The 51,035-nt window shown below is 66.8% G+C and carries 47 protein-coding genes and 2 pseudogenes (1 of these 49 only partly in view); 35 read left to right on the plus strand and 14 right to left on the minus strand.

From position 1 onward, the window contains the following. The 4 genes and pseudogenes from AC5Y4F_RS21670 to AC5Y4F_RS21685 all read left to right on the plus strand — a co-directional run. A protein-coding gene (locus AC5Y4F_RS21670; RefSeq protein WP_067932821.1) for an SDR family NAD(P)-dependent oxidoreductase crosses the window boundary here: on the plus strand, nt 1-68 show its final stretch. Its footprint begins 661 nt before the window's first position; the window shows 68 of its 729 coding nt (coding positions 662-729); its start codon lies off the left edge, out of view; its stop codon occupies nt 66-68. Further along, nucleotides 50-381: pseudogene (locus AC5Y4F_RS21675) on the plus strand (NAD(P)-binding protein); the annotation flags it as partial. The gene AC5Y4F_RS21670 and the pseudogene AC5Y4F_RS21675, both read left to right, overlap by 19 nt. A gap of 13 nt (nt 382-394) precedes the next feature. Further along, the gene (locus tag AC5Y4F_RS21680) at nt 395-688 is read left to right on the plus strand and encodes a hypothetical protein (RefSeq protein WP_067932819.1); all 294 of its coding nucleotides are present in this window, start codon (nt 395-397) and stop codon (nt 686-688) included. Beyond that, on the plus strand, nt 685-1,623 hold the full coding sequence (locus tag AC5Y4F_RS21685) for an alpha/beta hydrolase (RefSeq protein ID WP_067932817.1): 939 nt from the start codon (nt 685-687) through the stop codon (nt 1,621-1,623). The genes AC5Y4F_RS21680 and AC5Y4F_RS21685 overlap by 4 nt, the downstream gene beginning before the upstream one ends. Here AC5Y4F_RS21685 and AC5Y4F_RS21690 read toward each other — a convergent pair. Next, the gene (locus AC5Y4F_RS21690) at nt 1,620-2,732 is read right to left on the minus strand and encodes an alcohol dehydrogenase catalytic domain-containing protein (RefSeq protein ID WP_067933014.1); all 1,113 of its coding nucleotides are present in this window, start codon (nt 2,730-2,732) and stop codon (nt 1,620-1,622) included. The two genes, AC5Y4F_RS21685 and AC5Y4F_RS21690, sit on opposite strands and share 4 nt — an antisense overlap. A gap of 14 nt (nt 2,733-2,746) precedes the next feature. On the opposite strand from AC5Y4F_RS21690, the gene AC5Y4F_RS21695 reads away from it, so the two are divergent. Further along, entirely contained in the window at nt 2,747-3,232 is a 486-nt protein-coding gene (locus AC5Y4F_RS21695) for an acyl-CoA thioesterase (RefSeq protein ID WP_067932815.1), read from the plus strand. 84 nt (nt 3,233-3,316) lie between these two features. Beyond that, on the plus strand, nt 3,317-3,757 hold the full coding sequence (locus AC5Y4F_RS21700; protein WP_067932813.1) for an SRPBCC family protein: 441 nt from the start codon (nt 3,317-3,319) through the stop codon (nt 3,755-3,757). Between the two features lie 75 nt (nt 3,758-3,832). Here the strand turns inward: AC5Y4F_RS21700 and AC5Y4F_RS21705 are convergent, their stop codons facing one another. Next, the gene (locus AC5Y4F_RS21705) at nt 3,833-4,525 is read right to left on the minus strand and encodes a GntR family transcriptional regulator (RefSeq protein WP_499998521.1); all 693 of its coding nucleotides are present in this window, start codon (nt 4,523-4,525) and stop codon (nt 3,833-3,835) included. Between the two features lie 170 nt (nt 4,526-4,695). Between AC5Y4F_RS21705 and fadD5 the strand changes: the two genes are divergently transcribed. From fadD5 to AC5Y4F_RS21775, 14 genes are all read left to right on the plus strand, one after another. Further along, nucleotides 4,696-6,282, plus strand: a complete 1,587-nt coding sequence (fadD5, locus tag AC5Y4F_RS21710) for a fatty-acid--CoA ligase FadD5 (protein WP_067932810.1) — start codon at nt 4,696-4,698, stop codon at nt 6,280-6,282. 302 nt (nt 6,283-6,584) lie between these two features. Further along, on the plus strand, nt 6,585-7,400 hold the full coding sequence (locus tag AC5Y4F_RS21715) for an MlaE family ABC transporter permease (RefSeq protein ID WP_067932808.1): 816 nt from the start codon (nt 6,585-6,587) through the stop codon (nt 7,398-7,400). Between the two features lies 1 nt (nt 7,401). Then, nucleotides 7,402-8,271, plus strand: coding sequence for an MlaE family ABC transporter permease (locus AC5Y4F_RS21720; protein WP_067932806.1), 870 nt, complete (start codon nt 7,402-7,404; stop codon nt 8,269-8,271). 5 nt (nt 8,272-8,276) lie between these two features. Further along, the gene (locus AC5Y4F_RS21725; protein ID WP_067932804.1) at nt 8,277-9,584 is read left to right on the plus strand and encodes an MCE family protein; all 1,308 of its coding nucleotides are present in this window, start codon (nt 8,277-8,279) and stop codon (nt 9,582-9,584) included. Continuing rightward, on the plus strand, nt 9,581-10,621 hold the full coding sequence (locus AC5Y4F_RS21730) for a virulence factor Mce family protein (protein ID WP_499998531.1): 1,041 nt from the start codon (nt 9,581-9,583) through the stop codon (nt 10,619-10,621). The genes AC5Y4F_RS21725 and AC5Y4F_RS21730 overlap by 4 nt, the downstream gene beginning before the upstream one ends. Beyond that, nucleotides 10,618-12,210, plus strand: a complete 1,593-nt coding sequence (locus AC5Y4F_RS21735; RefSeq protein ID WP_499998533.1) for a virulence factor Mce family protein — start codon at nt 10,618-10,620, stop codon at nt 12,208-12,210. The genes AC5Y4F_RS21730 and AC5Y4F_RS21735 overlap by 4 nt, the downstream gene beginning before the upstream one ends. Beyond that, nucleotides 12,207-13,823 (plus strand): virulence factor Mce family protein, encoded by a 1,617-nt coding sequence (locus AC5Y4F_RS21740; protein WP_067936441.1) that lies wholly within the window; start codon nt 12,207-12,209, stop codon nt 13,821-13,823. Before AC5Y4F_RS21735 ends, AC5Y4F_RS21740 begins: the two co-directional genes overlap by 4 nt. Before the next feature lie 50 nt (nt 13,824-13,873). Then, complete coding sequence (locus AC5Y4F_RS21745) at nt 13,874-15,037, plus strand: virulence factor Mce family protein (RefSeq protein WP_499998538.1); 1,164 nt, start codon at nt 13,874-13,876, stop codon at nt 15,035-15,037. Next, nucleotides 15,031-16,581, plus strand: coding sequence for a virulence factor Mce family protein (locus AC5Y4F_RS21750; protein WP_067936447.1), 1,551 nt, complete (start codon nt 15,031-15,033; stop codon nt 16,579-16,581). Before AC5Y4F_RS21745 ends, AC5Y4F_RS21750 begins: the two co-directional genes overlap by 7 nt. Continuing rightward, nucleotides 16,551-17,300, plus strand: coding sequence for an Rv1363c family protein (locus AC5Y4F_RS21755; protein WP_067936450.1), 750 nt, complete (start codon nt 16,551-16,553; stop codon nt 17,298-17,300). The genes AC5Y4F_RS21750 and AC5Y4F_RS21755 overlap by 31 nt, the downstream gene beginning before the upstream one ends. Then, the gene (locus AC5Y4F_RS21760; protein ID WP_499998541.1) at nt 17,297-18,271 is read left to right on the plus strand and encodes an RDD family protein; all 975 of its coding nucleotides are present in this window, start codon (nt 17,297-17,299) and stop codon (nt 18,269-18,271) included. Before AC5Y4F_RS21755 ends, AC5Y4F_RS21760 begins: the two co-directional genes overlap by 4 nt. Further along, nucleotides 18,268-18,828 carry an Rv1363c family protein gene (locus AC5Y4F_RS21765; protein WP_499998543.1) on the plus strand — a complete coding sequence of 187 codons (561 nt, stop codon included), beginning with the start codon at nt 18,268-18,270 and terminating at the stop codon, nt 18,826-18,828. Before AC5Y4F_RS21760 ends, AC5Y4F_RS21765 begins: the two co-directional genes overlap by 4 nt. Further along, complete coding sequence (locus tag AC5Y4F_RS21770; protein ID WP_499998545.1) at nt 18,795-19,562, plus strand: mammalian cell entry protein; 768 nt, start codon at nt 18,795-18,797, stop codon at nt 19,560-19,562. The genes AC5Y4F_RS21765 and AC5Y4F_RS21770 overlap by 34 nt, the downstream gene beginning before the upstream one ends. 37 nt (nt 19,563-19,599) lie before the next feature. After that, a complete protein-coding gene (locus AC5Y4F_RS21775) occupies nt 19,600-20,301 on the plus strand; it encodes a YoaK family protein (protein ID WP_067936462.1) in 702 nt (233 codons plus the stop codon). Here the strand turns inward: AC5Y4F_RS21775 and AC5Y4F_RS21780 are convergent. The 4 genes from AC5Y4F_RS21780 to AC5Y4F_RS21795 form a co-directional block, all read right to left on the minus strand. Then, entirely contained in the window at nt 20,294-21,376 is a 1,083-nt protein-coding gene (locus tag AC5Y4F_RS21780) for a phosphodiester glycosidase family protein (RefSeq protein WP_499998548.1), read from the minus strand. The two genes, AC5Y4F_RS21775 and AC5Y4F_RS21780, sit on opposite strands and share 8 nt — an antisense overlap. A 106-nt stretch (nt 21,377-21,482) precedes the next feature. Beyond that, entirely contained in the window at nt 21,483-22,952 is a 1,470-nt protein-coding gene (locus tag AC5Y4F_RS21785) for a YhgE/Pip domain-containing protein (protein WP_499998550.1), read from the minus strand. Between the two features lie 57 nt (nt 22,953-23,009). Then, on the minus strand, nt 23,010-23,735 hold the full coding sequence (locus tag AC5Y4F_RS21790) for a pirin family protein (RefSeq protein ID WP_067936470.1): 726 nt from the start codon (nt 23,733-23,735) through the stop codon (nt 23,010-23,012). A 25-nt stretch (nt 23,736-23,760) separates the two neighbouring features. Continuing rightward, on the minus strand, nt 23,761-24,585 hold the full coding sequence (locus AC5Y4F_RS21795; protein WP_067936473.1) for a MarR family transcriptional regulator: 825 nt from the start codon (nt 24,583-24,585) through the stop codon (nt 23,761-23,763). 128 nt (nt 24,586-24,713) lie between these two features. Between AC5Y4F_RS21795 and AC5Y4F_RS21800 the strand changes: the two genes are divergently transcribed. Then, a complete protein-coding gene (locus tag AC5Y4F_RS21800; RefSeq protein ID WP_499998555.1) occupies nt 24,714-25,856 on the plus strand; it encodes an NAD(P)H-dependent amine dehydrogenase family protein in 1,143 nt (380 codons plus the stop codon). Here the strand turns inward: AC5Y4F_RS21800 and AC5Y4F_RS21805 are convergent. After that, a complete protein-coding gene (locus AC5Y4F_RS21805) occupies nt 25,853-27,262 on the minus strand; it encodes an alpha/beta hydrolase domain-containing protein (protein WP_499998557.1) in 1,410 nt (469 codons plus the stop codon). The genes AC5Y4F_RS21800 and AC5Y4F_RS21805 overlap by 4 nt on opposite strands. A gap of 13 nt (nt 27,263-27,275) precedes the next feature. Next, nucleotides 27,276-28,410: pseudogene (locus AC5Y4F_RS21810) on the minus strand (sigma-70 family RNA polymerase sigma factor). Between AC5Y4F_RS21810 and AC5Y4F_RS21815 the strand changes: the two are divergent. The 4 genes from AC5Y4F_RS21815 (at nt 28,403) to AC5Y4F_RS21830 (ending at nt 32,664) form a co-directional block, all read left to right on the plus strand. After that, nucleotides 28,403-29,197, plus strand: a complete 795-nt coding sequence (locus tag AC5Y4F_RS21815; RefSeq protein WP_231986397.1) for an alpha/beta hydrolase — start codon at nt 28,403-28,405, stop codon at nt 29,195-29,197. The pseudogene AC5Y4F_RS21810 and the gene AC5Y4F_RS21815 sit on opposite strands and share 8 nt — an antisense overlap. A gap of 88 nt (nt 29,198-29,285) precedes the next feature. Continuing rightward, nucleotides 29,286-30,035 (plus strand): DUF2786 domain-containing protein, encoded by a 750-nt coding sequence (locus tag AC5Y4F_RS21820; protein ID WP_067936487.1) that lies wholly within the window; start codon nt 29,286-29,288, stop codon nt 30,033-30,035. Further along, nucleotides 30,032-30,544, plus strand: coding sequence for a TIGR04338 family metallohydrolase (locus AC5Y4F_RS21825; protein ID WP_067936489.1), 513 nt, complete (start codon nt 30,032-30,034; stop codon nt 30,542-30,544). The genes AC5Y4F_RS21820 and AC5Y4F_RS21825 overlap by 4 nt, the downstream gene beginning before the upstream one ends. A gap of 44 nt (nt 30,545-30,588) precedes the next feature. Continuing rightward, complete coding sequence (locus AC5Y4F_RS21830) at nt 30,589-32,664, plus strand: beta-glucosidase (protein WP_499998608.1); 2,076 nt, start codon at nt 30,589-30,591, stop codon at nt 32,662-32,664. Nucleotides 32,665-32,706: 42 nt separating this feature from the next. On the opposite strand, the gene mymT is transcribed toward AC5Y4F_RS21830, so the two are convergent. Then, nucleotides 32,707-32,853, minus strand: a complete 147-nt coding sequence (mymT, locus tag AC5Y4F_RS21835; RefSeq protein ID WP_082947674.1) for a copper-binding metallothionein MymT — start codon at nt 32,851-32,853, stop codon at nt 32,707-32,709. A 157-nt stretch (nt 32,854-33,010) separates the two neighbouring features. Here mymT and AC5Y4F_RS21840 point away from each other — a divergent pair, with 157 nt between their 5' ends. After that, the gene (locus tag AC5Y4F_RS21840) at nt 33,011-33,664 is read left to right on the plus strand and encodes an O-methyltransferase (RefSeq protein ID WP_067936501.1); all 654 of its coding nucleotides are present in this window, start codon (nt 33,011-33,013) and stop codon (nt 33,662-33,664) included. 3 nt (nt 33,665-33,667) lie between these two features. Here AC5Y4F_RS21840 and AC5Y4F_RS21845 read toward each other — a convergent pair whose 3' ends face one another. Continuing rightward, entirely contained in the window at nt 33,668-34,651 is a 984-nt protein-coding gene (locus tag AC5Y4F_RS21845; RefSeq protein ID WP_499998565.1) for a nitronate monooxygenase, read from the minus strand. A gap of 161 nt (nt 34,652-34,812) precedes the next feature. Here AC5Y4F_RS21845 and AC5Y4F_RS21850 point away from each other — a divergent pair, with 161 nt between their 5' ends. After that, nucleotides 34,813-35,253 carry an SPW repeat protein gene (locus AC5Y4F_RS21850; protein ID WP_067936315.1) on the plus strand — a complete coding sequence of 147 codons (441 nt, stop codon included), beginning with the start codon at nt 34,813-34,815 and terminating at the stop codon, nt 35,251-35,253. Nucleotides 35,254-35,320: 67 nt separating this feature from the next. Here AC5Y4F_RS21850 and ilvD read toward each other — a convergent pair whose 3' ends face one another. Next, nucleotides 35,321-37,033: a dihydroxy-acid dehydratase gene (ilvD, locus tag AC5Y4F_RS21855; protein ID WP_067936317.1), complete on the minus strand. Its 1,713-nt coding sequence runs from the start codon at nt 37,031-37,033 to the stop codon at nt 35,321-35,323. A gap of 118 nt (nt 37,034-37,151) precedes the next feature. On the opposite strand from ilvD, the gene ricR reads away from it, so the two are divergent. From ricR to AC5Y4F_RS21880, 5 genes are all read left to right on the plus strand, one after another. Beyond that, on the plus strand, nt 37,152-37,454 hold the full coding sequence (gene ricR / locus AC5Y4F_RS21860; RefSeq protein ID WP_067936320.1) for a copper-sensing transcriptional repressor RicR: 303 nt from the start codon (nt 37,152-37,154) through the stop codon (nt 37,452-37,454). Nucleotides 37,455-37,607: 153 nt separating this feature from the next. After that, nucleotides 37,608-38,840, plus strand: coding sequence for an MFS transporter (locus tag AC5Y4F_RS21865; RefSeq protein ID WP_499998568.1), 1,233 nt, complete (start codon nt 37,608-37,610; stop codon nt 38,838-38,840). Between the two features lie 117 nt (nt 38,841-38,957). Continuing rightward, complete coding sequence (locus AC5Y4F_RS21870) at nt 38,958-40,001, plus strand: L,D-transpeptidase (RefSeq protein ID WP_499998572.1); 1,044 nt, start codon at nt 38,958-38,960, stop codon at nt 39,999-40,001. A gap of 156 nt (nt 40,002-40,157) precedes the next feature. After that, nucleotides 40,158-40,760, plus strand: a complete 603-nt coding sequence (locus AC5Y4F_RS21875) for a TetR/AcrR family transcriptional regulator (RefSeq protein ID WP_067931471.1) — start codon at nt 40,158-40,160, stop codon at nt 40,758-40,760. Continuing rightward, entirely contained in the window at nt 40,750-42,996 is a 2,247-nt protein-coding gene (locus AC5Y4F_RS21880; RefSeq protein WP_499998575.1) for a molybdopterin-dependent oxidoreductase, read from the plus strand. The genes AC5Y4F_RS21875 and AC5Y4F_RS21880 overlap by 11 nt, the downstream gene beginning before the upstream one ends. On the opposite strand, the gene AC5Y4F_RS21885 is transcribed toward AC5Y4F_RS21880, so the two are convergent. Next, complete coding sequence (locus AC5Y4F_RS21885; protein ID WP_499998577.1) at nt 42,980-44,968, minus strand: M13 family metallopeptidase; 1,989 nt, start codon at nt 44,966-44,968, stop codon at nt 42,980-42,982. The two genes, AC5Y4F_RS21880 and AC5Y4F_RS21885, sit on opposite strands and share 17 nt — an antisense overlap. A 41-nt stretch (nt 44,969-45,009) precedes the next feature. Between AC5Y4F_RS21885 and AC5Y4F_RS21890 the strand changes: the two genes are divergently transcribed. Beyond that, complete coding sequence (locus tag AC5Y4F_RS21890; RefSeq protein WP_499998580.1) at nt 45,010-45,663, plus strand: Rv1363c family protein; 654 nt, start codon at nt 45,010-45,012, stop codon at nt 45,661-45,663. A 7-nt stretch (nt 45,664-45,670) separates the two neighbouring features. Continuing rightward, the gene (locus AC5Y4F_RS21895) at nt 45,671-46,354 is read left to right on the plus strand and encodes a hypothetical protein (RefSeq protein WP_499998583.1); all 684 of its coding nucleotides are present in this window, start codon (nt 45,671-45,673) and stop codon (nt 46,352-46,354) included. A gap of 4 nt (nt 46,355-46,358) precedes the next feature. Here the strand turns inward: AC5Y4F_RS21895 and AC5Y4F_RS21900 are convergent, their stop codons facing one another. Beyond that, nucleotides 46,359-46,883: a hypothetical protein gene (locus tag AC5Y4F_RS21900; protein WP_067938199.1), complete on the minus strand. Its 525-nt coding sequence runs from the start codon at nt 46,881-46,883 to the stop codon at nt 46,359-46,361. Then, entirely contained in the window at nt 46,880-49,915 is a 3,036-nt protein-coding gene (locus AC5Y4F_RS21905) for an MMPL family transporter (RefSeq protein WP_499998586.1), read from the minus strand. The genes AC5Y4F_RS21900 and AC5Y4F_RS21905 overlap by 4 nt, the downstream gene beginning before the upstream one ends. Nucleotides 49,916-50,255: 340 nt before the next feature. On the opposite strand from AC5Y4F_RS21905, the gene AC5Y4F_RS21910 reads away from it, so the two are divergent. Next, the gene (locus tag AC5Y4F_RS21910; RefSeq protein ID WP_067938202.1) at nt 50,256-50,810 is read left to right on the plus strand and encodes a hemophore; all 555 of its coding nucleotides are present in this window, start codon (nt 50,256-50,258) and stop codon (nt 50,808-50,810) included. Nucleotides 50,811-51,035 lie beyond the last annotated feature (225 nt).

Below are 51,035 nucleotides of genomic sequence, written 5' to 3' on the forward strand. Positions count from 1 at the left end.
ACGAGGCATCGTTCATCACCGGCTCCGAACTCGTCATCGATGGTGGGCAATGCCTGCAGACCCGATGAGCGTCGGCATCATCGGCGCCGGGCCCGGCGGGCTGGCACCGGGAATCATGTTGTCACGGGGCGGGTTTGACAACTTCACCATCTTCGACCGGGAAGACGGCGCGGGGGAACCTGGCGGATCAACACTTATTCCGGACTGGCATGCGGCGTCAAATCGCACCTTTATTCCCACTCGTTCGATCTCAACGCCGAGTGGTCGCGACTGTGGTCCCTGCAGCCCGAGATCCTGCTGGACTACTTCCAGCGCTGCGCCGACAAATACGGCCTGCACCCGCACCTGCGGCTGCGGCTGCGCAACGAAATTCGAGGCGCAGGAGCGCTACATCGTGCGGGCGTTGACATACGTGCGGCGTAGGGGCAAGCGCTACCTCGCGGTGCGACCCGTCGCGCTGGCCGACTTCGTCGCCGAGGTCGATCGATGGATGAGCGGCACCGTCTGGACCACGCAGTGCAGCAACTACTTCCGTGCTCCCAACGGACGCGTGGTCACCCAGTGGCGGCGCAGCGCGCGCCCCTTCTGGGGCATGACGCGCAGGCTCAGGCCGGCCGGCTTCCGCTTCGCCGCACCAACCGCGTCGGCAGCCGATGCGGTCACCGGTTCGGAGCGGGGTGTGCAATGACGGGGCTGGACGGCGCCGACCGACTTGATGTGATGCTGCGCGACATCGCTGTGACACGGACCGAGTTTTCGCTTGCCGCAATACAACTCATCCGTGCGCCGTTCAACGAACGGCGCCGGCTGACCGCCACCCAGACAGATGTGCACGGGGTGCGGATCGTCGAGGACACCGTGCCAACGGAAGCCGGCGGCGTCAACGTGCGCATCTATTGTGGTGGGCCCCAGGACCCGGCACCGGGCGTGGTGTACTGCCACGCCGGCGGCTTCGCGCTGGGCAACCTGGACACCGATCACCGGCAATGCGTTGAGCTTTCGCGCCGCGGCCGCTGCACGGTGGTCTCGGTGGACTATCGGCTCGCCCCCGAACACCCCTTCCCGGCGGGTCTCGAGGACGCGAGCGCCGTGCTGGGGTGGGTTGCCGCGAACGCGGGGTATCTCGGGGTTGATCCGGCGCGTCTGGCCGTCGCGGGCAGCAGCGCCGGCGGCGCGTTGGCCGCATGCCTGGCGCAGCGGGCCGCCGACGGGGCACTGCCGCCGGTGACGTTCCAGTTGCTCCACCAACCCGTGCTTGACGACCGGGTCACCCCATCGAAGGTGGAGTTTCGCACCAGTCCGGCGTTCGACGGCGAGGCCGCCGACTTGATGTGGCGCCATTACCTGGGACCTGCCGAGGCGTCCGATGCCGCGGTGCCCGCGCGTCGAGACGAAATCGCCGGACTGCCACCGGCGTTGATCACCTGCGCCGAGATCGACCCGTTCCGCGACGAGGCGATCGGCTACGCGTGGCAGCTACTGCGCGCCGGGGTCTCGGCCGAGTTGCACGTTTTCACGCGCGCCTGTCACGGCTTCGATTCACTGCTGCCCGATTGGGCGGGCTCGCAACGATTGTTTGCGCTGCAAGGCCACGCCCTGTCCAGCGCGTTGCACGGCGACTAGCCGTCGAACCTGATCAGCTGTCGTACGGCGATGCCGTCGGCCAGGTTGTCCATCGCCTCGTTGATGCCCTCCAACGGAATCGTCGACGACACCAGTGATTCCACCGGCAGCCGGCCTGACCGCCACAGCTCGACGAACCGGGGGATGTCCCGGCTGGGCACCGCCGAACCCAGGTAACTGCCGATCAACGACCGGCCCTCGGCGACTAAACCCAATGGCGACAGGCTGATTCGCGCGCTCGGTGGCGGCAGACCCACGGTGATGGTGCGTCCGCCGGGCGCGGTCAGGGCGATCGAGGTTTCCAGCGCGGCCGGATGACCGACGGCCTCGACCACCACCGCGGCCTTCACCCCGGCGTCGGTGGCGTGCCGCGGCGTGTAGGCGTCGTGGGCTCCCAGGCGGCGGGCGGCGGCCACCTTCTCCGGCAACTGATCGACGGCGACGACGCGAACGCCGTCGTAGGTCAGTGCGGTGAGCAGCGCCGCCATCCCCACGCCCCCCAGCCCGACGACCGCCACGGTCTGGCCCGGACGCGGATGACCCACGTTGAGCACCGCGCCACCACCGGTGAGCACCGCGCAACCCAGCAGCGCGGCGACCTCGGGCGGCACGTCGCCGGGCACCGCGACGGCGCTGGCCCGATTGACGACCGCATGCGTCGCGAAGCCAGAGACACCGAGATGGTGATGCACCGGATGGCCGGCCCGGCTGAGCCGGATGTCGCCGCCGAGCAAGGTGCCGGCGCCGTTCGCCACGCTGCCCGGTTCACACGGCGTCAGGCCCTCGGTCGCGCACGCAGCGCAATGACCGCACCGCGGCAAGAACACCAGCACCACCCGTTGCCCGACGGCGAGATCGTCGACGCCCTCGCCGAGGCGCTCGACGATCCCGGCGGCCTCGTGGCCGAGCAGCATCGGCATCGGCCGCACCCGGTTGCCGTCCACCACCGATAGGTCGGAATGGCAGATGCCGGCCGCCTCGACGCGGACCAAAACTTCGTCGCGCCCAGGGGGCGCGAGGTCGAGTTCTGTGACGGTGATCGGTCGCGACTGGGCATAGGGCCGAGGTGACCCGATGTGCTCCAGTACCGCGCCCCGAATTCCAGACATGTTGGAATACAACCATGGCGTCGGCTTCCTTAGTTCCGCCCGCACCGGACGGGCTGACCAGCAACGACTTTCCGGTGCAGTGGCCGGTCGGAACTCGGTGGGCCGACAACGACATGTTCGGCCACCTCAACAACGCCGTGTATTACCAGCTGTTCGACACGGCGATCAACGCCTGGATCAACACCAGCACCGGGCTGGACCCGATCACCACGCCCGCCTTGGGCATCGTCGCCGAATCGGGCTGCCGCTACTTCTCCGAATTGCAATTCCCACAGAACCTCGTGGTGGGGCTGGCCGTCACGCGGCTGGGCCGCAGCAGCGTCACCTACCGGCTGGGCGTGTTCCGGGCCGCCCCGAACCAGCCCGCTGCAGGCCAGGGACAACCCATCACCGCGCTGGGGCACTGGGTGCACGTCTACGTCGACCGCGCCACCCGCAAGTCCGTCCCGATCCCCGACTCCGTGCGCGCCCTGCTGGCGACCGCCGCCGTCGACCAATAACCGCCTGGCATCAGGGCTTTCGTCAGCAAAGGGGTCAACGACGGCATCCCAAGGAGGCCTCGTCGGCCCGGCTATGCTTCGCGCATGCCAGTCATGAGCAAGACCGTCGAGGTGGACGCCGACGCCACGTTGATCATGAAGATCGTCGGCGACTTCGAGGCCTACCCGCAGTGGAACGAGGAGATCAAGGGCCTCTGGGTGCTCGCCCGCTACGACGACGGGCGCCCCAGCCAGCTGCGGCTCGACACCGATTACCAAGGCATGCAGAGCATGTTCATCCAGGCCGTGTACTACCCCGGTGAAAACCAGATCCAGACCGTCCTGCAGCAGGGCGACCTCTTCACCAAGCAGGAGCAGCTGTTCAGCGTCGTATCGCTGGGAGCGTCGAGCCTGTTGACGGTGGATCTGGACGTCGAAACCTCGATGCCGGTGCCGGCGCCGATGGTGAAGCAACTCCTCAATAACGTGCTCGATCATCTGGCCGAAAGCCTGAAGCAGCGCGCCGAGCAGCTGGCCGCAAGCTAGGTCTCTTGGCGGCGATCGCCGCGTCCTCATGGCGGCGACCCGCTTCGCCCGGCTTCGCCGCGCTCGCGATCGCCGCTAGTCGAAGATTCCCGTGCGGTCGCGCATCTCGGTCAGCCGGGCGGCCGCGTCGGTGAATTGCCACACGGTGTGCTCGATCACGGCGGCGGTGTCGCGCCGGCGCAGCGCGGCGATCAGCTTTCGGTGGTTGTCGACGGCGGCCTGTCCCCAGTTCGGGTCGGCGGCGTAGACCAGCACCGGCATGTAGCGCGCGGCGTTGAGCAGGAACCAAGCCAGTTTGATGCGGCCGCTCGCCTGATTGAACACGCGGTGGAACGCGAACTCGATGCCCGCGATGGTCTCGGCGTCTCCGGACGCGACGGCCGCGGCGAGCGAGTCGTTGATCCGGTTCAAGTCGTCGATCTGAGCGTCGCTGATGTGGTCGGTGGCCGCGGCCGCCAGCTCACGCGCGATCGATGCCTGCAGCCAAAAGATGTCCTCGATGTCCTGCCGGGTCAAGGGGAGCACAACGTGGCCGCGGTGCGGTTCGAGCTGCACCATCCCCTCGCCGCGCAACTTCAGCAGGGCTTCACGCACCGGGGTGACGCTGACGCCAAGCTCGGCCGCCGTCTCGTCGAGGCGGATGAACGTACCCGGGCGCAGCGCGCCGGACATGATGGCCGCCCGCAGATGGCCCGCCACGGCGTCGGACAACTGCGCACGACGCAGCGGCCGCCGACTCCTCGGCTGCATTGATATCGGTGCGTTCACGGGACTGCCAGGGCTTTCGTGGGCTTGGCGGGACGGGGTTTGAGTTTTGACGGGTGTTAACGCGGACTTGTCAGTGGGCCGTCAACGCCTTAGTGTGACCCACACAACACTAAGTTTTATCAAATATCAACCTGGCGCAAGCGGTGCGCGAGTGAAGGGAAGTGCATAGGTTGACCGCGCAATTGGTGAACCATCAGACGCAGGCGGACGAGCAGCCGTACCTGGCCCGGCGACAGAACTGGGTGAACCAATTGGAACGGCATGCGCTGATGCAGCCCAGAACGACGGCGCTGCGGTTCCTGGGCAAAACCCTCACGTGGGGCGACCTGCGCAGCCGGGTGGCGGCGCTGGCCGATGCGTTGAGCCGCCGCGGTGTCGGATTCGGTGACCGGGTCATGATCCTGATGCTCAACCGCACCGAGTTCGTCGAGTCGGTGCTGGCCGTCAACATGCTCGGCGCGATCGCGGTCCCGCTGAACTTCCGCCTCACCGCGGCCGAAATCGCGTTCCTGGTCCAAGACTGCGAGGCGCGTCTTATCGTCACCGAATCCGTGCTGGCTCCGGTGGCCACCGGAGTCCGCGACATCGAGTCGTTGTTGAGCACCGTCGTGGTGGCCGGTGGTCAGACCGACGACAGCGTGCTCGGCTACGAGGACCTGATCAACGAATCCGGACAACAACACCGGCCGGTCGACATTCCGAACGACTCGCCGGCGCTGATCATGTACACCTCGGGTACCACCGGGCGGCCCAAGGGCGCCGTGCTGACGCACACCAACCTGACCGGCCAGACGATGACCGGCCTGTACACCAACGGCGCCGACATCAACAGCGACGTCGGGTTCATCGGCGTGCCCTTCTTCCACATCGCCGGCATCGGCAACATGCTGACCGGGATGCTGCTCGGCATCCCGACGGTGATCTACCCGCTGGGCGCGTTCGAGCCCGGGCAGCTGCTCGACGTGCTCGCCGCGGAGAAGGTCACCGGCATCTTCCTGGTACCCGCCCAGTGGCAGGCGGTCTGCGCCGAACAGCAGGCCCGTCCGCGTGACCTGAAATTGCGGGTGATCTCGTGGGGGGCCGCGCCGGCTCCCGACGCGCTGCTGCGGGAGATGTCGGCGACGTTCCCCGGCGCCCAGATACTGGCCGCGTTCGGCCAGACGGAGATGTCGCCGGTCACGTGCATGCTGTTGGGCGAAGACGCCATTCGTAAACGCGGGTCGGTCGGCAAGGTCATCCCCACCGTGGCCGCGCGCGTCGTCGACGAAAACATGAATGACGTGCCGATCGGTGACGTCGGCGAAATCGTTTACCGCGCACCGACTTTGATGAGCGGCTACTGGAACAACCCGGAGGCCACGGCAGAAGCGTTCGCCGGCGGCTGGTTCCACTCCGGAGACCTCGTCCGCATGGACGAGGAAGGCTACGTATGGGTGGTCGACCGCAAGAAGGACATGATCATCTCCGGTGGCGAAAACATCTACTGCGCCGAGGTGGAAAACGTCCTCGCCAGCCACCCCGCCATCGTGGAAGTTGCCGTGATCGGCAGGGCCCACGACAAGTGGGGCGAAGTGCCCATCGCGGTGGCCGCTGTCGCGGACGACAATTTGCGGCTCGATCAACTCGACGAGTTTCTGACCGAGCGGCTGGCGCGATACAAGCACCCCAAGGCGCTCGAGATCGTCGATGCGCTGCCGCGCAACCCGGCCGGGAAGGTGCTCAAGACTGAACTACGCGTCCGGTACGGAGTCGGATGAATCGACTAAATCCATTCTCGGGCAAAGGGTTTTAGGAGTAGAGAGGAAGGTTGACGGGAGCTGTAACGTTTGCCAGCTGTCGGCGAAGGGTTAATTGTGCGGATGCGGTTCACACGTGCTTGGCCATCGGGTACATTCCTGTGGTCTCCGTTACTACTTGCCGGTAGGGAGCCGATGGTCACAGGCAGCAAGCCGGGGCGAGGTGGAGGCACCCCCAGCTACATAGCGGTGAGGGGGCGAAGCGTGCTACACGATCCGCCGCGACGCCACGAGGCGCGCGGTGACGGCCAGAGGGGGCAGCGGTGACTTCAACGCCGACGAATCGGCAAGGCCCCTACTTGGTCAGCTACGTGCGCGACCAGGTACAGACGCCCTTGACGCTCGTCGGAGGATTCTTCCGGATGTGCGTCCTGACCGGTAAGGCGCTGTTCCGGCGGCCGTTCCAGTGGCGCGAATTCATCCTGCAGTGCTGGTTCATCATGCGGGTCGCGTTCCTGCCGACCGTCTTCGTCTCGATCCCGTTGACCGTGCTGCTGATCTTCACGCTCAACGTGCTGCTCGCTCAGTTCGGAGCCGCCGACCTGTCTGGCGCCGGCGCGGCAATCGGCGCAGTCACCCAGCTCGGCCCGCTGACCACGGTGCTGGTCGTCGCCGGCGCCGGCTCGACGGCGATATGCGCGGACCTCGGAGCTCGCACCATCCGCGAAGAGATCGACGCGATGGAGGTGCTCGGCATCGACCCGATCCACCGCCTGGTGGTACCTCGAGTGCTCGCCGCGACCCTGGTCGCCACTTTGCTCAACGGCCTGGTGATCACTGTCGGGTTGGTCGGTGGCTACCTTTTCGGCGTCTACTTGCAGAACGTATCGGGCGGTGCGTACCTGGCCACCCTGACCACCATCACCGGGTTGCCCGAGGTCGTCATCGCGACGGTCAAAGCCGCCGTCTTCGGCCTCATCGCCGGCCTGGTCGGCTGCTACCGCGGCCTGACCGTGAGCGGTGGCTCAAAGGGCCTGGGCACTGCGGTCAACGAGACCGTGGTCCTCTGCGTTGTCGCGCTCTACGCCGTCAACGTGGTGCTGACGACGATCGGCGTGCGGTTCGGGACGGGGCACTGACGTGTCGACTACCGCCGTCTTTCGCTCCCGCTTCCCGCGGGCCGCAGAGAACCTCGACCGCTACGGCCTCGCCGCGGCCCGCGGCCTCGACGACATCGGTCAGATGGCGTGGTTCGGCGCGACCGCCCTCGGCAGCATTCCGCACGCGCTGCGCAACTACCGCAAAGAGACCCTGCGACTGATCGCCCAGATCGGCATGGGCACCGGCGCGATGGCGGTCATCGGTGGCACCGTCGCCATCGTCGGCTTCGTGACATTGTCGGGTAGCTCGCTGGTCGCCATCCAGGGGTTCGCCTCGCTCGGCAACATCGGCGTCGAGGCGTTCACCGGCTTCTTCGCCGCGCTGATCAACGTGCGCATCGCCGCGCCCGTCGTCACCGGCATCGCCATGGCCGCCACGGTCGGTGCCGGCGCCACGGCGGAGCTGGGCGCCATGCGCATCAGCGAGGAGGTCGATGCCCTGGAAGTGATGGGCATCAAATCGATTTCGTTCCTGGCGACCACCCGCATCATGGCGGGGCTGGTCGTCATCATCCCGATCTATTCCATGGCGATCATCATGACTTTCCTGTCCCCACAGATCACCACCACGGTGATCTACGGGCAGTCGAACGGCACCTACGAGCACTACTTCCGGACGTTCTTGCGCCCCGAGGACGTGTTCTGGTCGTTCGTGGAAGCGATCCTCATCACCGCGGTCGTGATGATCACCCACTGCTTCTATGGCTACAACGCTGGCGGTGGTCCGGTCGGTGTGGGTGAGGCCGTCGGTCGGTCGATGCGCTTCTCCTTGGTGTCGGTACAGGTTGTCGTGTTGTCCGCCGCGTTGGCGCTGTATGGCGTCAACCCGAACTTCGCACTCACGGTGTAACCGCCATGGCCCGACCGATTCAGATCAATTCACCGCGGACCCCGCCGTACAAGCTGGCTGGCGTGGCGCTCCTGGTCGTCTTCGCACTGGCGCTGGCCCTTGTGTATGGGCAGTTCCGAGGTTCCTTCACCCCTAAGACGCAGCTGACGATGTTGGCGTCGCGGGCCGGGTTGGTGATGGATCCGGGTTCGAAGGTGACTTACAACGGTGTGGAGATCGGGCGGGTGGGGTCGATCTCGGAGACGGTGCGCGACGGTAAGCCGGCGGCGAAGTTCACCCTCGAGGTGTATCCCCGGTACTTGAAGCTGATTCCGTCGAACGTCAACGCCGACATCAAGGCGACGACGGTGTTCGGCGGCAAGTATGTGTCGTTGACTACCCCGGCCAACCCGTCGCCGCAGAAGATCACGCCGCGCACGGTGATCGACGCGCGCTCGGTGACCACCGAGATCAACACCCTGTTTCAGACGATCACCTCGATTTCGGAGAAGGTCGATCCGGTCAAGCTGAATCTGACATTGAGTGCCGCCGCGCAGTCTCTGTCGGGGCTGGGGGAGAAGTTCGGCCAGTCGATAACCAACGCCAACGTGCTGCTCGATGACGTGAACCCGCAGATGCCACAGGCGCGCAAGGACATTCAGCAGTTGGCCGCGCTGGGTGATACGTACGCGAACGCGTCGCCGGATCTGTTGGATTTCCTGAACAATGCGGTGATCACCTCGCGCACGATCAATGCCCAGCAAAAGGATCTGGATCAGGCGTTGTTGTCGGCGGCCGGGTTCGGCAACACGGGCGCGGATCTGTTCAACAAGGGTGGCCCGTATCTGGCGCGCGGGGCGGCCGACCTGGTCCCGACCGCGGAACTGCTGGACACCTACAGCCCGGAGCTGTTCTGCACGGTGCGCAACTACCACGACATCGAGCCCAAAGCCTCATCCTTCCTGGGCGGCAACGGCTACTCGCTGGTCGCCCACACCGAGGCGCTGTCCGGTTTGGGACTGGTCGCCAACCCCCTGTCCCTGGTAGCCGTCGCCGCGCTCACGATGGGACTCGGCGGCGCGGCCGGCCTGATCGGCGGTGCGCCCAACCCCTACGTCTACCCGGAGAACCTGCCGCGGGTGAACGCGCGCGGCGGCCCAGGCGGCGCGCCAGGGTGCTGGCAACCCCTCACCCACGACCTGTGGCCCGCACCGGAGCTGGTGATGGACACCGGCAACAGCCTCGCACCGTACAACCACCTCGACACCGGATCGCCGTATGCGATCGAGTACGTCTGGGGCCGTCAGGTAGGGGATAACACGATCAACCCATGAAAATCACCGGAACCCTCGTCAAACTCGGCATCTTCTCGGTGGTGCTGCTGGTCTTCACTGTGATGATCATCGTGGTGTTCGGCCAGATGCGCTTCGACACCACCAACAAGTACTCGGCGGAGTTCACCAACGTCAGCGGCCTGCGCGCGGGTCAGTTCGTCCGCGCCTCCGGGGTTGAGGTTGGAAAGGTCGACACCGTGGAGTTGGTCGACGGTGGCAAGCGGGCGAAGGTGAACTTCAACGTCGACCGCTCCATCCCGCTGTACCAGTCGACGACCGCCCAGATCCGCTACCTCGACCTGATCGGTAATCGCTACCTCGAACTCAAGCGCGGTCAAGGCGAAGGGGCCGACAAGGTTCTGCCGCCCAACGGATTCATTCCGGTGTCACGCACCCAGCCGGCACTCGACCTCGATGCCCTGATCGGTGGGTTCAAGCCGCTGTTCCGGGCGCTCGACCCGCAAAAGGTCAACACCATCGCGAGTGCGTTGGTCACCGTTTTCCAGGGGCAGGGCGGCACCATCAACGACATCCTCGACCAGACCGCCCAGCTGACCAGCCAGCTCGGTGAGCGCGACCAGGCCATCGGCGAGGTCATCAAGAACCTGAACACGGTCCTGGACACGACGGTTCGGCACCGGCAGCAGTTCGACCAGACCATCAACAACCTGGAGGTGCTGATCACCGGTCTGAAGGACCACGGGGACCAATTGGCCGGCGGGACCGCACACATCAGCAACGCCGCCGGCACGGTTGCCGACCTGCTGGCCGAGGACCGCGGGCTGCTGCACCAGACGCTGAACTACCTGGATGCGGTACAACAGCCGCTGATCGATCAGCAGGACCAATTGCAGGACTACCTCAAGAAGGTGCCGACGGCGTTGAACATGATCGGGCGTGCCATCGGTTCCTACGGGGACTTCGTGAACTTCTACGCCTGCGACATCACCCTGAAGATCAACGGTCTGCAGGCCGGCGGTCCGGTCCGCACGGTCCGGCTGTTCCAGCAGCCGACGGGTAGGTGCACGCCGCAATGAGAACACTGGAACCACCCAACCGGGTCCGGATCGGTCTGATGGGCATCGTCGTGACGGTGCTGGTGATCGGTGTGGGCCAAAGCTTCACCAGTGTCCCGATGCTGATGGCCAAGCCGCACTACTACGGGCAGTTCACCGACACCGGCGGCCTCAGCAAAGGCGACAAGGTGCGCATCGCCGGCGTGGACGTCGGCAAGGTGGAGGGCCTCAAGATCGACGGCGACCACATCGCAATCCAATTCAACGCCGGCACCGCACGCTTCGGCACCGAGAGCCGACTCGCCGTCAAGACCGACACCATCCTCGGAAAGAAGATCCTCGAACTCGAGCCGCGGGGCAACCAGGCGTTGCGGCCGGGGGGCACATTGCCGGTCGGCCAGAGCACCACGCCCTACCAGATCTACGACGCGTTCTTCGACGTCACCAAGGCTGCCCAGGGCTGGGACATCGACACCGTCAAGCAGTCTCTGCACGTGCTGTCGCAGACCATCGACCAGACCTATCCGCACCTGAGCCCGGCGCTCGAAGGGGTGGAGAAGTTCTCCGCCACCATCGGCAAGCGCGACGAAGAGGTCAAGCACCTGCTCGCCCAGGCCAACAAGGTGGCCAGCATCCTCGGTGATCGCAGCGACCAGATCGACCGGTTGCTGGTCAACACCAAGACGCTGCTGGTCGCCTTCAACGAACGCGGCCAGGCCATCAACGCCCTGCTCGGCAACGTCGCGGCGTTCTCCGAACAGGTCAAGGGCCTGATCAATGACAACCCGAACCTGAACCATGTGCTGGAACAGCTGCGCACCGTCAGCGACATCCTGGTGCAGCGCAAAGACGACCTGGCCAACGGTTTGACCGAGGTCGGCAAGTTCCTGCCGTCGCTGAACGAGGCGATCGCGTCGGGGCCGTTCTTCAAGGTGGTCCTGCACAACCTGGCCCTGTACCAGATTTCGCAGCCCTGGGTCGACGCAGCGTTCAAGAAGCGCGGCATCGATCCGGAGAACTTCTGGCGCAGCGCCGGTCTGCCGGAATACCGGTGGCCCGACCCGAACGGCACCCGGTTCCCCAACGGCGCGCCGCCGCCGGCACCGCCGGTGCTAGAGGGCACGCCCGACCACCCGGGTCCCGCCGTCCCGCCGGGATCGCCCTGCTCGTACACGCCGGCCAATCCAGGCGGCAATGTCACCGTCGGGGACGAGGGTCTGCCGCGACCGTGGAATCCGTTGCCTTGTGCGGGTGCGACGGCAGGGCCGTTCGGCGGGCCGGGCTTCCCGGCTCCCATCGACGTGATGGCGTCGCCGCCGAATCCCGCGGGTCTGCCGCCGACGCCGGGCATCCCGATCGCGGGCCGGCCGGGCGATCCGCCACCCGACGTTCCGGGAACACCGGTGCCATTGCCGACGCAGGCGCCCCCGGGTGCGCGCACCGAGAACCTTGCACCGGCGGGTCCGCCGCCGCCGCCGTCGACGTTCGCGCCGGGATTGCCGCCGGGACCGCCGGCGCCGCCCGGGCCGGGCAACCAACTGCCAGCACCGTTCATCAACCCCGGAGGAGCCGGAGGCAGTGGCGCAGCGGGGGGAGGTAGCCAGAATTGAGCACCATCTTTGATGTCCGCAACCTGCGGCTACCGAAGCTTTCTCGGGCATCCGTGATCATCGGATCGCTGGTGGTGATCTTGGCGCTCGTCGTCGGCTACGTCGGGTGGCGGCTATATCAGAAGGTGACCACCAACACCGTGGTGGCCTATTTCCCGGCGGCCAACGCGCTGTACCCGGGTGACAAGGTCCAGATCATGGGGCTGCGGGTGGGCGCGATCGACAAGATCGAGCCCGTCGGCAACAAGATGAAGGTCACGTTCCACTACGAGAACCAATACCGGGTTCCCGCCAACGCCTCGGCGGTGATTCTGAACCCGACCCTGGTGGCGTCGCGAGCCATCCAGCTGGAGCCCGCCTACAAGGGCGGTCCGGTGTTGGCCGACAACGCGGTGATCCCCGAAGAGCGCACCCAGGTGCCGGTGGAGTGGGATCAGCTGCGCAACAGCATCACCAACATCATCTCCAAGCTGGGCCCGACGGCCGAGCAGCCGAAGGGTCCGTTCGGTGAGGTCATCGAATCGTTCGCCAATGGGCTGGCGGGCAAGGGCAAACAGTTCAACAACACGCTGAGCAACCTGTCGCAGGCGCTGACCGCGTTGAACGAGGGTCGCGGCGACTTCTTCGCGGTGGTGCGCAGCCTCGCGCTGTTCGTCAACGCGCTGCACAACGACGACCAGCAGTTCGTCGCGCTCAACCAGAACCTGGCCGATTTCACCACCCGCCTCGCGCACTCCGACACCGACCTGGCCAACGCTATTCAGCAGTTCGACAGCCTGCTCACCACCGTGCGGCCCTGGCTGGACCAAAACCGCGGGGTACTGGTCCAAGACATCAACAACTTGGAAACCGTTACGAACTCGCTGCTGCAACCGGATCCGCTGAATGGGCTGGAGACCGCGCTGCACGTGCTGCCGACGGCCGCGGCGAACATCAACCAGATCTATCACCCGTCGCACGGTTCGGTGGTAGCCATCCCGTCGATCACCAACTTCGCGAACCCGATGCAGTTCATCTGTAGCGCAATCCAGGCGGGCAGCCGGCTGGGCTATCAAGAGTCGGCCGAACTGTGCGCGCAGTACCTCGCGCCGATTCTCGATGCGATCAAGTTCAACTACCCGCCGTTCGGCTTGAACCTGTTCAGCACGGCCGAGACCCTGCCCAAGGAAGTCGCCTATTCGGAGGATCGGCTGCATCCGCCGAACGGATACAAGGACACCACCGTCCCGGGCATCTGGGTGCCGGACACCCCGACGTCACACCGCAACACCCAGCCGGGCTGGATCGTCGCACCGGGCATGCAGGGCCAGCAGGTCGGGCCGATCACCGCGGGCCTGATGACCCCGGAGTCGCTGAACGAGCTGATGGGCGGACCGAACATCGAGCCGGTCCAGTCGACCCTGCAGACCCCGCCGGGTCCGCCGAACGCCTACGACGAGAACCCGATAGCGCCCGTCATCGGCCAGATTCCGCCGCAAGTTCCCATTCCGCCGCCACCGCCGGGGCCGGGCGTGATCCCGGGCCCCGTCGCCCCGACACCGGCGCCGGTGTCCGCGCCCGCACCGAACGCGGGCGGGCCCGCGTCACCCGCTGACTTTGGAGGTGGCCAGTGAGCCGCGCGACGAGCGCGTCACGCGCGAGGAGCAAGCCGAACCGTCGGCCCGTGCGGCGCGCGCTTCGCGTGATCCGCCATCGGAGCTGGCAAGGTCTGATCCTGCTGATCGCCGCGATGGTGCTGAGTTCATGTGGCTGGAAAGGCATTTCGCAGGTCGCGATCCCGGGCGGGCCTGGCAGCGGGTCGGGCGCCATGACCGTCTACGTGCAGGTGCCCGACACACTCGCGATCAACGGCAACAGCAAGGTGATGGTCGCCGACGTGTTCGTCGGCTCGATCAAGGCCATCAAGCTCAAGAACTGGATCGCCACCCTGACGCTGGGCCTGGACAAAAAGGTCAAGTTGCCCAAGAACGCCACCGCCAGGATCGGCCAGACCTCGCTGCTGGGTTCGCAGCACGTCGAGCTCGCCGCACCACCGAACCCGTCGCCCGAACTGCTCAAGAACGGCGACACCATTCCGCTGAAGAACTCGACCTCCTATCCCACGACCGAGCAGACGCTGGCCAGCCTGTCGCTCATCCTGCGTGGTGGCGGCATCCCCAACCTGGAGGTGCTGCAAAACGAGATCTACAACATCTTCAACGGGCGTGGCGATCAGATCCGGGCCCTGCTCGGCAAGCTGGACACCTTCACCAACCAGCTCAACCAGCAGCGCGATGACATCACGCACGCGATCGACTCGACCAACCGACTGCTGACCTATGTGGGTGGCCGGGCCGACGTGCTGGATCGGGTGCTCACCGATGTCCCGCCGCTGATCAAGCATTTCGCCGACACCAAGAACCTGCTGATCAACGCCGTCGATTCGGTGGGACGGCTCAGCCAGGCCGCAGACCAGTACCTGTCGGAGACGCGAGGGCCGCTGCACACCGACTTGCAGGCGCTGCAGTGTCCGCTGAAGGAGCTCGGGCGGGCCTCGCCGTACCTGATCGGGGCGCTGAAGTTGATACTCACCCAGCCGTTCGACATCGACACGGTCCCGAAGATCTTCCGCGGCGACTACATCAACATCTCGCTGACGCTCGACCTGACATATAGCGCTGTGGACAACGCATTCCTCACCGGAACCGGATTGTCGGGTGCCCTGCGGGCGCTCGAGCAGTCGTTCGGACGCGATCCGGAGACGATGATCCCCGACGTGCGCTACACGCCGAACCCGAATGACGCGCCCGGTGGACCGCTGGTGGAAAGGGGGGACAGGAATTGCTGACACCCTTCATCCGACGCCAGCTGATCGCCTTCGGGATCCTGACCGTCATCTCGCTGCTCGTGCTCGGGATCTACTATTTGCAGCTCCCGAGCCTGGCCGGCATCGGCCGCTACACGCTGAAGGCCGACCTGCCCGCATCGGGCGGGCTGTATCCCACGGCCAATGTCACCTATCGCGGCATCACCATCGGCAAGGTCACCGACGTCGAGCCGACCGAGCGTGGCGCCCTGGCGACGATGAGCATCGACAGTCACTACAAGATCCCGATCGATGCGACGGCCAACGTGCACTCCGTCTCGGCCGTCGGTGAGCAGTATCTGGACCTGACCTCGTCGGGGAACACCGGCAAGTACCTGGCGGAGGGCCAGACCATCACGAAGGGCACCGTGCCCGCGGAGATCGGGCCGGCCCTGGATACGGCGAACCGCGGGCTGGCGGTGCTGCCCAAGGAGAAGATCAGTCAGCTGCTCGACGAGACAGCGCAATCCGTCGGCGGGTTGGGCCCCAACCTGCAGCGGTTGGTCGACGCCACCCAGGCGATCGTCGGCGATTTCAAAAACCAGATGACCGACGTCAACGACATCATCCAGAACTCCGGACCCGTGCTGGACAGCCAGGTCAAATCGGGTGATGCCATCGAGCGCTGGGCACGCAACTTGAACAGGCTGGGGGCCCAATCCGCGCAGGAAGATCAACACCTGAAGAGTCTGCTGCGCCAGGCGGCGCCGACCGCCGACCAGGTCAACTCGGTCTTCAACGACGTGCGGGATTCGCTGCCGCAGACGCTGGCCAACCTCGAGGTCGTGATCGAACTGCTCAAGCGCTACCACACCGGCGTCGAGCAGGTGCTGGTGTTCCTCCCGCAGGGCGCATCGATCGCCCAGACGGTGGCAGCGCCGTTCCCCAACATGGCCGCGCTCGACCTGGCGCTGTCGATCAACCAGCCGCCGCCCTGCCTGACCGGCTTCATCCCGGCCTCGGAGTGGCGGTCCCCGGCCGATACCAGCATCCAGCCGCTGCCCACGGGAACGTACTGCAAGATCCCGATGGAGACCCCGGCCAACAGCGTGCGCGGGTCGCGCAACATCCCCTGTACGGACATTCCGGGCAAACGGGCCGCGACTCCGCGCGAATGCCGCGACCCCAAGCCGTATGTGCCCGCCGGTACCAACCCGTGGTATGGCGACCCCAACCAGATCTTGACGTGCCCCGCGCCCGCCGCGCGCTGTGATCAATCGGTCCGGCCGGGCATGGTGATCCCCGCGCCGTCGGTGAATAACGGGCTGAACCCGGCGCCCTCGGACCGCGTCACCGGCACACCCCCGCCCACCAGCGATCCGTTGTCCCGACCGGGGTCGGGTACCGTGCAGTGCAATGGCCAGCAGCCCAACCCGTGTGTCTATAAACCCAGCGGGCCTCCCTCGGCGATCTACAGTCCCCAAAGCGGTGAACTGGTAGGGCCAGACGGAGTGAAATACTCCGTCGAGAACTCGACCAGAACAGGAGACGATGGATGGAAGGAGATGCTGGCACCAGCCGGCTGAACCCCATCGACACGGACGATTCGTTGACCACGCAGGACAAGGACGAGGCTTCGACGGCACCCGAGACCGGACCCGGTCAAACCGATCCGCAGGAGGCCTCCGGGGATCCTGTGGAATCTACCGACGGTGATGCCGGCGTCGACGCCGACCGGTCGGCGTCCGACGGCACCGCAGCGGATGATGCGGGATCCGGGGAGCCGGCCGTGGCCGCACCGCGCCGTCCGTCGCGGGTGGGCCGTGGGTGGCTGGCCGCCATCGCCGCGGTGTTGGTGCTGTGCGCCGGCGGCGTCGGGGCGGGCGGCTACCTTGCGTTGCACTACCACCATCAGACGCAACGCACCGTCCGCAATGACGACGCGGCGCTGAAGGCCGCGGTGGAATGCGTGTCGGCGACTCAGGCGCCGGACACCAACGCGATGACCGCGAGCGAGCAGAAGATCATCGACTGCGGCACGGACGCCTTCCGCTCGCAGGCATTGCTGTACACCAGCATGCTCGTGCAGGCGTACCAGGCCGCGAATATCCACGTTCAGGTGTCGGATGTGCGGGCGGCTGTCGAACGCAACAACCCCGACGGTTCGATCGACGTCCTTGTCGCGCTGCGGGTCAAGGTGGCCAGCGATCAGAACCAGAGCGAGACCGGCTACCGGTTGCGCGTGAAAATGGCCTTCGCCGAGGGACAGTACAAGATCTCCAAGCTCGACCAGGTGACGAAGTGACGGTGGTGGTCGAGCAGACTGCGCCCTCGGCAATCCAGGAGTCAACGCGGGAAACCTTGGCGCCTTGGCATTCTCGCGTCAGCGCATTCGCCGTCGACGTGCTGCCCGGCATCGCGGTGGTGACGACCCTGGCATTGGTGTCGTTCACCGTGCCGGCGGGCGGTGTGTGGTGGTGGCTGGACATCTCCGTCCTGGGCATAGTGACCCTCCTGGTTCTGGTCAACCGGCTCTTGTTGCCGGCGATCACCGGCTGGAGCCTGGGCCGCGCGCTGGTGGGTATCGCGGTGACCCGACGCACCGGCACCGCTCCGGGGCCGTGGACGCTACTGCTTCGGGACGTCGCCCACCTGCTCGATGTCGCGTCGATCGTGGGATGGCTTTGGCCCCTGTGGGATTCACGCCGCCGAACTTTCGCCGACATGTTGGCGCGCACCGAGGTGCGCCGGCTCCACCCGGACACGACGCAGCCTCCCCACATCCGGCGCTGGTGCGCACTCACCGTGTCCGGCGCGGTGGTGCTCTGCCTGGCCGGGGCCGCCGTGAGCTTTTTCGTGGTGTTCTCCGCGGACCGGGCGGCCGATCAGACCCGCGCCCAGATCGTGACGCAGGGGCCCAAGATGGTGTCCCAGATGCTGACCTACGACCCCAAGTCGCTGCATGAGGACTTCACGCGGGCGCTATCGCTGGCAACCGACAAATATCGGCCCCAGCTGGCGGCTCAGCAGGACTTGGTGCAAAAGGGGAAGCCCGTCATCAACGAGTACTGGGTCACCAACAGCTCGATCGAATCGGCAAGCGCGGATCGGGCGACGATGCTGCTGTTCATGCAAGGCCGGCGCGGCACCGGGCCCGAGCAGCGCTACATCAGCGCCACCGTGCGGGTGAGCTTCGCCAAAATCAGCGGAAACACATGGCGCGTCGACGATCTCAACGTGCTGACCAAGCCGAAACAACCCGGGAGCGGCAAATGAGCCCGCGCCGCAGGTTCACGCCCGCCGAGCGGCCACTGCTCATCGCCCGCCCGATCGAGGGCGAGCCGCCGCGACCATGGCTGGTGCCCTTGGCCAGCACCGTCGCCGCGGTCCTGATGGTGGCGGCGATCACCGCCTGCGCGCTGATGCTCGCCTCGCACGCATCCCGGACGCGCACCGCGTCCAAGGACCGCGAGGCACTGAACTACGTGACCGGCTTCATGACGCAGTTCACCTCCATCGATCCGTTTCACGCCAACGATTACGTGAACCGGATCTTGGCGCAGGCGACCGGCGACTTCGCCAAGCAGTACCAGAAGAACGCCAACGAAATCCTCCTGCAGGTAGCCCGGGCCGAACCGGCCACCGGTACCGTCCTGGACGCCGGTTTGGAGCGATGGAACGACGACGGCAGCGTCAATGTCATGGTGGCCACGGCGATCACCACCAAGTCGCCGGATGAAAAACAGGTATTGCAGAACGCCAATCGCTGGGCGGCAACCGCGACGCAGGAAGGGAACCAGTGGAAGATCAGCAGCCTGCAGCAGGTGATGTGACCGCCGAGGACAACACAGTCGCAGCCGAGGACGAGGCGACTGGGACCTCAGAGGGCGACGGCTCAGAGCCAAGCGACGAAAGAGCCGACGCAACAACGGAATCCAAAGATATGGACGGCGACGAAGCAACGGCCACCGGCGACGATGCGGAACAGGCCGATGATGACGCGGAGCAGGCCACCGACACGGCGCAGGCCGGCAGCGCGGGGAAAAAGCTCCGGACCGGTAAGGCCTGGGCCATTGTCGCGACGGTCGCGGCCCTGCTGTTCGTCGGATCCGCTGCGTTCGCCGGCGCAATGATGCAGCCGTACCTGGCCGACCGAGCCGTCGTCGCAACGAAACTGAACGTCGCGCGCACCGCTGCCAACGCGATCACCACGCTGTGGACGTACACGCCGGAGAACATGGACACGCTCGCCGACCGCGCGTCTCGTTACCTCAGCGGCGATTTCGAGGCGCAGTACCGCAAATTCGTCGACGCGATCGTGGCCCCCAACAAGCAGGCCAAGATCACCAACCACACCGACGTGACCGGTGCGGCGGTCGAAACGCTCGACGACCGCAACGCTTCGGTCATCGTCTATACCAACACGACCTCCACCAGCCCGCTGACCAAAAACGTCCCGTCGCTGAAGTACCTGTCCTACCGGTTGTTCTTGAAGCGCTCCGACAGCCGTTGGCTGGTGACCAGGATGACAACGATCACGTCATTGGATCTAACGCCGAAGGTTTAGCTCCGGCTGTTGTCGGTGCCGAAATATACTGCAGCGCATGGCTGTCACGTCACCGATATCCGAACGATGGACCGTAGCAGCGTTGCTGTTGTTGACCTTCGCCACCGGGTTGGCCGACTCGATCAGTATCCTGGCGCTCGGCCACGTGTTCGTTGCGAACATGACCGGCAACGTGATCTTCCTCGGGTTCTGGCTGGCTCCGAGCACCACCATCGACCTGACCGCCGTCGTGGTGGCACTGCCGACGTTCATCTGCACGACGGTGATCAGCGGCCGACTGACACGTCATTTCGGCACGCGCACGCGAACGTGGATCACCACGGTACTGGCGACCGAGATCATCCTGCTCTTGGCACTGGCGATCCTGGCTGGCGCGGGAGTGCTGCGTTACCAAGGGAATTCCAAGCTGCTCATGATCGGCGTTCTCGCGATCACCTTCGGCTTACAACACTCGAGTGCGCGCCAATTCGGTATTCAGGAACTGTCCACCACCGTGCTGACGTCGACGATCGTCAGCCTCGGACTGGACAGTCGCCTGGCGGGTGGCACCGGCGAACGCCACCGGCTGCGCATCGGCGTGGTCGCCACCATGTGCACCGGTGCCTTCTTCGGTGCGACGATGTCGAGATATGTGATCGCCCCGGTGTTCGTGGTCGCCGCGACGGTGATAGCAACGAGCCTGCTGATCTTCCGGTTCGGTCCGGCGGCGACGAAAAGCACGGCAGCCGTTACTAGTTGAACGCCAGCCAGCTGGGCAGCGCCCGCTCGTGTGAATCGCAGAGTACCTGCCGGGTGTCGCACGATCCGCGCGGTGATCCCGCGCCGGCCCACATGCCCCCGGTGTCGCGGCGCAGCACGAACGCCGACGAGCCGCCCCCGTCAAGGAGCACGGCGTTATCGCTTCCTAGCCCGCGGAACAGGTCCTGCATGTTGTCGGGGGTGTAGTTGCCGCCCTCGAAGATGTACATCTCGTCCTTTTGCCTGGCGTAAGCGATCGCCGTTCGGGCCGCGCTCGGCCCCCCGTCGTGCAGTTGTCCGGTGTTGCCGGGCGCCAACAGACCGATGCCCGAGACCGCGACGAATCTCTCGTTCTTGTTGAGCAGGTCCGCGACCACCGGAGTGGCGGCGTCATAGTCGCTCTTCGTCTTGGGCCACAACACATATGGCGCGCCACCGGACGGCAGGATCATGGTCGACAGCGCGCTCCAGCTTTCGCCGCCTCCGGACAGGCCCTGCTTGCCGGGATAGGCGACGGTACCGGTGACAGCCTGATTGGCCCGACCCTGGCCCTGGGTGTTGTCGACGAAGGCGCCCAGCGGCGAACTGCAGCCGGTCTGGCGCCACGATCCGCCTTTCTGCCCGCGAACGTCGAAGAAGTTGGCGTTGATCGCGATGGTCGGCTGACCCATCCGCTGCCAAGCCTGCAGCGGTGCGTACAACTCCGAGGCCTGCCAAAGACCCTCGGCGGTGCGAGCCCCGGGGTTGTTCTCGCACCGGGCCTGATCACCCCGGTGGGTGTCGACCAGCAGGTGCGGCGACAGGCGTCCCGCCGCGTTCTTGATGATCATCAGGTGGCCGCCGTTGTTCATCTCGTACCAGCTGCCGCCGGCGTTGAGCATCGGCGCGGGATGGCCGGGGCCGAAGTTGTACACGAGATAGGAACCACGGGTGCTGCCGATTGCGCTGGCCAGCAGGTCGCGGCCGTCGGCGGCGCGGGCTAGGGGCTGGCCCGACGTGATCGCCACCGCGAAGCACGCGATGACGGCGGCGCAGCACGCCGCGAGCCGGCGGAAGCTGGCGCGTCGGGTCAGCACGATAGCCCTTTCCGCCCGGAACCGAACACAACTGAATCATCATCAGCCTCAATAGTCACACTGTCAACATAAATAACGTTGCGGTGACGGCGGGGCTACGCCCGAATTACGCTTGCTCGCTTGAGCTTTCGGGCTCAGCGGCCGCGGTTCCGGCCGGTGCGGTGGCCGCTGGGTCGGCCGGCTCGGTGGCGGCTTGCTCGGCCGGCTCGGATTTGGCCGGCGTGTTGGCGGCGGGTTCGGCGTGCTTAGCGCGGCGGGCCTGATGCTGCGCCTGGTGCTCCTGAGCGATCGCCAGTTCGACCGCTCCCGGAATTCGGTGAAAGCCCTTGCGGTCGTACAGATGCGTGATCACACCGCCAAGCAGCAATCCGATGACGAGGCCGATGGTGGTCATGCTCAGGGCCTGGGTCAGGCCGGCATCGCTACGGCCGCCGAAGTAGAGCAGCGACCGGGCCCCGAGGAAGACCTGGTGCATCGGTTCGAATTCGGCCAGCCAGCGAAAGAAGGACGGTGTGGCCTCCAGCGGTACCGTGGCGCCGGCTGACGGCAGCCCGAGGATCACGAAGATGAGCATGCTGACCAACATTCCGGCAGTGCCCAGCACCGATAGTAGGGAACTGGACGTGATTCCCACCGCGGCGATCGCGAAGACGCCGAACGCCCAGAGCTGCCAGCTGTGGTCGATGGGCATGCCGAGCCCGTCGGCGATCGCCAGATACACCGCCGAGGTGAGCAGCCCCAGCAGTACCATCAGGGCCCACTTCAGCAGCAGCGTCTGGAATCTGGAGATCCTGACCTGCTCGGCAAACCGGTACACCGGGCCGAATTCGGCGGGCACATAACCCAGCAGCGCGTCCACCAGTGTGCTGACCACGATGCTGCCGGTGAATCCGGCCAGCAGCAGCAAGAGCGCGTAGTAGAAGGCGGACAGGCCGTTGCCGGTGCCGTTCGGCAGCGGGTTGTACACGTTCGACTGGATCTCGATGGGGGCACTCAGGCCCACTTGGGCCGCCCCCGCCAGCGGCGCGCCGCCGGTCTGCGCGGCGACCTCCGCCATAACCCGTTGCCCGGCTATGCCGTTGGCCATGCCCATCGCCGTGTTGAGGGTCTGACCGGCGATGCTCGCGCCGAGGGTGCCGGCCCTCGGATTGGTGGAGACGGTAATCGATGGCCGGTCCGCGCGGGCCGGCAGCACCGCGCTGGTCGCGAAGTCCCGCAGCTTCGACGAGAAGCTCGGCGGTATCAGCACCTGGCCGTACACCCGGCCGGTGTCCATTTGGTGCTTGGCCTCGCCACGGGGGAGCACCCGAACGTCGAACTTGCTCTTGTCCAACCCGTTAACCAGGCGGTCGACGATCTGTGCGCCGCCGGGGCCGGCATCCTCGTTCACCACCGCGATGGGGAAATGACGCAGGTTGGTCGTCGGGTTCAAGATGCCGCCGAGATAGAGCGCGCACAGCGCCGACATCAACGCCACGGTGATCACCAGGGGTGCCGCCCAAAACCGCACGGTGCGGATCGCCGTGATGTTCCGGTTGGGGTTGGGCGCCGCGTGCTGCGGGTGCGAGTGAGGCATGCCGACTCCTGTCTGTCGAGCCCACTCTATGGGCTGCGGAGCCGGCCCTCTATGGCCTCAGTCACCAAGCTTCGCGTGCATCTCCCAAATCAGCAGTTCTGCCCGCTCGCTCGCCGATACGCGCCGACCGTCGCAGTCGGTGAATCGGACGGCGTCGCCGTGGGCCACCGCGCCGATTCCTTCCACGTCGACCCGGCCACGGGCAGCGAAAAGATGCAGGTAGGGAGCCCGCGGAAGGTCCACCTCCGCACCGGCGGTCAACCGCGTCACGTGCAGCGCCGCGTTGCGGTTGTGCAGGGTGATCGCGGCGTCATGCGAGGGCATGCCTGAGGCGATCGTAACAAGATTGCCCGCTAAGAGCTTCTCGTCGATATCGTGCTGTTGGTAGCTCGGCTGGACACCGGCCTCATCGGGGACCACCCACATCTGCACGAAATGAACCGGCTCGCTGCGAGAGTCGTTTCGCTCCGAGTGCAGGATTCCGCTCCCGGCCGACATGCGTTGCGCCAGACCGGGATAGATCACGCCTCGATTGCCCGCGGAGTCGTGATGCGACAGCTCGCCGTGCAGCACCCAGGTCACGATCTCCATATCCCGGTGCGGGTGGGTGTCGAATCCCGTTCCCGGCGAGACGATGTCGTCGTTGTTCACCAGCAGGAGCCCGAAATGGGTGTTGTCCGGATCGTAGTGGTCACCGAATGAGAAAGAGTGCCGAGATGTCAGCCACGGAGTGTTGGTGACGGCCCGGGTTCGGCCATCCCTTATCTCGGTGGTGGCGGACATCGCTCCAGCCTAATGTTCTGCCGGATCAGGTCACCGCCGTGGTGAGCAGCCCTTGGGCCTGCAGCAGCGCCTTGTCGAGTTCCGGCAAGGTCAGCCCGGTGGAGTGACCCAGGTGGATCTCGATCTGGTACTCCGGCTGGCCGTCATGGCCGAATATCGGCAGGACCACGAATTCCGCTGCGGCCAGCTCTGTTTCAAGCACATCGGTGACCGACCGCAGGGTCACCATCGTCATCAGCGTGGTGAGCTGGCGGGTGACCTGCGCCGTCGGCTCCAACGAGGCCAGCACATCGGCAAGCCGAGTGTGCAGCGAGCGGTGAGTGTCGTCGAAGCGCCACGCACCGTAGCCGCGGGCGCGAATATCGGCGAGCACCCGTCGGTGCTCTGCGATTTCGGTGCGGGTCAGCCTGGGCACCACCCGATGCAACCACGCTTCGACGAAGTCGTCGTCGCGCCAGGCCATGGCGACCAGACCGAAAGGCGGGTCGATGGGAAAGCGCTGTCCCACGGCGTGCTCGCCGTCGGTGCCATGGCCGACCGCATCGACGGTAATCAGGTGCCGGGTGCCGATCCGCGACATCGAGCAACCCGCCCCGAGCGTGTGGTGCAGGAAGCGCAATGCGTCACGCCCGCGGTCCAGCAGGGGGAACTGCTCACGCAGGCCGTGAACCAGTCCGAACAATCCGCTGCCCAGCACGTAGCGGCGATCGTCGCGGCGCGCGACCCAGGCCCGGCGTTCCAGTTCGGCCAGCACCAGGGCACAGGTGGAGGTGCTGATCACGCAGGCCTTCGCCAGCTCGGCTGAGGACAGTCCGTGTGGCGAATTCGCGAGTGCAGCAAGGACATTCATTACCCGGGCGGTGGGTGGTGATTTGGCGCCCGATTCGCCGCGGGTCTTGGCCGTTGACGTATCCACCGCCACCTCCCTACGATCCGTCCAAAATGCAAGGATATACGTCCTAATATTAGGAGAAAATCGTGGTCAAGGTCGGAGTATGGGGGCCGGGCTCGATGGGTGTGGTCGCTCTACGCGGAGTGATCGACCATCCGGAGCTGCAACTGGTCGATGTGGTCGTGCACAGCGACGCGAAAGCCGGTCGCGATGCGGGAGAGTTGTGTGGCATCTCGCCCGTCGGCGTCGTGGCCACGCAAGATCCGGCGGCCCTGCTGGCCGGTGACGCCGACGTGGTGGTATACGCGGCCGCCGCGAATCTGCGGCCGCTGGAGGCTGTCGAGGACATGGTGTCGATCTTGCGGGCAGGTAAGAACGTGGTGTCGTGCTCGGTGGTGCCGCTGGTATTTCCCGACGCCCCAGAACGGGAGCGCGCCGCCTTCACCGACCCGCTGCGCCGGGCCGCGATCGACGGCGGCGTATCGTTCTTCACCACCGGCATCGACCCCGGGTTCGCCAATGACGTTCTGCCGCTGGTGCTTTCCGGCGTCGCCCGGGTGATCGAGTCGGTGCGGGTGACCGAGGTGTTCAACTACGCGACCTATCCGGACAGGTCCGCCGTGTATGAGATCCTCGGCTTCGGCCAACAACCGGACTACCCGGCCCTTGCGGCCCAACCGGGGATCTTCACCTTCGGCTGGGGTCCGGTGCTGCACCAGCTGGCCGCCGCGCTGGGCGTCAAGATCGACAACATCGAGGAGAGCAACGAGCGGATCCCCGCTACCGAGTCCTTCGACACCCCGACGGGTCATATCGCCGCGGGAACCGTCGCCGCGATGCGTTCGACCCTCACCGGTTACGTGGACGGGAGGCCGACTTTCGTGCTTGACCATGTGACGCGCATGCGTGACGACATCGCCCCTGATTGGCCGCAGCCGCGTATCTCCATCACACCGAAGGACCTCGGCTACGGGCCTGCGTCCGGACAGGGGCTATACCGGGTGGAGATCGAGGGGTCGCCGAGCATGCGCTGCGAATTCGAGATGGCCGAGGACGCGGACCACGACCTGGGGGCCCGCATCGCCGGCGCGTCGCGGATGGTCAACGCCATCCCCGCGGTGTGCGCGGCCCCGCCCGGATTGTTGTCCGTGCTGGACCTGCCGCTGATCACCGGGGCCGGCCTGCTGCGTCGGGTACCGGGCCCGCCGCCGGACAGCCGCCTGTTCTAAGCGCGGCCGCCGGGATACGTTGCGGCGGCGAGCTCCAGGATCTCGGCACGGTCGGCCGCCAGGATGAACCCCGAGTCGATCGCGGCTTCGAGGGCGGCGGCGAAGCTTTCCAGGTACTGCGTGGCACCACCCGGATAGAGCCGCTGAATCGTGTCGGCGTCGAACAGCTCTCCGGAGCCGAAGATGGCCGACATGATGCTCTCCTCGCCACCCAGGCCCGACGTCCTGGCGATCGGCACATCCACCCATGGCGTTCTAATGCCACCGCGGGCTAGTCCGTTGCCGTCTGGAACGGGTTGCGGCCCATCGCTTTCGCGGACCTCGAGCGGGTCCGCGCGCGGCGCGGGTTCGCCGGTGGCGACCCAGGTGTTCAGCGCCGCGAGCGCCGCCTGCACCACATAATGGTGCTGCGGACCGAAGTTGATGTTGTGCGCCAGTTGCTGGCCCATCAGCATGTTGGTCGGCGTGTAGCCGGCCACGATGGTCTCGAGCGGTGCCGACCCGCTGTCGATGAACGCTACCTGGATCGTGTAGTTGTCGGCGTGGGCGGCACCGGCGATCTCCCAAACCCGCAGCAGCTCGTTGTCCGGCTGCCTAGCGAAGTAGTAGCCGTCGCGCGGGCCGCCGAGGACATCGGTCTCGGTGATGACAGTCAGCAGTGGGACCCGCAGTTCCGGGCGGAACGCCACCGCCCGCGTCGCGGCGGATTCTTCGAAGATCGAGCTGCCGTCCAGCGGGGCGGCCGGGCCGAACCGGGAGTGCACCAGGAATCCGTCGTAGATACCCGCCAACGGGTCGACGGCGTTGATGTAGGTCGTGAGGAACATGGCGGATTGGGATTCGCCCAGTGCGATGACACGTTGTGCGGGCAGCCCCTGCAGGATGGCGCCGGGTTCGCCATTTTTGATCAGGGCGCCGATCTGGGAGAAGATGTCGTAAGAGAACGCGTCGCCCGGATGGTGCAGGGACGCATACCGTTGCGGATGTTGGCTTTTCAGTGACATATCCGCGTCGAGCAGGCTTTCGCCACCCTCGACTCCCACCCGCTGAGCCGAGACGGCGACGTAGGCGTAACCGGCGCGCAGCATTTCGCGGTGCGCCATCATCCACACCGCGGCGGCGTCGATGCCACCACTCACGTTGAGCCATTCAACGAGCACCGTGCCGTTGAACCGAGCGGGATCGGACGGCGTCAACACCACGATGCGGGTGGTGAAACCGGCCGAGCCAGAGGGTGTTACGTCCCAGCGGCCATCGGGACCCAGCTCGTTCGCCGCGGTGTAGCGGCACGCCGTGCCGGCGACCAAGAACTCCTCGACGTCGTAGCCCGTCTCGGCCAGGTCAAAGGCGCTCAGCAGCAGCGCCGGCTTGCCGGGGGTCGGCGTCACTTGGGCGGTATTCGTCACGGCAGCATCTTTCTCAACTCTGGCCCGCGCACAGCGAACTGGGCAGCCCGAATTTGGCGAATAACGTGTCGTCGAGGAAAGCCACCACGTGGGATACCTTGCCTTCCTGCACATCCAGCACGTGCAGCTGAAAAGCTTCATGCGCCGCGCCGGCGCGCATGTACATGGCTGCGGCGGGCTGGTCGTTGGCGATCAGCGGCAGCAAGCGCATGTCCCCGCTGCCCTGCGCCGGGCACTGCTGATGAATGAGCGTGACGATTGCGCCCGCGCCCTGATACCAGCCGGTGTACGGGGGCATCTCCCAGATCGCCTCCGCGGTGAACAGGTCGACCAGCCGGTCGATGTCGTAGGTTTCGAACGCGGCGATGTAGCGGGCCAGCAGATCCTGGGCCTCGGCCGAATCCGGCTGCACCAGTTCGTCTTCGGCGCTGGGCCCAACCGCTTCGAGCTGGGACCGGGCCCGCTGCAGCAGGCTGTTGACGGCGGTGGTGGTGGTTCCGACCGCATCGGCCACCTCGGCGGAGCGCCATCCCAGCACGTCGCGCAGCAGCAGCACCGCCCGTTGTCGTGGCGGGAGGTATTGCAGCGCAGCGACAAACGCCAACCGCACCGACTCCCGCGACCCGACGACAACCGAAGGGTCGTTCGGATGCTCGGTCAGTTCCGGCAGCGGTTCGAGCCACGGCACCTCGCGTCGCTCCACCAGCTCGGCGGTCGGGTCTGAACTCGGACCACCCAGGCCCACCGGCAACGGCCTGCGCTGGCGTCCCTCCAGCGCGGACAGGCAGGTGTTGGTGGCGATGCGGTGCAGCCACGTTCGCATCGAGGACTTGCCTTCGAAACGGTCGTACGCCTTCCAGGCCCGTAGCAGGGTCTCTTGCACCAGGTCCTCCGCGTCGTGCACGGACCCCGTCATCCGGTAGCAGTGGGCTAGCAGTTCGCGGCGATAGGGTTCTGCGTGCGCCGAGAAACCCTCGCCGGCTACCGGGTCACCTCCAGAGTTATGCGCGAGAAGGCTCATCCGCATGAGCCTACGCAGTGTCGGGGCACCCGGCCCACAACAGCAGCCATTACGCTGCCGGTAATGAGTAGGACCTCCGAGTGAACCGCACCGAACGCAGTTTCGACGGCTTCGGCGGTGTGCGCATCGTCTACGACGTATGGACGCCCGAAACCGCGCCGCGAGCCGTCCTGGTGCTCTCACACGGTCTCGGCGAGTACGCCCGTCGCTACGACCACGTCGCAAAGCGTTTCGGCGAGGCCGGGCTGGTCACCTATGCGCTGGACCATCGGGGGCACGGCCGCTCCGGCGGCAAGCGGGTACTGGTGCGCGACATCCATGAGTACACCTCCGACTTCGACACCCTGGTGGGCATCGCCACCCGGGAACATCACGGCCTCAAGTGCATTGTGCTGGGGCACAGCATGGGCGGCGGAATCGTCTTCGCCTACGGCGTCGAACGACCGGACAACTACGACCTGATGGTGCTGTCGGGGCCCGCGGTCGCGGCCCAGGATCAGATCTCGCCGCTGCTGGCGCTGACCGCTAAGGTGCTGGGCGCCATCGTGCCCGGGCTGCCGGCGCAGGAATTGGACGTGGACGCCATTTCCCGCGACCCTGCGGTGGTGGCCGCCTACAAAGAAGACCCCCTGGTGTATCACGGCAAGGTGCCGGCCGGCATCGGCCGTGCGTTGCTGCTGGTCGGCGAGACCATGCCGCGGCGGGCACCGGCCCTGACGGCGCCGCTGCTGGTGGTGCACGGGGAGCAGGACAGACTGATCTCGGTCGCGGGCAGCCGGCGTCTCGTCGAGTGCGTGGGGTCCACCGACGTCGAGCTGAAGGTCTATCCGGGGCTCTACCACGAGGTTTTCAACGAGCCCGAGCGCGAACAGGTGCTTGATGACGTGGTCTCCTGGATCACCGCTCGCCTGTGAGGCGGGCGTGTCGGACCGCTCCCGTACCTTGGCGCTATGAGTCGCGCTGGCGACGATGCAGAGCGGAGCGATGGGGAGGAGCGGTGCCATGAGTGACGACAAGATGCTGGCCCGCATCGCAGCATTGCTGCGTCAGGCTGAGGGCACCGACAACACCCACGAAGCCGACGCGTTCATGTCGGCCGCGCAGCGGCTCGCGACGGCCGCGTCCATCGACCTGGCGGTGGCGCGCTCCCATTCGGCGCAGCGGTCGGCGGCGCAGACGCCGACGCAGCGCACCATCACCATCGGGAACGCCGGCACGAAGGGGCTACGCACATATGTGCAGCTGTTCGTGCTGATCGCCGCTGCCAACGACGTGCGCTGCGACGTGGCCTCGAACTCGACGTTCGTGTACGCCTACGGGTTCGTCGAGGACATCGATGCCAGCCACGCCTTGTACGCCAGCCTGGTCGTGCAGATGGTCCGCGCGTCGGACGCCTACCTCGCCTCGGGTGCGCATCGTCCCACGCCGACGATCACCGCCCGGCTCAACTTCCAGCTGGCGTTCGGGGCACGCGTGGGCCAGCGGCTGACCGAGGCCCGCGACCAGGCCCGCCGGGAAGCCACCAAAGACCGCAGCCGGTCGCCGGGAACCGCTATCGCGTTGCGGGACAAGGAAGTCGAGCTGGTGGACTACTACCGCAGTGCGTCGAAGGCCCGCGGCACCTGGCAGGCCGCACGGGTGTCGGCGGGGTATTCGTCCGCGGCGCGCCGCGCCGGGGACCGGGCCGGCAAGCGGGCACGCCTGGGCAACAGTCCCGAACTTCCCGGGGCGCGGAGCGCGCTGAGCGGGTGACGGCGGAGAACTCCCCACCGCGGGATTCTCAGCGCTCCAAGGTGTATGCGGCCGAGGAGTTCGTCCGGACGCTGTTCGACCGTGCCGCCCAGCACGGTTCACCGGTGGTGGAGTTCTTCGGCACGCAGTTGACGCTGCCACCGGAGGGGCGATTCGGTTCGGTGGCCTCCGCGCAGCGCTATGTGGACGACGTGCTGGCGCTGCCGGCGGTGCGGCAACGGTGGCCGGTGGTGGCGCCGCTACGGGTGCGAGGACGGCGCGCCGCCAGCGCTGCACACTACGAAAACCGGGACGGCACAGGAATTATCGCGGTCCCCGATCGTGACACCGCCGACTGGGCGCTGCGTGAGCTGGTGATTCTGCATGAAGTGGCGCATCATTTGTGCCAGGCCGAGCCGCCGCACGGCCCCGAGTTCGTCGCGACGATCTGCGAGTTGACGGAGCTGGTGATGGGACCGGAACTGGGGCACGTGCTGCGCGTGATCTACGCCAAAGAGGGCGTGCGGTGAGCCCCACCGATCCCGATGCGCGGGCACGCGAGGTCGAAGCCCAGATGACCGACGACGAACGTTTCGCACTACTGGTGTCGGTGATGGGGGCCGGCGAGATGTGGCCGGTGCGCGACGAGCGCATCCCCGCGGATGCGCCGATTAGCGCCGGATACGTGCCGGGGATTCCGCGTCTGGGTGTCCCGGCGTTGCTGATGAGCGATGCCGGCCTGGGCGTCACCAACCCCGGATTCCGCCCGGGCGACACTGCCACCGCGCTGCCCGCCGGTCTGGCGCTGGCCGCCAGCTTCAATCCGTCGCTGGCCCGGGCCGCGGGCGAAGTGATCGGCCGCGAAGCACGCAGCCGCGGGTTCACTGTGCAGCTCGCGGGCGCGATGAACCTGGCCCGCGACCCCCGCAACGGTCGCAACTTCGAATACCATTCCGAGGACCCGCTTTTGACCGCGACGATGGTTGCCGAATCGGTCGACGGCATCCAGCACCATGGCGTGATCTCGACGGTCAAGCACTACTCGTTGAACTGCAACGAGACCAATCGGCATTTCCTGGACGCGGTCATCGATCCCGATGCGCATCGCGAATCCGACTTGCTGGCTTTCGAATTAGCGATCGAGCGGTCCCAACCCGGCGCCGTGATGACCGCCTACAACAAGATCAATGGTGAGTATGCCGCGGCGAATGCCGTGTTGATCAACGACGTGTTGAAAGGAGCCTGGGGTTATCGGGGGTGGGTGATGTCGGATTGGGGTGCCACACCAAGCTGGCGGTGCGCCCTGGCCGGCCTCGATCAGGAGTGCGGGGCCCAGATCGACGCGCTGTTATGGCGGGCCGAGTCCTTCGGTGCGCCGCTACGCGAGGCGTACGCCGACGGCCGGCTGACCAAGCAGCGCCTCTCGGACATGGTTCGCCGGATTCTGCGGTCGATCTTCGCGGTCGGAGTTGACGACGCCGAGGCGGCGTCGACACCGGACATGGCAGCGCACAACGAGATTGCTTTGAACATCGCGCGGCAGGGAACGGTGCTACTGACCAACCGGGGGCTGTTGCCGTTGGTGTCCGGGTCGAGCGTGCGCATCGCCGTCATCGGCGGGTATTCCCATCTGGGTGTGTCGGCCGGATTTGGTTCCAGCACCGTAGTTCCGCCGGGCGGATACGCGGATGTGGTCCCGATCGGCGGCAAGGGGCCCGAGGCCGGGCTGCGCAAGCTGTACCTGCTGGCCCCGAGTCCAATGGACGAGTTGCGAAAACACCTTCCGCGCGCCCAGATTGAGTTCGATCCCGGGATAAGTCCGGCCAAGGCGGTGCGGGCGGCGGGCATGGCCGACATCGTGATCGTGTTCGCAGTGCGCGCGGAGGGCGAGGGCTTCGACATCGCCGACCTCTCGCTGCCGTGGGGCCAAGACGAACTGATCACGGCGGTGTCGGCGGCCAATCCCAACACCGTCGTGGTGCTGCAGACCGGAAATCCGGTGTCGATGCCCTGGCGGGACTCGGTGAATGCAGTTGTGCAAGCGTGGTTTCCGGGCCAGGCCGGCGCGCGGGCCATCGCAGAGATTATCAGCGGGAAGGTGAATCCGTCGGGGCGGCTGCCGATCACCTTTCCGATCGATCTAGCCCAAACCCCGCGTCCGCAGCTCCCCCAAGCCGACGGACCGTGGGGGACACCGACCACGATCGAGTACCTCGAAGGAGCCGACGTCGGCTACCGCTGGTTTGCCGCGCGCGGTCACGAACCAATGTTCGCCTTCGGTCATGGGTTGTCCTACACCAGGTTTGACTACCGCGACCTGGTGGTCAGCGGCGAAGACACCATTTGCGCCAGTTTCAGCATCGTCAACGTCGGCGACCGCGCCGGGGCGGACGTAGCCCAGCTGTACTTGACGGCCGCCGCCGGCGAACCCTGCTTACGGCTACTGGGATTCGCGCGGGTGGAGCTCGAGCCGGATGCGACCCAACGGGTGAGCGTCGAGGCGGATCCGCGCCTGCTCGCCCGCTACGACGGCCGCGCCAAGAGCTGGCGGATCCACCCGGGCGCCTATACGGCGGCGGTGGGTGTGTCGGCGACAGCGATGAGGCTGGAAGCCTCGGTCGAGCTGACCGGTCGCACGTTCGGGCGATGACTTACACGGGTGCACACCCGAACGCGCGACCGGTCCGACGGCTTACTTGACGGGGACCAGCGCGTCGCCGCACGTGCAGCGATATGGCTCACCCGAACCCGAGCAGTGGCAGGGGACCTCGATGCGGACGCGACAGCCGCAGCCTTCGTGGCCGCATGTCAGCTCGGTCCCGGCCTCGTAACTTGCCATTTATCTCACCTTTTCTCGTGTGGTGACTCGTGCGGTGCGGGTCGACCGCACCTTCACTGTATACCCCCCACGGGTATATAGTAAACGGCCTGCGGTCGGTTCGATACCCACTCCACTCGTCGTGCCGGCCTGGTCGCGCGCGGCTAGCGTGGGCATCATGACCGGGCAACCAACCCCCAAAGACGTCGACGCTTTCTTGGACAACACGGTGGTCGACGGCGATGCCTCATTGAGCGCGGCGCTCGAGGCCAGCAGCGCGGCCGGATTGCCGCCGATTGCGGTATCGGTGCAGCAAGGGAAGTTCTTGAGCCTGCTCGCCGCTGCGATCGGTGCGCGCAGCATCCTCGAGCTCGGCACATTAGGTGGTTTCAGCACCATCTGGCTGGCACGCGGAGCCGGCCCGCGAGGGCGGGTGGTGACGCTGGAATACGAGCCCAAGCACGCCGAGGTGGCGCGCGCCAATCTGGAGCGGGCCGGCCTCGCCGATCGGGTGGAGGTCGTGGTCGGCGCCGCCCTGGACACGCTGCCGACGGTGACCGGTCCCTTCGACCTGATCTTCATCGACGCCGACAAGGAGAACTATCCCGCGTACCTGGAGTGGACGGTGCGACTGGCCCGGCCTGGTGGGATCATCGTGGCGGACAACGTGATTCGACAGGGACAGATCCTTGAGCCGGCATCCAACGCTCAGGCGCGGGCGGTACGCCAAACGCTGCAGGCGATGGGCGAGGATCCGCGGCTGGACACCGCGGTGATCCAGACGGTAGGGGCCAAGCCGTGGGACGGGTTCGCGCTCGCGTTGGTGCGCTAAGTGTCAGCGCGCGGTGAGGTCGGCGACGGCCTGTTCGGCGGAGGTGAGTTCGCTTATCCGCAACGCGGTTTCACCGGCATACAGCGCCGCGCTGTCCAACCAGGAATCGGGCACGCCGGCGACCGGCGCCAGCGGCGTGAAGAACGGGAAGGCCGGCGATTGCAGCCGCATCAGCGGCCCCGCGTCGAAATATCCCAGCGCCGACAGCGGGCGGCTGGCCGCATTCAAAGCGGCGGGTAGCGCCTTGGCCTTGCCGTCTTGGCCGCACCACCGGTGCGTGGCCGCGTTGGGCACGACGCGGTGGCGCAACGGCCAGCTCAGGCCGAACAGGTTGGTCTCGATCGTCCTGTCCGCCCGCAAGACTCGGCGCTGGTACTCGTGGTTCGCGTTGGCCTCGTGTGTCAACAGGAATCGGGTGCCGGCAATGACACCGCTGGCGCCGCTGTCCAGCGCGGCACGGGTGTCGGTGCCGGTGGCGATCCCGCCGGCCACGAATACCGGACGGTTGGCGGCCACGGCGAGCGCGCGCGGCAGAAAGTCCAGCGCCGCCATGGTTCCCACGAGATGGCCGCCGGCCTCGCGTCCCTGAGCGATCAAACCATCGGCGCCAGAAGCGATCGCCGCGCGCGCCTGCGCTTCGGTGCCCACCATCACGAAGACGAAGATCCCGGCATCTCGCAGGTGCGCGACGAGACCCCGCTTCTCGCCGAATGCCAGCACGACGGCGTCTACCCGGGCTTCGACGCAGACCGCGACATGACGACGATGAACGAAGGGCATCAACAGATTCACCGCAACGGCCCGGCCGGGCGCCTGTGTGCGCACCAGTTCGATCGATGTTCGTAGCCGGTGCGGCGTATCGATGCCCAGCGTGCCCAGTCCGCCCGCCCGGGCGACCGCACCCGCCAACGTCGCGCCCGCCAGCCCGCCGCCCATGCCGGCCTGCCCGATCGGCACATCGAGCCGGAGCCGGTCCACGATGTCCATGACCCAACACGCTACGCGCCTCGTCGATACGGCCGCGCCGAGCGACCCGATGGGGCGCCGATTTTCGTTGCTGGCCAATGGCGCGCGGGCGTAATCTTGACGGCAGATGGATGGGTGCAGTCCGGCTCAAAAGGCTTGCTGCATAACAGAAAGGTCACAAAATGAGTACAGTCCATTCATCAATCGATCACCACCCCGATTTGTTGGCTCTGCGTGCGCGCTATGAGCGCGTCGCCGAGTCGATGAGCGCGCATGTCACGTTCGGTCTGGCCCTGCTGACGGGCCTGTATGTGGCCGCATCGCCGTGGATCGTTGGATTCAACGCCATGGCATCGCTTGCCACGTCCGACCTGATCGCGGGGATCGCGGCGGCGTTCTTGGCCTACGGGTTCGCGACGACGCTGGACCGCGCGCACGGCATGACCTGGACGTTGCCGGTGCTGGGCGTGTGGGTCATCGTCTCGACGTGGATCCTGCCGGATGTCACGTTGAGCGCCGGCATGACCTGGTCGAATGTCGTCGCGGGCGCGTTGTTGACGTTCTTAGGCCTCAACGCGACCTACTTCGGCATGCGCACCCGCGCGGCGGGCACGCACGAATAAGCGCGAACTCGGATAGACCCCAAGGTAATTCGCCCCCGGGCCGCATCAGCGGGGCCCGGGGCGGCGATCAGCCGCAGACCGCGCCGATCGCGGCCGAGCTGACCAGCTTCACGTACTTGGCCAGCACGCCGCTCTTGTAGCGCGGCTCCGGTGGCGTGAAATCCTTTCGGCGAGCCTCGAATTCGGCAGGATCGGTCAGCACGTCGAGCACATGGTTGGCCACGTCCAGGCGGATGCGGTCGCCGTCTCGCAGGAAGGCGATCGGTCCGGCGTCGACCGCCTCCGGCGCGATGTGGCCGACGCACAGGCCGGTGGTGCCGCCGGAGAACCGGCCGTCGGTCAGCAGCAGCACGTCCTTGCCCAGACCTGCGCCCTTGATGGCGCCGGTGATGGCCAGCATTTCGCGCATGCCGGGCCCGCCCTTGGGACCTTCGTAGCGGATCACCACGGCGTCGCCCTTGGTGATGGTGCCGTCCTCCAAGGCGTCCAGCGCGGCCCGCTCGCCGTCGAAAACCCTTGCGGTGCCCTCGAACACGTCGGAATCGAAACCGGCCGACTTGACCACCGCGCCCTCGGGTGCCAGCGAGCCGCGCAGGATGGTGATGCCGCCGGTCGGGTGGATGGGATTGCTCAACGCGCGCAGCACCTTCCCGTCGGGGTCGGGCGGCGCGATCTCGGCCAGGTTCTCGGCCACCGTCGCACCGGTCACCGTCAGGCAGTCGCCGCGCAGCAGCCCGGCGTCAAGCAGTGCCTTCATCACCACCGGGACGCCGCCGATGTGGTCGACGTGGGACATGACGTGGCGGCCGAACGGCTTCACGTCGGCGAGGTGCGGAACTTTCGACCCGACCCGGCTGAAGTCGTCGAGCGAGAGTTCGACGCCGGCCTCGTGGGCGATGGCCAGCAGGTGCAGTACCGCATTGGTCGAGCCACCGAACGCCATCACCACCGCGATCGCGTTTTCGAACGCCTCCTTGGTGAGGATGTCGCGAGCGGTGATGCCGCGCCGCAGCAGTTCGACGACGGCCGCACCGCTGCGGCGCGCGAACCCGTCGCGGCGGCGGTCGGTCGCCGGTGGCGCCGCGCTGCCGGGCAACGACATCCCGAGCGCCTCTGCGGCGCTGGCCATCGTGTTGGCGGTGTACATGCCGCCGCACGCGCCCTCACCGGGACAGATCGCGCGTTCGATGGAGTCGACGTCCTCGCGGGGCATCAGGCCGCGGGCGCAGGCTCCGACCGCCTCGAACGCGTCGATGATGGTGACCTCACGCTCGGTGCCGTCGGACAGCTTGGCCACCCCCGGCAAAATGGACCCCGCGTAGAGGAACACCGAGGCAAGGTCGAGCCGTGCGGCGGCCATCAGCATCCCGGGCAGCGACTTGTCGCAGCCGGCCAGCAGCACCGAGCCGTCCAACCGTTCGGCCTGCATCACCGTCTCGACGCTGTCGGCGATCACCTCGCGCGACACCAGCGAGAAATGCATCCCCTCGTGACCCATGGAAATGCCGTCGGACACCGAGATGGTGCCGAATTCCAGCGGGTATCCACCGGCCGAGAACACGCCCTCCTTGACCGCCTTGGCCAGCCGGTCCAGGGAGAGGTTGCACGGGGTGATCTCGTTCCAGGACGAAGCCACCCCGATCTGCGGCTTGGCGAAGTCCTCGTCTCCCATACCTACGGCCCGCAGCATGCCACGGGCGGCGGCCTTCTCCAGGCCGTCGGTGACGTCACGACTACGCGGCTTGATGTCGGCGCTTGCCGCCGAATCGGTGGTGGACATCGTTCAAGTATGCGCTGGCCAGTCGCGATGGCCATTTCCGGGGTTATACCCCAACGGGGTATAACCTGAAGTTCGGTGTGATGCCGCAGCGCGGCGGGCGATTCAGCAGGGGTGACAGATGACGAACGAGCACGGTTATTCGCAGCAGAAGGACAACTACGCCAAGCGGCTGCGACGCATCGAGGGTCAGGTGCGTGGCATCGCCCGCATGATCGAGGAGGACAAGTACTGCATCGACGTCCTCACCCAGGTCAGCGCCGTCAACAGTGCCTTGCGGTCGGTCGCCCTGAATCTGCTCGACGAGCACCTGAATCACTGCGTCACCCGCGCCGTCGCAGAGGAGGGGCCGGACGCCCCGGAAAGAGCCCAAGCCAAGCTCGCCGAAGCCTCCGCGGCCATCGCGCGCCTGGTGCGCTCCTGACTTAGGGGTTCTTTTTCAATCGGTGACGCAGTTGAGACCTTCGCTACGGCCGTGCTGCGGGGGGAGGCGAAGTTGCGGTCCGTACGGTAAGGCAGTGTGATCGCATTAGGCGCGACAACCCAGGAAGTGGGTAGTCCGGCCGATACAGACGCCATGACTGCCGAATCCAATGCTGCCGCGCGAACGTGGACTCCACGGATCGCGGCTCAGCTTGCTGTGCTGGCCGCCGCGGCGTTCACCTACGTCACCGCTGAGATCCTGCCGGTCGGCGCGCTGCCGGCCATCGCGCGCGACCTGCACGTGAGTCTGTTTGCGGTGGGAACGCTGCTGACCTGGTATGCCTTCGTGGCGGCCCTGACGACGTTTCCGCTGGTGCGCTGGACGGCGCATTGGCCGCGCCGGCGCGCGCTCATGCTCAGCCTGACCTGCCTGACCGCCTCGCAGGCGATCTCGGCGCTGGCGCCCAATTTCGCGGTGCTGGCGGCCGGGCGGGTGCTGTGCGCCATCACCCACGGTCTGCTGTGGGCGGTCATCGCACCGATCGCGACCCGGCTGGTGCCCCCGAGCCATGCCGGACGGGCCACCATGTCGATCTACGTCGGCACCAGCCTCGCGCTGGTGGTGGGCAGCCCGCTGACCGCGGCCTTGAGCCTGATGTGGGGCTGGCGCCTGGCCGTCGTGTGCGTCACCGTCGCGGCCGTCGTCGTCACGTTCGCCGCCCGGTTGATGTTGCCGGAGATGGTGCTCAACGAGGATCAGCTCGCCCACGTGGGCCCGAGATCACGACACCACCGCAACCCCCGGCTGATTCTGGTGAGCGTGCTGGCAATGATCGCGGTCACCGGCCATTTCGTGTCCTACACGTTCATCGTCGAGATCATCCGCAACGTACTCGGCGTGCGCGGGCCGAACCTGGCCTTCGTGCTGGCCGCCTACGGGTTGGCCGGTCTGTTGTCGTTACCGCTGGTGGCGCGGCCGCTGGACCATCGGCCCAGGAGCGCCGTCATCCTGTGCTTCACGGGGCTGACGGCGGCCTTCGTGGTGCTGACCGGGCTGGCGTTCGGCGGTAAGACAGGCGTGGCCACCGCGTTGATCGGGACCGCCGCGATCGTGTTGTGGGGCGCGATGGCCACCGCGGTCTCGCCGATGATGCAGTCCGCAGCGATGCGCAACGGGGCCGACGACCCCGACGGGGCGTCGGGGCTCTACGTGACCGCGTTCCAGGTCGGGATCATGGCCGGGTCGCTGGTCGGCGGCCTGCTCTATGAGAGCAGTGTGACGCTGATGCTGGCCGCTTCGGCGGCCCTGATGGCCGTCGCGCTGGCCGGGATCGCGGCCAACCGGCGGATGCTGGACGTTGCTTCGACAAGCTCACCCGATTCATAGCCGCCCAGGTCAACCGGGTAATTATTGGCCGTCGCGGGGCACGGCTCACCGCCGTTGACGGTAGCTGGCGTCCCTCCTATGCCACACTGTGTCGAGAACACGAGTGGAGGTATGCGTATGTCAGGCTGGACGAGGGCCGGGACTAGGAAGGGCCTCTTCGCCGCTCTGAGCACAACCGGTTTGGCGTCCATCGTGGGCTTGGCGCTCGTGCTGAGTGCGGCTCCCGCATCGGCGGATCCGGACCCGGCTCCGGCTGACCCGGGCGCGGTCGCCGCCCCGCCCGGGCCGCCCCCACCGCCCGACCCGTTGGCGCCGCCCCCTCCGCCCGACCCGCTGGCAGCCCCGCCGCCGCCCAACCCGCTTGAGCCACCGGCGCCATGGCTTCCGCCCAATGCCCAGCCCGCGGCGGCCTCGGCCGACGGGCAGAACGCCACGCCATTCACCGGCACGGCGCCGTTCGGGCCGCCCAAGATCGTTCCCGCCAACGGGTCGACCGTGGGTGTGGGCCAGCCGATCATCATCAATTTCCCCGGGACGGTCGAGAACGCCGACGCGGCGATCGGTGCCGTGCACGTCTCGTCGGTCCCGCCGGTGCCGGGCAAGTTCTACTGGATGACCCCGACCCAGTTGCGCTGGCGCCCAATCAACTTCTGGCCCGCGCACACCGCGGTGACGGTCGACGCCGGCGGCACCGTGTCCACCTTCCGGACCGGTGACACGCTGATCGCCACCGCCGACGACGCCACCCACCAGCTGATCGTCGCCCGCAACGGCACGGTGGAGAAGACCTTTCCGATGTCGATGGGCATGACGTCCGGCAACCACCAGACCCCCAACGGCACCTACTACGTGCAGGACAAGAAGGCGTCGGTGGTGATGGACTCCTCGACCTACGGGGTGCCGGTCAGCTCGACCTACGGCTACAAGGTGACGGTCGAGGACGCGGTCCGCTTCGACAACGTCGGCGACTACGTGCACAGCGCGCCGTGGTCGGTCGATGACCAGGGCAAGCGCGACGTCAGCCACGGCTGCATCAACATCAGCCCCAGCAACGCGAAGTGGTTCTTCGACAACTTCGGTCCGGGTGACCCGATCGTCGTGAAGAACTCCAGCGGCGGCTCGTACAAGAAGAACGACGGATCAGCCGACTGGATGAACTAGTCCCTCGATAACGCGAATCGCCCATCTCCAGCTCGGAGACGGGCGATTTCGCGTTCTGTGCGCGTGTGGATCGACGTGCGCGTCGACCGCCAGGAGGGGCTTCCGCTCGACACGACTTATATATAGCATCATACATAACCTGCCTGAGGAGGTGCGATGCGTGGTCCACGCGAGCGGATGGTCGCCTCCGCCGCGTTGCTGATCCGGGAACGGGGCGCGCACGCCACCGCGATCTCCGATGTGCTCGAGCACAGTGGTGCACCCCGCGGATCGGCCTACCACTACTTCCCCGGCGGCCGCACGCAGCTGCTCTGCGAGGCCGTCGACTACGCGGGCGAGCATGTTGCCGCCGTCATCACCGGCGCCGACGGTGGCCTGCAGCTGCTGGACGTGTTGATCGACAAGTACCGCCGGCAGCTACTCGATAGCGACTTCCGGGCCGGCTGCCCCATCGTCGCGGTCTCCGTCGAAGCGGGGGAGCAGCACGACACCCAACGCATGGTGATCGGGCGCGCCGCGGCGGTCTTCAACCGGTGGTCGGATCTGATCGCCGCGCGACTCATTGCGGACGGGATTTCGCCGGAGCGCGCGCGCGAACTGGCGGTCCTCGTGCCCGCCTCGCTCGAGGGCGCAATCGTGCTGGCGCGAGTGCGGCGTGACCTGATGCCGCTGGACGTCGTCCACCGCCAGTTGCGTGACCTGTTGCTGGCGGCGTCTGCCCATCGGGCGCCCGGAAAGGAAGGCTGCGATGACCGGTGAATGGCAATCCAGCGCGTGCATCCTGTGCGAGTGCAACTGCGGCATCGTCGTCCAAGTCGAAGACCGCCGGCTGGCCCGCATCCGCGGTGACAAGGCGCACCCGGCCTCACAGGGCTATACCTGCAACAAGGCGTTGCGGCTGGACCACTACCAGAACAGCGGCGCCCGGCTGACCTCCCCACTGCGCCGCCGCGCGGACGGCAGTTACGAGGAAATCGATTGGGACACCGCGATCGTGGAGATCGCCGAGGGATTCAAGCACATTCGCGACAGCTACGGCGGCGACAAGATCTTTTACTACGGCGGCGGTGGGCAGGGCAACCATCTGGGCGGGGCGTACAGCGGCGCATTCTTGAAGGCGCTGGGCTCGCGCTACCGGTCGAATGCGCTGGCGCAGGAGAAAACCGGTGAGGCATGGGTTGACGGGCAGCTCTACGGTGGTCATACCAGGGGCGAATTCGAGCACGCCGAAGTCGCGGTGTTCGTCGGGAAGAACCCGTGGATGTCGCAGAGCTTCCCGCGAGCACGGGTGGTGCTCAACGAGATCGCCAAGGACCCCACCCGCTCGATGATCGTCATCGATCCGGTGGTGACCGATACGGCCAAGATGGCCGACTTCCACCTGCGGGTGCGACCCGGCACCGATGCATGGTGCCTGGCCGCCCTGGCGGCGATCCTCGTCCAGGAAAACCTGTGCAACGAAACATTTCTCAGCGAGCATGTGCGCGGCGCGGATGCCGTGCGCGACACGCTGCGCGAGGTTCCGGTGGCCGACTACGCTGAGCGGTGCGGAGTCGACCAGGAACTGCTGCGCACGGCGGCGCGGCGCATCGGCACAGCCGCCAGCGTCTCGGTGTTCGAAGACCTCGGCGTGCAGCAGGCACCCAACAGTACGTTGTGCTCCTATCTGAACAAGTTGCTCTGGATCCTCACCGGCAATTTCGCGAAAAGGGGTGGCCAGCACCTGCATTCGTCGTTCGCACCGCTGTTCGGCCAGTTCTCCGGTCGCACACCCGTTACCGGTGCCCCGATCATCTCCGGCCTGGTGCCCAGCAATGTGGTGCCCGAGGAAATCCTGACCGACCATCCAGACCGGTTCCGGGCGATGATCGTGGAAAGCAGCAATCCCGCGCACTCGCTGGCCAACTCAACCGCATGCCGGGAGGCCTTCGGCGCCCTGGAACTGATGGTGGTCATCGACGTCGCGATGACCGAGACCGCCAGGCTCGCACATTACGTGCTGCCCGCAGCGTCCCAATTCGAGAAACCGGAAGCCACCTTTTTCAACCTCGAATTCCCGCGCAACACCTTCCAGCTGCGCCGCCCGCTGATGGAGCCCCTGCCCGGAACCCTGGCCGAGCCCGAAATCTGGGCACGGTTGGTGGCTGCGCTCGGTGTGGTGGACGACGCGGATCTGCGGCCACTGCACGAAGCCGCGCGAAACGGCCGACGGGCCTACACCGAAGCGTTCCTCGGTGCCGCTGCGTCCAATCCCACTGTGGCGCAACTACTTCCGTATGTGCTCTACGAAACGCTGGGCCCGACCCTGCCGGATGGATTACGCGGCGCCGCCGCCCTGTGGGGCCTGGCCCAAAAGACCGCACTGAGCTATCCGGACGCGGTGCGCCGCGCCGGGCACACCGACGGCAACGCGCTGTTCGACGCGATCCTGGACAACCCGTCAGGGGTGACGTTCACCGTGCACGACTACGAGGACGACTTCGGACTGATCAGCCACCCCGACCACAGGATCGCGCTGGAAATTCCGTCCATGCTCGACGAACTCAAGGCGCTGTCCGGCACGCCACCACGGCTGACCACACCGGAATTCCCGATCGTGCTATCGGTGGGGGAGCGGCGCGCCTACACCGCGAATGACATCTTCCGCGATCCGACCTGGCGCAAACGCGACGCCGACGGCGCGCTGCGGATCAGCGTCGAGGATGCCCAGCTCCTCGGGCTCGTCGACGGATGCCGGGCGCGCATCAGCACTGCGGCCGGTAGCGCCGAGGCAACCGTCGAGATCACCGAGACGATGATGGCCGGTCATGCCGCCCTGCCCAATGGTTTCGGGCTCGATTACGTCGACGCCGACGGGCACACCGTCACTCCCGGTGTCGCGCCGAACGTGCTCACCTCGACCGAATGGCGCGACCCTTACGCCGGCACGCCGTGGCATAAGCACGTGCCCGCGCGGATCGAAGCCGCGCCGGTGAGTGTCAGTTCCAGATCTTGACCCGGCGCTCCGGTTCCAAAAACAGCGCACCGGCGTCGGCGCCGTCGAAGGCGTCGTAGAAGGCGTCGATGTTGCGCAGTACGCCGTTGCACCGGAACTCCGGCGGCGAATGCGGATCCACCGCCAGGCGCCGGATAGCCTCCGCGTCACGAGATTTGGTGCGCCACACCTGGGCCCAGCCGTAGAACACGCGCTGCACGCCGGTCAGGCCGTCGATCACCGGAGCGGGCTGACCGTTCAGCGACAACTGGTAGGCCAGCAGCGCGATCGACAAGCCACCCAGGTCGCCGATGTTCTCCCCGACGGTGAATGCGCCGTTGACGTGGTGGTCGCCGTCCAGACCTCGCGGCGTGTAGCCGTCATACTGTTCAATGAGAACTTTTGTGCGGGCGGCAAATTCGTTTCGGTCGGCGTCGGTCCACCAGTCGACCAGGTTGCCGTCACCGTCGTATTTGGCGCCCTGGTCGTCGAAGCCGTGCCCGATCTCGTGTCCGATCACCGCGCCGATTCCGCCGTAGTTGGCCGCGTCGTCGGCTTCGGGGTCGAAGAACGGCGGCTGCAAAATGGCTGCGGGGAAGACGATTTCGTTCATCCCCGGGTTGTAGTATGCGTTGACCGTCTGCGGCGTCATGAACCACTCGTCCTTGTCCACCGGCCCGCCGAGTTTGGCCAGCTCACGATCGTGGTTTACCGCGTACCCGCGCAGATAGTTGCCGTACAGGTCGTCGCGCTCGATGACCAGCGCGGAGTAGTCGCGCCACTTCGCGGGGTAGCCGACCTTGGCGGTGAACTTCTCCAGCTTGGCTAGCGCCCGCTCCCGGGTCTGCGGCGTCATCCAGTCCAGGTCGCTGATGCTCATCCGGTACGCGGCCCGCAGGTTGGCGACCAGCTCGTCGATGCGGGCCTTCGCCCCCGGGGGGAAATGCCGCTGCACATAAAGCTTTCCGACGGCGTCGCCCATCAGGTTCTCCACCAGCGACACCGCGCGCTTCCACCGCTCCCGGATCTGCTCGGTGCCGGTCAGCAGCCGGCCGTAGAAGTCGAAGTCCGCGGCCACCAGCTCGTCGGTCAGCCAGGAGGCCCGAGCGCGGATCAGCCGCCACCGCGCCCAACTCTTCCACACCTCGAGGTCCTCATTGCGCCACAGCTCGGCGAAGGTACGCAGGTAATCAGGTTGGCGCACGATCACTTCCGCAAGCGCCAGCGGGTCGGCGCCGAGTGCGGTGGCCCAGCCCACCCAGTCGAAGCCCACGGATTCGTCGCGAAGTTCGGCGAACGTGCGCAAGTTGTAGCTGAGATCGGCGTCGCGACGCTTGACCACATCCCAGTGCGCCTCGGCCAGCTTGGCCTCGAGCGCGACGATGCGTTCGGCGGTCTGGACGTGGTCGCCCGGGTCCCCGCCGAAAACCAGGCCGAACATCCGCGCGATGTGCGCGGGATAGGCCTCCAGCACCGCGAGGTGCCGCTCTTCGCGGTAGTAGGACTCGTCGGGCAGGCCGAGGCCGGACTGGGTGAAGTGCACCAGGTAGCGGGCCGAGTTCTTCGCATCGGTGTCCACGTACACCCCGACGCCGCCACCCGCACCCGTACGCTGCAGCGCGCCGATGGCCCGAGCCAGCGCGTCAGCGTCGGTGGCCTCGTCGATCGCGGACATCTCGTCGAGCAGTGGCCGCACGCCGCGGCGCTGCACGGTGTCCTCGTCGAGGAAGCTGGCGTACAGGTCACCGATGCGCTGCGCGTCGTCGGCGGCGGCGGCCGCACCCTGTTGGCTGGCCTCCACGATCAGGTCGCGCACCTGCTCCTCGGCGCGGTCATACAGCTGGCGGAAGGCGCCGTCGGTCGCCCGGTCCGCCGGTATCTCGTATTCGGCCAGCCAGCGGCCGTTGACGTGACCGAACAGGTCGTCTTGGGGGCGGATGCTGTCGTCGACAAAGCTCAGGTCGATGCCCGAGCGGATGGCCGTATTCGTCACCCCGCCATCCTTCCATCTTTCCCGGGTGCAACGATCGGGCCATGTCCGACGGCGAGCGAACCGAGCCACCCGAAGAAGATTCCATTGACATCGAACGCGACGACGACGCCAACGACGTCGACGGACAAGAATCCGAAAGCGCCGAAATCCTTTCCCCGTACGGCGTCGCGTCAGCGGTTCTCGGTGTGCTGTCGGTGGCCGCGGTGGTGCTCGGTTTCATCATCTGGTCCGATCACCGCGACCAGGTTGCCGAACGCGGTTACCTGAGCCGCGCCATGCAGACCGCCGCGGAGTGGGCGAATGTGTTGATCAACATGAACAGCGGCAACGTCGACGCCAGCCTGCAGCGGCTGCACGACGGGACGGTCGGCGAACTCAACACCGACTTCGACGCCGCCGTGCAGCCCTACAAGGCCGTCGTGGAAAAGCTGCAGTCCAAGAGCGCCGGGCGCATCGACGCGGTGGCGATCGAAACCGTGCATCACGACCTGGACACCCAGCCCGGTGTCTCCCGGCCGGTGGTCACCACCAAGCTGCCGCCGTTCGCCAGTCGAACCGACTCCGTGATGGTGATCGCCACGTCGGTCAGCGAAAACGCCGGAGCCAAGCCGCAGACCGTGCACTGGAGCCTGCGGCTGGACGTCTCCGACGTGGACGGTAAGCAGATGATCTCCGGACTGGCGTCGATCAGGTGAAGATCCGATGAGAAACGTCTGGCGGCTGTTCGCGTTCGACATCGTGGCGCCGCTCGCCGCAATCGCGGCCCTGCTGGCCATCGGGCTGGTGCTCGGTTGGCCGCTGTGGTGGGTGTCAGCGTGCTCGGTGCTGATCCTGCTGATCGTCGAAGGCCTGGGGATCAATTTCTGGTTGCTGCGCCGGGATTCGGTCAGCCTCGGCACCGACGACGACGCACCCGGGTTGCGATTGGCGGTTGTCCTGCTGTGCACGGCGGCGCTGGGCGCGGCCGTCGCGACCGGCTACACGCACTGGACGAGGGCGGACAACGACTTCACCAACGACTCGCACCACGTCGTTCAGATCGCCACCGGAATGGCGGAGGCGATGGCGTCGTTCAGCCCCACCGCCCCGACCGGATCCATCGACCGGGCCACGGCGATGATCGTCCCGGAGCACGCGGCCGCGTTCAAGGAGCAGTACACCAAGTCCAGCGCCGAGCTGGCCCAGCACAACGTCTCCGCGCAAGCCGCCACGCTGTCGGCCGGAGTTGAAGCGATCGGACCCTCGGCGGCCAGTGTGGCGGTGATCCTGCGGGTCACTCAGAACACCCCGGGCCAGCCGCCCAGTCAGGCCGCGCCAGCGCTGCGGGTGACGCTGACCAAGCGGGGGGGTGACTGGCTGGTCGCCGATGTGCTGCCGGTCAGGTAGCGGATCAGTTCGCTTCGGCTGACCGAGCGGACTTCGCCTTCGCGAACCGATCCGACAACCGCCGGATCCGGATCATCAGCGCGGCCGTCGGGCTGGTGCTGCCGTCGAGGTAGCCGTCCAGCTCCTCGGCCGTGACACCAATGCGGGACGCGAACTCCTGCGGGGCCAGACCCGAGCGCTCGATCAGGAGCCCAACGTGGCGCGCCACCTCGGCGCGCTCGTTGGCCTCGAGGTGGGTGCGGGCACGCTCGAGCACCTCCCACAGCGCCTTGGCGATGCCGTACGGCCGAGTGCCCTCGAGAACCTCCTCGACCTGGCGGGCGGTCCGCCCGTACGGGTCGCGCTTCAGTGCGCCGGCGATGCGCTTCCACGTCGCGATGTCGCCGCCCTGCAGCGCGGAACGGATGGCCGCGGTCGGCCAGAACTCCACCGGCTGATCGGGGTCCTGGAAGGAGCCGGATGATCCATTGCCCGGTTGACGCTGTCGCTGGGGCGGGGGTGCGGGGCGTCGGTCGGGTGCCAACGTCACTTCGCCTCCTCCAACATCGCGACGGCCACGGACATGCAGCGTTGCCTCACTTCTTCCCAGTCCGAGTCAGCGTCGGCTTCCGATCCCTGGTCTTCGGGGTAGTCGCAGGGGTTGGGATCTGCGAGTCGACGGACCAGCTGGGTGGCAACCCACTGCTGCCCAGACGATTTACAACAGTAATACCTGTCCATCCCGGCCAGCACCGCCGCGGCCGTCTCGGGCTCCAACGTATCGACCATGTCTGCAAAGTCGGCATAATCGCGCCGACTGTTACGGCACATGATCAGATAGCCCTTGAGCCGCAGTGCCTCCGCGCCCGTCGGGACCAACAACCGATCGCCGGTGGGCAACTGCACGTTGGTGGTCTCCACCGGACTGCGCCGCTCGTATCTCGGCCCGTCGTCGACGGCAGCGTCGCTGTCGCTTTCCAATGCGTCGATCGCGACCGACAGGCGTCCCCGCCACAACGTCACCGGGTGTACGGGCCGGTCCATGATGGCCTTCGCGATGCCGTTGCGCGAGGTCAGGCCGTTGACCAACTTTTTGGCGGCCGGGGAGCCATTAGTGTTGCCGTTGGTGCCGGGCCTTTTCTCGGCGCCCACGCCGACGCTGACCTTCTCCTCGCTGAGGGCCACCTGGTGCGGGATCTGGCCGGGCCCCAGGCCGCGGGTCTGCTCCTCGTCCGGGCCCGAGGACGGCTGCGCGTTGCGGCCACAGCCGGTGAAGGCCAGCGGATCTGCCACGCAGATGGCGTCGGGTGCCAAGTGTTTGAGCTTGGCGGCCGACTTGAGCACCATCCGCAGGTCGGCACTGGGGACCACCAGCCCCGAGATGTCGTCGGGGATGACGACGACATCGCCGAGGTCGACCTCGGGCAGCGGCCGGTCGAAGTCGACCGACGGCAGCACGCGGGACAGCCACGGCGGCAGCCACCAGTTCCACTGGGCGAACATCGCCATCAGCGCCGGCACCATCACCAGCCGCACCACGGTGGCGTCCACCGCGATCGCGACCGCGCACGCCACGCCGATCTCGGCCACCAGCGGCATCCCGGCGAACGCGAAGCCGACGAACACCGCGATCATGATCAGCGCCGCGCTGGTGATGGTGCGGGCGCTGGTGCTGACGCCATAGGCCACCGCATCGCGGGTGTTACCGGAATGCAGGAAGCGCTCCCGGATGCGGGTGAGCAGGAAGATCTCGTAGTCCATCGACAGCCCGAACGTCATCGCGAGCACCAGCGGGGGAACGGTGCTGTCGATCGAGCTGATCTGGGCGAAGCCGAGGTCTTTCAGCCAGCCCCACTGGAACACCATCACCAGGCTGCCGTAGGCGGCGGCGACCGACAGCAACGTCATCAGCACGCCCTTGAGCGCCAGGAAAACCGAATGAATGGAAAGCAACAGCATCACGAACGCGATCAGCGCGACGAAGCCCAGCACCAGCGGTTCGGTCGCGGACACCCGATCGTCGAAGTCCTTGATCAGAGCGGTCGGGCCGCCGACGTCGACGCGCGCGGTGCCCGCTTTGGGGACTTTGGGCAGCTGCGCGCGCATCCAGCCGACGGTCTCGCGGGCCTTCATGTCCTCGGGATCCACCGACAACACCGCGGATAGCAGCGCGCTGCCGTTGTCCTCGGCGAACTGCGGCGGCGACACCGAGACGATGTTGGGCGCCTGTGACATCCGCTGGCGGATCGCGCCGATGATGTGGCTGTGTTCGGGCGAGGCCGCGCCGCCGTCGGGGAAGTTGATCAGCACGCGGACGGGGCCCAACGCGCCGGGACCGAGCGCCTGGGCCGCCGCCCCGACTCCGGCGCGGATCTCGTGCGACGAGTCGAACTGGCGCAGCAGGCTGTTGCCGAGCACCATCGATGACGCGGGCGCGGCCATCACGAGCAACACCAGCGACGCCCCGACCGCGGACATCCACGGGCGCCGCATCACCCAGCCGATCCAGCGGTTCCAGAACCGCGACTGCGTGCTCTCGGGCCGCCGCGACCAATGTAGGAAGCCCGACCGTTTGGCGGCCGCGCGTCCGAACGTCGCCAGCGCCGCCGGCGTCAGGGTCGTCGAGGTCAGCATGGCCACCGCGACGGCCAGGATGGCACCGGTCGCCATCGACTTCAGCGCCGGGGTGTTGATCACGTAGATCCCGGTAAGCGAGGCGACCACGGTCATGCCGGACAGGACGACCGCCAGCCCGGAGGTGGCCATCGCGGCGTCCACGGCTTCGCGGGGCTGGCGCCCGGTCCGCAGTTCCTCCCGGAACCGCATCAAAATGAATAGTGAGTAGTCCACGGCGAGCGCGATCCCGAACATGGACACCGTCGAGGTCACAAACACCGACATGGTGGTGTAGGCGGACAGCAGATAGACCAGGCCCATCGTGACCACCACCGTGCAGATCCCCAAGGCCAGGGGGATGGCCGCGGCGGCCAGTGACCCGAACACCGCGAGCAGCACGATCAGAATGACCGGCAGGTTCCACTTCTCGGCGGCGGCGATGTCGTGTTTGGTGTTCGCCGCCGCGGCGGCGGACAGCGCCCCCTGCCCGATGACGTAGAGCCGCACGCGGCCATTCGCGGTCTGACCGGGTTGATCCCCCTTGATGCCGACTTTGGTGCGGAGTTGCTTGGCGATGTCGCTCGTGTTGCGGGAATCGAGCCGCACCGACAGCACATACGGGCGGTCCGGCTGCGGCGGCCGCTGCGTGGGATTGGGGATCTCCGCGGTGCCGGGGATGGCGGTGGCGATCTGTCGCAGCTGCGCGACGGCGTCGTTCATGTCCTGGTAGCTGGCGTCGGGCCGGGGCGCGGCCACCAGCGCCAGCGACGATCCGCCCTGGTCGTGGTACAGCTCTTCGAGCTGGTCGTGCACCGCCAGCGATTGCGATCCGGCGACGTCGAATCCACCGCCGGTGAGATTGCCCGACTGCGTCAGTGCCAGGTACACCGCCGGAACCAATGCCAGCAGCCAGCCTGTGAAGACCAACCAGCGGTACTTACGCAGGCTGCGGCTGAGGCGCATCATTAACTGCTGGATTTTGTCGCTCCCCGGTGCTCACGTAGCGCGTGCTGGCGACGATACCGCAGCCGGCTGTGGAATATGTGGGCTTATCTAGTTCCTGAGCTGCGGCGACGGGGTTGTTGCCAAGTCGTTGCCAACCGGTGACCAAGCGGGATTTCGGTCACATATCCCCTCGTGGGCTCTGTTCGAACTGGCAGCGGTGATATCGGCGGTGGCAGGATGTCGGATGGCCCGCAGGCCGCCCGGGAGATTCAGGGGACGCCTTCGCTTGTGGGGCCATCTATCGCAGCTGTTTGCGAGGCGCCGACGCTGGCGGTCCGTCGCAGACCTTAAGGAGTTGTCCATGACGAGAACCACCGCTGGACGGGGTCGCAGAATTTTCACCGGGCTGATCGCCGCTACCGTGCCCGGCGCAGCCGTCGCGGTGCTCGCCGGCGCCCCGGCGACCGGCGCCAACGACCCGTGCGCGGCCAGTGAGGTCGCCCGCACCATCGGTTCGGTCTCCAAGTCGATGGGCGATTACCTGGACTCGCACCCGGAGACCAACCAGACGATGACCTCGATGCTGCAGCAGCAGGCGGGACCGCAGTCGGTGAACGGGTTGAAGTCCTACTTCGAGGCGAACCCGAAGGTCGCCGGCGACATGACCTCGATCGCCCAGCCGCTCACGAACCTGTCGATGCAGTGCAAGTTGCCGATCTCGATCCCACAGGCGCTGGGGCTGATGCAGCAGGCGCAGGGTGCGGCCGGTGGGCTGCCCGCGCTTCCCGGTAACCCCGCGGGCGCATCGCCGCTGGGAGGGGCCACCGGTGGCGCAGCGGCCGCCGCACCGCAGCCGGCACCACCGGCGGCGACCAATCCGCTGCCGGGTCCGTCGCGCGGCAACACCGTCGGCTAGGCCGACGGTGGCGACCCGCTGCGCCCGGCTACGCCGCGCTTGCGATCGCCACTAGGCCCGACGGTGGCGACCCGCTGCGCCCGGCAACGCCGCGCTTGCGATCGCCACTAGGCCCGACGGTGGCGACCCGCTGCGCCCGGCTACGCCGCGCTTGCGATCGCCACTAGGCCCGACGGTGGCGACGGCGCTGCGCCCGGCTACGCCGCGCTTGCGATCGCCACTAGG

Source organism: Mycobacterium sp. NGS56, from assembly GCF_059812425.1.

What these genes read in the sequence shown, in the direction of transcription:
- AC5Y4F_RS21865 (WP_499998568.1), top strand. Translation starts at nt 37,608, where the DNA reads ATGACTGCCGAATCCAATGCTGCCGCGCGAACGTGGACTCCACGGATC.
- AC5Y4F_RS21785 (WP_499998550.1), bottom strand. Translation starts at nt 22,952, where the DNA reads ATGCCTCACTCGCACCCGCAGCACGCGGCGCCCAACCCCAACCGGAAC.
- AC5Y4F_RS21845 (WP_499998565.1), bottom strand. Translation starts at nt 34,651, where the DNA reads ATGGACATCGTGGACCGGCTCCGGCTCGATGTGCCGATCGGGCAGGCC.
- AC5Y4F_RS21765 (WP_499998543.1), top strand. Translation starts at nt 18,268, where the DNA reads ATGAGCCCGCGCCGCAGGTTCACGCCCGCCGAGCGGCCACTGCTCATC.
- AC5Y4F_RS21895 (WP_499998583.1), top strand. Translation starts at nt 45,671, where the DNA reads ATGAGAAACGTCTGGCGGCTGTTCGCGTTCGACATCGTGGCGCCGCTC.
- AC5Y4F_RS21700 (WP_067932813.1), top strand. Translation starts at nt 3,317, where the DNA reads ATGCCAGTCATGAGCAAGACCGTCGAGGTGGACGCCGACGCCACGTTG.
- AC5Y4F_RS21725 (WP_067932804.1), top strand. Translation starts at nt 8,277, where the DNA reads ATGGCCCGACCGATTCAGATCAATTCACCGCGGACCCCGCCGTACAAG.
- AC5Y4F_RS21905 (WP_499998586.1), bottom strand. Translation starts at nt 49,915, where the DNA reads ATGATGCGCCTCAGCCGCAGCCTGCGTAAGTACCGCTGGTTGGTCTTC.
- AC5Y4F_RS21685 (WP_067932817.1), top strand. Translation starts at nt 685, where the DNA reads ATGACGGGGCTGGACGGCGCCGACCGACTTGATGTGATGCTGCGCGAC.
- AC5Y4F_RS21870 (WP_499998572.1), top strand. Translation starts at nt 38,958, where the DNA reads ATGTCAGGCTGGACGAGGGCCGGGACTAGGAAGGGCCTCTTCGCCGCT.
- AC5Y4F_RS21735 (WP_499998533.1), top strand. Translation starts at nt 10,618, where the DNA reads ATGAGAACACTGGAACCACCCAACCGGGTCCGGATCGGTCTGATGGGC.
- ilvD (WP_067936317.1), bottom strand. Translation starts at nt 37,033, where the DNA reads ATGTCCACCACCGATTCGGCGGCAAGCGCCGACATCAAGCCGCGTAGT.
- AC5Y4F_RS21790 (WP_067936470.1), bottom strand. Translation starts at nt 23,735, where the DNA reads ATGTCCGCCACCACCGAGATAAGGGATGGCCGAACCCGGGCCGTCACC.
- ricR (WP_067936320.1), top strand. Translation starts at nt 37,152, where the DNA reads ATGACGAACGAGCACGGTTATTCGCAGCAGAAGGACAACTACGCCAAG.
- AC5Y4F_RS21890 (WP_499998580.1), top strand. Translation starts at nt 45,010, where the DNA reads ATGTCCGACGGCGAGCGAACCGAGCCACCCGAAGAAGATTCCATTGAC.
- AC5Y4F_RS21755 (WP_067936450.1), top strand. Translation starts at nt 16,551, where the DNA reads ATGGAAGGAGATGCTGGCACCAGCCGGCTGAACCCCATCGACACGGAC.
- AC5Y4F_RS21880 (WP_499998575.1), top strand. Translation starts at nt 40,750, where the DNA reads ATGACCGGTGAATGGCAATCCAGCGCGTGCATCCTGTGCGAGTGCAAC.
- AC5Y4F_RS21795 (WP_067936473.1), bottom strand. Translation starts at nt 24,585, where the DNA reads ATGAATGTCCTTGCTGCACTCGCGAATTCGCCACACGGACTGTCCTCA.
- AC5Y4F_RS21730 (WP_499998531.1), top strand. Translation starts at nt 9,581, where the DNA reads ATGAAAATCACCGGAACCCTCGTCAAACTCGGCATCTTCTCGGTGGTG.
- mymT (WP_082947674.1), bottom strand. Translation starts at nt 32,853, where the DNA reads ATGGCAAGTTACGAGGCCGGGACCGAGCTGACATGCGGCCACGAAGGC.
- AC5Y4F_RS21850 (WP_067936315.1), top strand. Translation starts at nt 34,813, where the DNA reads ATGAGTACAGTCCATTCATCAATCGATCACCACCCCGATTTGTTGGCT.
- AC5Y4F_RS21820 (WP_067936487.1), top strand. Translation starts at nt 29,286, where the DNA reads ATGAGTGACGACAAGATGCTGGCCCGCATCGCAGCATTGCTGCGTCAG.
- AC5Y4F_RS21690 (WP_067933014.1), bottom strand. Translation starts at nt 2,732, where the DNA reads ATGTCTGGAATTCGGGGCGCGGTACTGGAGCACATCGGGTCACCTCGG.
- AC5Y4F_RS21775 (WP_067936462.1), top strand. Translation starts at nt 19,600, where the DNA reads ATGGCTGTCACGTCACCGATATCCGAACGATGGACCGTAGCAGCGTTG.
- AC5Y4F_RS21840 (WP_067936501.1), top strand. Translation starts at nt 33,011, where the DNA reads ATGACCGGGCAACCAACCCCCAAAGACGTCGACGCTTTCTTGGACAAC.
- AC5Y4F_RS21875 (WP_067931471.1), top strand. Translation starts at nt 40,158, where the DNA reads ATGCGTGGTCCACGCGAGCGGATGGTCGCCTCCGCCGCGTTGCTGATC.
- AC5Y4F_RS21695 (WP_067932815.1), top strand. Translation starts at nt 2,747, where the DNA reads ATGGCGTCGGCTTCCTTAGTTCCGCCCGCACCGGACGGGCTGACCAGC.
- AC5Y4F_RS21910 (WP_067938202.1), top strand. Translation starts at nt 50,256, where the DNA reads ATGACGAGAACCACCGCTGGACGGGGTCGCAGAATTTTCACCGGGCTG.
- AC5Y4F_RS21830 (WP_499998608.1), top strand. Translation starts at nt 30,589, where the DNA reads ATGACCGACGACGAACGTTTCGCACTACTGGTGTCGGTGATGGGGGCC.